Genomic DNA, 54,776 nt, shown 5'->3' on the forward strand with positions numbered 1-54,776 from the left:
GGCGCGGGCGCCGGCGCGGCGGCGTCGATCCGGCCTTTGACGTTTCGCGCGCGCGGCTCCCCGGGCCGCGCCGGACGCGACAATTGCTCCGCCTGTTCGGCGGTCACGACCTGATCCTTGGCGTTGCGCTCGGCGATGAGCCGCTCGGCCTCCGCGAGCGCCTCGGCCCAGCTCTGTCCGGGCGGCTTGCAGCCGCAGGCGGGATCGTAAGTCTTCTGGAATTTGAAGGCGTTGGGATGACTGGAATAAGCGTCGCCGTCGATCGACAGCGCGGAGTCGAGGCCCTTGCGCTGCGATTGCGTGTAAAGCTGCGCTTCAGCGTTGGGGCAAAGCGCTTTGCAGAGCGTTTGGAGATCGTCGAGATTGTCGCTTCGCGCCGAATAGCTCACCGGGAAAAAGCCGCCGTCGCAGCCTCGCACGCAGATCGCCATGGGTCCGCCGCGGGGCTTCCCGTCAAGCTCTTCCTCCAACAGCTCCGTGTCCGAACCCTCGAGGGGAGCGTCGCGAAGCCCCGTCGTCTCGTCCGGCGGCGCGAGGCCGAACAGCTCCTCGAAGAAATTGCGCGGACGCGGCGCCCGCGCCTCGACGAAACGCGGATTGCGGCATTGCGCGTCATAGCGCGCGGCGAGCGCCTGCCGCTGGCCGCCGTCGTCGGCCGCCGCTCGTTCATAGGAGTCGATGCCGCCGGCAAGCTGGTTCAGCCTTGCGTTGATCGGGCCGCATTGCGCCGGGAGCGGATCGCCCAAAAACAGGAATTGCCCGCGATTGCAGCCGAGCGCCCGGCCGCGCGCAGCCAGCTGCGCATATTCGGCGCGCTGTTTGCCGGCGGCGGCCCGAAACCGCGCGCCGCGGCCGTCCGTCCCGGCGCGGGCGATCTGCGCCCGCAAATCCGCGCAATAGGCGCTTTCCGCGCGGGCTGGCGCGCTCGCGCAAAGAAAAGCGATCGCCGCGGCGGCGAGCGCGCCAAGGGCGGAAGCCCAAATCCTGCGATCGGCCTTTATGGCTCTCGGCCCTCTTAAGACGCCGGCCGCGCGCGGCCGGATTTCGCTATCATCGTCGATTTGCGCCGCGGATCAACTTCGGGTTGATTGTCGCGCGCATCATGTCCGCAACAAGGCGGCGCGCGGGCGCGCGGTCTCTCAAAGCCTTTCAAGGGTCGCCGAGGCCGATTTTTTCGCTTCAATCGGGTCGCAGCCCTTCCCTTGGGGCGCTATGTCGCCCATATCGGCGGCGTCGCCATGGAGGGTGTCGATATGAAGCGGTTCCATTTGCTTGTTCTGTTGTCGATAGCGTTTGCAGTCAGTTTCGGCGTCGCGCCGTCCTTCGCGCAGAACGGGCCCGATCTCATCTTTCGGAAATCCGTCGACTTCAAGCTGCTCACTCCCAACGACAAGCTCGCCACCTACGGCATTGACGACCCGCTGATCGACGGCGTCGTCTGCTACTACACCGCGCATGAGAAGGGCGGCGTCGCCGGCATGTTCGGCGTCGCCGAGCAGAGTTCGGAGATTTCGCTCGCCTGCCGGCAATATGGGCCGATCAAATTCAAGGAAAAGTTCAATCAGGGCGACGAGGCCTTCAGCGAGCGCCGCTCGCTCCTCTTCAAGCGCATGCATATCGTCCGCGGCTGCGACGCTAAGCGCAACGTGCTGGTCTATATGGTTTACTCGGACAAGCTCGTCGACGGCTCGCCCGAGAGTTCGACCTCGACGCTCGCGATCCAGCCTTGGGGCGGGCAGAACGACATCCCGAAATGCGGTGAATTCCTGAAATAGCGCAAAGCGCCTATTCAGCGCACGCGACGAGGGCGGCGCCGGGCTTTTTTGGAAGCTCCGCCGCCTTCGCGTCGGTTGAAGCCGTCAAATCCTCGGCGCGTCCAAAAGCCGTCGCTGCGCCATGGCCATGCGCCTCGCACCAGGAATTGGCGACGATCCTGCCGCAGTCGGCTTTCTGCGTGAGGCACTCCAAAAGGCCGTAGCCGTCCTGATCGGAGATGACATAGGCCGTCCGCGCGTCGGCGTCCGCTCGCGCGCCGGTCTGACAGGCTACGCAAATCATGAGGCCCGCGACGAGCGTGAACCGCGCTGCATTTTTCGACATAACCACCAAAGCCCGCGCCGGTCCCCGCCCCATGCGGTCCGGAGGGAAAGCTGTAGCGCGGGGACGTAAATTGCGCGTTAAGCGGCGCTGTTTTCGTGGCGGAAGCGGATCGCCGCTTGACGCGGCGGCGCGCTTTGGCGCATGTTCCCGGCCATGACGCTTTGGCGCAACATTTGTCTGCGGATCATTATCAGCTAGCGATCCCGCTGGCCGGAGCGTCACGTCTATCCAAACGACATGAAGCGCAGCCCCGGCCGGCGGCCTTGCGGGGAGATTCATGTCGACGCCTGTGCTGAAAATTTACAACACGCTGACGCGGACGAAGGAAGAATTTCGTCCGATCGATCCCGCCAATGTGCGCATGTACGTCTGCGGGCCGACGGTCTATGACTACGCCCATATCGGCAACGCCCGCCCGCTCATCGTCTTCGACGTTTTGTTTCGATTGCTGCGCCATCTCTATGGCGCGGAGCATGTGACTTACGTTCGCAACATCACCGACGTCGACGACAAGATAAACGCGCGCGCCGCCGAGCGCGGCATTTCCATCCGCGAGCTGACCGAAGAAACGAACAAGGTCTTTCAGGATGACGTGCGCGCGCTCGGGTGCCTGGAGCCGACCGTGCAGCCGCGCGCGACCGAGCATATCGCGCAAATGATCGCGATCATCGAGAAGCTCATCGCCTCCGGCCACGCCTATGCGGCGGACGGCCATGTGCTCTTCGATGTGCCGTCGATGAAGGAATATGGGCGCCTGTCGCGGCGCTCGCTCGACGAGATGATCGCTGGCGCGCGCGTCGATGTCGCGCCCTATAAGCGGGGCGACATGGATTTCGTTTTGTGGAAGCCCTCGAAAGACACCGAACCCGGCTGGGACAGTCCCTGGGGCAGGGGGCGGCCAGGTTGGCATATCGAGTGCTCCGCCATGTCGTGGAAGCATCTCGGCGAGACCTTCGACATCCATGGCGGCGGCATCGATCTCGTCTTTCCGCATCACGAGAATGAGATCGCGCAAAGCTGCTGCGCTTTCGGGCGCGACGTGATGGCGAATTACTGGATGCATAACGGCTTCCTGCAGGTCGAGGGCGAGAAAATGTCCAAGAGCCTGGGGAATTTCGTGACCATCCACGAACTGCTGCATACGGAGAAGTTTGGCGGGCGAAGTTGGCGTGGGGACGTTTTGCGGCTAGCTATGTTACGTACGCATTATCGCCAACCGATCGACTTTTCATTGAGCTCTGTCATTGAAGCCAACAAAACGTTGGACACATGGGGTCGGGTTTGGGTTTCTAATTTGGAGATCGCAGAGCTCGACAAGGAAGCAGAAGCCATACTCGCTGATGATTTGAACACGCCAGCCCTGCTGACTTGGCTTCATGCTATGTACAACCAAGCTGAAAGAGACGGGACCGCGCAGCGCCGACTTACCTCCACTTTACGAGCGCTTGGGTTTGACGATCTCTTCTTTAAGAGCAAAGGCTCTTTCGGTCTCACAGACGACGATAAAAGCGTCGTTGACCAAAAGGTAACCGCTCGCCTCGCCGCCCGCGCGTCAAAAAACTGGGCCGAGTCCGATCGCATCCGCGATGAACTCGCCGCCATGGGCATTGCGCTCAAAGACAACAAAGACGGCACGACGACATGGGAGGTGAAGCGGTGAACGCGCGCCTCTGTTATATGCGGGAAGCATCGGCGACAGCCGTCATGGCCGGGCTTGTCCCGGCCATCCATGCCGGGACGTTAAGCAGTATCGGCCTCGTCTCGAGTCGTTTTGACGTGGATGCCCGCGTCAAGCGCGGGCATGACGCGGCGGAGCCATATCGCCAAATTGATGGAGCGTAGCCATGTCCAACGACGACTGGAAAAAAACTTTGCCCTTCAGGCGGCATTGGGCGGTCTATCTGCTATTCAAGGTGCTGATCCTCGCGCTGGCGGCTTTCATCGTCTGGCGCTTCCTGCGCGCCATGGACGTCGTCTGATCATGGCGCGCGGCGCGCCCGGCTTGCGGCCGTTTCTTCCGGCCGACGCGGCGACGCTGGCGGCGCTCTTTCGCGTCAGCATAGAGACGCTGGCCGCCGAGGATTACGACGAGGATCAGCGCGCCGCCTGGATTTCCGCCGCCGATGACGAAGACGCCTTCGCCGCGCAGCTCGGTGAGGCGCTGACCGTCGTCGCGCTTGTCGACGGCGAGATCGCCGGCTTCGCCTCGCTCAAGGACAATACGGATTTCGACATGCTTTATGTGCGACCGGATCTCGCCGGGCAGGGCGTCGGATCGGCGCTTGCCGACGCGATCGAAAAGCTCGCCGACGCGCGCGGAACGAAGACGCTGAGCGTCGACGCCTCGGACGCCGCCCGCGATTTCTTCGCCGCGCGCGGCTACGTGGCGAAGACCCGCAACACCAAAGAGATCGCCGGCCAATGGCTCGGCAATACGACCATGACCAAGGAACTGGCGGCCGAGGCCGCCGGGAGAGCGCATTGATGGCCCAGGAACGGGTTAGGGAACGCTTGACGCTTTACGACACGACGCTGCGCGACGGCGCGCAGACGACGGGCGTCGATTTTTCGCTCGACGACAAGCGTCAGATCGCGGCCATGCTCGACGAACTCGGCATCGACTATATCGAGGGCGGCTATCCCGGCGCCAATCCGCTCGATACGGAATTTTTCGCCGATCCGCCGAAGCTGCGCGCGCGCTTCGTCGCCTTCGGCATGACGCGCCGTCAGGGCCGCTCGGTCGAGAACGATCCCGGCGTCGCCGCGCTTCTCGATAGCGGCGCGCCGACCGTGACATTCGTCGCCAAAAGCTCCGACTTTCAGGTCCGCGTCGCCTTACGCTCCACGGAAGAGGACAATCTCGAAAGCGTTACGCAATCCGTAAAGGCTGCGGTGGCGCGGGGCAGAGAGGCGGCCGTCGATTGCGAGCATTTCTTTGACGGCTATAAGGCCAATCCCGCTTATGCGCTCGCCTGCGCCAAGGCGGCCTATGACGCCGGCGCGCGCTGGATCGTGCTGTGCGACACCAATGGCGGGACCCTGCCGCATGAGGTGGAGCGCATCGTCGCCGAGGTCGTGAAACATATTCCGGGCGCGCGCATCGGCGTGCATTGCCATGACGACACGGGACAGGCGGTGGCGAATTCGCTCGCCGCCGTCCGCGCCGGCGCGCGCCAGATTCAGGGCACGCTCAACGGCCTCGGCGAGCGTTGCGGCAACGCCAATCTCACCACCATCATTCCGACGCTGTTGCTGAAGAGCGAATATGCGGAGCGTTTCGAAATCGGCGTTTCGCCCGAGAAGCTGACGCATCTGACGCGCATCAGCCATGCGTTGGACGAACTCCTCAATCGCGCCCCCAATCGCCATGCGCCTTACGTCGGCGCCAGCGCCTTCGCGACGAAAGCCGGCATTCACGCCTCCGCCGTGCTCGCCGATCCGCGCACCTATGAGCATGTGACGCCGGAAAGCGTCGGCAATATGCGGCGAGTCCTTGTCTCCGATCAGGCGGGACGCTCCAATATCGTTTCCGAGCTGGCGCGGCTCGGCGTCATCCTCGAAAAGGACGATCCGCGCCTGACCCGCCTTCTCGACGAGGTGAAAGAGAAGGAGGCGCAGGGCTACGCCTATGAAGGCGCCGACGCGTCTTTCTTCCTGCTCGCCAAGCGCCTGCTCGGCGAGGTTCCGCATTATTTCGACGTGGAGCGATACAGCGTCGCGGTGGACCGGCGCTTCGCGCGTAACGGCGATTTCGAGGACCAGGGGGCGGAGGCGATCGTCAAGATCAATGTGCATGGCGAGAGCCGCATTTCCGCCGCCGAAGGCAATGGGCCGATCAATGCGCTCGACCTCGCGCTGCGCAAGGACCTTGGCGCCTATCAGCGCTATATCGAGGATGTGCGGCTCGTCGATTATCGCGTGCGCGTCTTCCAGGGCGGCACGGACGCCGTGACGCGCGTGCTGGTCGAATGCGCCGACGACGAAGGCCGGCGCTGGTCGACCGTGGGCGTCTCGGCCAATGTCATCGACGCCTCTTTCGAGGCGCTGGTCGACGCCATCAATTACAAGCTGCTGATTTCCGTCCCGCGCGACGGAGCCGCCGCTTAAAGCCGCTCGATGATGGCGGCGTCGCCGGCGGCGGGCGCGCGCCGCGCGGCGGCGAAAATCATCGGCAGAATATCCTCGACGCTTTCCGCGACGAGATAGCGCACCTCATAATCCGGCCGGATGAAGGCGGCGTTGCGCATATGCGCGAAAAGCGACAGCAGCGGCCGCCAGAAGCCGTCGATATCGGCGATGACCAGCGGCTTGGCGTGGCGGCCGAGCTGAATCCAGGAAAGCTGTTCGGCGAGCTCCTCCAGCGTGCCGATTCCGCCCGGCAGCGCCACGAAGGCGTCGGCGCGCTCGAACATGACGCGTTTGCGCGCATGCATGTCGTCGACGAGAATGAGTTCCGTGAGAGTCGTGCAGGTCACTTCCCTTTTGTCGAGAAAGCTTGGGATGACCCCGATCGCGCGGCCGCCGGCGGCGAGCGCGGCCTCCGCCAATATGCCCATCAGGCCGACGCTCGCGCCGCCATATACGAGGCCGACTCCCGCCGCCGCCAGCGCCGATCCAAGCGCGCGCGCCGCTTCCGCGTAGCGCGGGTCGTTTCCCGGCGACGAGCCGCAATAGACGCAGACGTTTTTGATCTCTCGCATCGTGTTTCTCATATATAGCGCTTCTGCGGCGAGGGGTGCGCAATCCGTCTAAACGACATATATGACGCCAAACGCCTCCTCGGGGGGCGCGCCCTTTCAACTGGACTCATAATGCGCAGAATCGATCAAAGCGAGACGGGCGATCCTCTCGCTACCGAACTTGTCGACGAATCCCTGGAAACGCCCGCCGATCCTTCGCTTTCGGAATCCACGCTCATCACGACGATTCGGCGCCTGTGGCCCTATATCTGGCCGCGCGGCCGGCGCGATCTCGAAATCCGCGTCGCGGTCGTTCTCGCGCTGCTCGTCGTCAGCAAGCTCTTCAACGCCGCGACGCCCTACGCCTTCAAATGGGCGACGGACGCGCTCGCCGAAGACGGCGCCGGCGTCGCCGCGGCGCTTGGCTTCGGCGCGATCGGCTTCACGCTGCTGATGGGCGCGATTCGCATCGCCGCCGTCATTCTGATGCAAACGCGCGACGCGATTTTCGCCGCCGTCGCCATGCATGCCGTGCGCCGGCTCGCGACCGACCTCTTCGTCCATATGCATGAATTGTCGCTGCGCTTTCACATCGGCCGCAAGACCGGCGGGCTGACGCGCGTCTTGGAGCGTGGGCGCAACGGCATAGAAACACTGTCGCGGCTCATCATGTCGACGGGCGCGCCGACTTTGCTCGAAATGACGCTGGTGCTCGGCGTCTTTCTCTATCAGTTCGACTGGCGCTACGGCGTCGTGCTGCTCGTCACGCTTGGCGGCTATTTTCTTTTCACCATGCTCGCGACCAACTGGCGCATCGCCATACGCCGCATGATGAACGACAGCGACACCGACGCCAATCAGAAGGCGATCGACAGCCTCTTAAATTACGAGACCGTGAAATATTTCGGCGCCGAGAAGCGCGAGGCGGCGCGCTACGACAAATCGATGATCCATTACGAACAGGCGAGCACGCAGTCCTATGTCTCGCTCGCGGCGCTGAACGCCGGCCAGACGGTGATTTTCATCATCGGCGTCACCGTCATGATGGTGATGTGCGTTTATGGGGTTCGCGAGGGACGCAACACCGTCGGCGATTTCGTGCTTATCAACGCCACCATGCTGCAACTGGCGCAGCCGCTGAACTTCATGGGCACCTTCTATCGCGAGGTGCGGCAGGCGATCATCGACATAGAGACCATGTTCTCGATCCTCTCGCAAAGCCCGGAGATTTCCGACAAGCCCGGCGCGCCGGCGCTCGTCGTGCGCGAGGGGCGCATCGTTTTCGACAATGTCTTCTTTCATTACGAGCCGCAGCGCCCGATTCTCAAGGGCGTGAGCTTCGAGGCGCCGCCCGGGAAGACGATCGCCATCGTCGGCCCTTCGGGCGCCGGCAAATCGACGATTTCGCGGCTGATGTTCCGCTTCTATGAGCCGCAGGGCGGGCGCATAACCATCGACGGGCAGAACATTCTCGACGTGACGCAGGAGAGCCTGCGCGCGGCGATCGGCATGGTGCCGCAGGACACGGTGCTGTTCAACGACTCAATCGGCTACAATATCCGCTATGGCCGCTGGGACGCCAGCGACGAAGAGGTGCGCGAGGCGGCGCGGCTCGCGCAGATCGACCGCTTCATCGAGAGCGTGCCGGGCGCCTATGGCGCGCAGGTCGGCGAGCGCGGCTTGAAGCTGTCGGGCGGCGAGAAGCAGCGCGTCGCCATCGCCCGCACGATTTTGAAAGCCCCGCCGATTCTTATTCTCGACGAGGCGACCTCCGCGCTCGACAGTTTGACCGAGCACGAGATTCAGGAGGCGCTGCGGCGCGTCGCCAAGGGCCGCACGACCCTCGTGATCGCGCATCGTCTGTCGACCATCGTCGAGGCAGACGAAATCCTATTCCTCGATCACGGCCAGATTGTCGAGCGTGGAACGCATAATGCGTTGCTCGCGCTCGGTGGTCACTACGCCGGCATGTGGAACCGCCAACGCGAGGCGGCGGAAGCGCGGGCGAAGCTGCTGGAGGTGGAACGGGAGGAGGAAGTGGCGGAGGCGGAATAGGAGGCCGTCAGCTCTTTGACAAACGCTTCAGGTTACGATTGACCCGCTTTGAATAAACGGAGAGGGCGCGATCGGCCGCAAGATGCGGTTGTCCCGTCGCGACGCTCATCGCGGCCTCTATGCTGGCGTCCGTCGCGGCCTTGATCTTTTCGTCGACCATCAGCTTGCTCTCGCGCCTGCCGCCAGCGCCGCCCATGGCGATTTTCATCAGCCGAAGGCCCATCACTTGATTGGCCGCGAAGCCCATTTTGATCGCGTCCGAGAAAAGCTTGTTCATTCCTGATCGATTTCTGGGCATGGTGGTCTCCTGTTCAAGGCAAGATAGCGCGGACGTCGCATTTGCCCAACCTGTCGATAGATTAAACGGACGTGGTGTAAGGTAGACGCTAAGGCAATTGAGCTTGGCGGCGAAGCGCGTCGCGCTTCCCTCCTGCGCTCGTCTCCCCCATATTGCGGCCATGGCCAAACCTCCCGGAAAGCCCAAAGACCCCGCGCGGCCGACGCGCGCCAAGGCGGCGAAGCCCGTATTGGCGCCGCTCGCGCCGCATCTCGCGCAATTGCTCAATCCCGCGCTCGCGCCCGGCTTCGGGGAGGCGCCGCAGGCCGCCTATGACGCGTCCTCGATCCAGGGCCTCGACGAGGAGGACATTGAGAAATACGGCCTCGGCGAAGGCTTCCAAGCCGGCGGCGGGGTGCAGGCCACCGCCGACAGTCTCGCGCAACTGCTGCGGCTCGGCGATCCGAATATTCGCGACCAGAAGCCCTGGACGCCACACCGGCCCGAGCGGCCGGAGAAATCCGAAGGCGGCGTTAAATTCGAGCTCGTCTCCGACTATACGCCCAAGGGCGACCAGCCGACGGCGATCGAGGAGCTGGTGAAGGGCGTCGCGGCGGAGGAGCGCGACCAGGTGCTGCTGGGCGTCACCGGCTCCGGCAAGACCTTCACCATGGCCAGCGTGATCGCGGCGACGCAGCGCCCGGCCTTAATTCTTGCGCCCAATAAGACGCTCGCCGCGCAGCTTTACGGCGAGTTCAGGAGCTTCTTCCCCAATAACGCCGTCGAATATTTCGTTTCCTATTACGATTATTACCAGCCGGAAGCCTATGTGCCGCGCTCGGACACCTACATCGAGAAAGAATCCTCGGTGAACGAGCAGATCGACCGCATGCGCCACGCGGCGACGCGCGCGCTTTTGGAGCGCGACGACGTCATCATCGTCGCCTCCGTCTCCTGCATTTACGGCATTGGCTCGGTCGAGACCTATACGGCGATGACTTTTTCGGTGACGCTTGGCGAGAAGCTGGAGCAGCGCCAGCTCGTCGCCGATCTCGTCGCGCTGCATTACCGCCGCACCGCCGCCGATTTCACCCGCGGAACCTTCCGCGTGCGCGGCGATACGGTCGATATTTTTCCGGCGCATTACGAGGATCGCGCCTGGCGCATCGGCTTCTTCGGCGATGAGGTGGAGTCGATTTCGGAATTCGATCCGCTCACCGGCAAGAAGACCGTCGATCTCGAATTCGTGAAGGTCTATGCAAACTCTCACTATGTCACGCCGCGCCCGACGCTGCTGCAGTCGATCAAGGCGATCAAGGACGAAATGCGCGTAAGGCTCGACGAGCTCAACCGCTCCGGGCGCCTCTTGGAGGCGCAGCGGCTGGAGCAGCGCACGCGCTTCGATCTCGAAATGATGGAGGCGACGGGCTCTTGCGCCGGCGTCGAGAATTATTCGCGCTATCTCACCGGCCGCAAGCCGGGCGAGCCGCCGCCGACGCTTTTCGAATATCTGCCGGACAATGCGCTCGTCTTCGCCGACGAAAGCCATGTGTCGATCCCACAGATCGGCGCCATGTATAAGGGCGACTTCCGCCGCAAGGCGACGCTGGCCGAATATGGCTTCCGCCTGCCGTCCTGTCTGGACAATCGTCCCTTACGCTTCGAGGAATGGGACGCGATGCGGCCGCAGACGGTGAGCGTCTCGGCGACGCCCGGCAATTGGGAGCTCAATCAGACGGGTGGCGTCTTCGTCGAGCAGGTCATCAGGCCGACAGGGCTCATCGACCCGCCGGTCGAGGTGCGCTCGGCGCGCACGCAGGTGGACGATCTCCTCGACGAAGCGCGCGCCGTCGCGCAGATGGGCTATCGTTCGCTGGTGACCGTGCTCACCAAGCGCATGGCCGAGGACCTCACCGAATATCTGCACGAGAATGGCGTGCGCGTGCGTTACATGCACAGCGATATCGACACGATCGAGCGCATCGAGATCATCCGCGATCTGCGGCTCGGCGCCTTCGACGTGCTGGTGGGCATCAATCTACTGCGCGAGGGTCTCGACATTCCCGAATGCGGGCTCGTCGCCATTCTCGACGCCGATAAGGAAGGCTTTCTGCGCTCCGAGACCTCGCTCGTGCAGACCATCGGCCGCGCCGCGCGCAATGTCGACGGCCGCGTGATCCTCTATGCCGATCACATCACCGGCTCGATGAAGCGCGCGATGGACGAGACCAATCGCCGCCGCGCCAAGCAGGAGGCCTATAATCGCGAGAATGACATCACGCCCGCTTCGATCAAGCGCGGCATCGCCGACATTCTCGGCTCGGTCGCCGAGCAGGATCATGTGACCGTCGATACGGGCTTCGACATCGCGCCGGGGCATAATCTCGCCGCGACCATCGCCGATCTCGAAAAGCGCATGAAGGCGGCGGCGGCCGATCTCGCCTTCGAGGAAGCGGCGCGGATGCGCGACGAAATCCAGCGGCTGCAGCGCGCCGAATTGCTCGCCGAGGCAAGTCCGCAGTTTCGCGCATCCTTTGGAAGGGGAGGGCGCGGCGCCATACGCCGCGACGAAAATGAGAAACTCGCCACACGCGCGCATAAGCCGACCGACGCCGACATGGGGCCGCATAATTTCGGCGGCGGCGAAGCGCGGCCTTTGGGTCGGATCGCGCCCCCGCGCCCGGCGGGCCGCTCTTCCGGCGGCAAGCCGGGTACGCGCACGGTAAAGGGCAAGCCGAAGTGACAATTTCAAACGTATGCAAACATGGATGTTCTCTCCGAGGGATTTTGATAGTTGGCGCAGAAGCTCGAAATCAATGTGAATATTGACGAACTAGCGGGTATTGCTGACCTAGGCGTTCGACGCGCGGCAGTCTTTATGGGCTTGGGGTTGAACGCTGCGAGACGGGATGATTTCAACGACTATGAACTACGTAAGCTACCAATAATGCCGGGCCAGACCGGCGTGCCGATTGATTTTGTTCCTTCGGGGTTGGCTGAAGAGGAAGTGCGAAAATTCAAGGAACACTTTGCTACGTGGGTCATTGGATGTGGATTGCGCGAGCTACTTGAACACTACGCGCTGTTCCTTGATCGGGTTCACGAAGCCTGCCTTCTTGTCGCGTGTAAAAATAAGCGTCTCGAATTGAGTAACCCTCAGAAAGCTCAAAAGGAATTTGAAAACAATCTTGGGATACCAAGAAAACTTGATAAGCTTCTAGAACGCTTCAGATTTGGGCCAAACGAAGCGGACAGCATCAAAAGCTTATACGCGGCGCGCAACGCGTTAACCCATGATTTGGGAGTGATTAAGCCTACACGATGTGCGTCAGGGCACTCGTTTCAGATTTCATGGAAGACTTTTGACATTTTTGCTCAAGGGGAAGAAACAGGCGCTATTCATACCATGCCTCAGCTCATCGGTCAGAAAACTGAGGAGCCGATGATTATTTGTGGCAAGGCGGTGATGCGTGAGCGCGCATTCCCTGTTGGTTCAAATATAGTATTTTCACAGCAGGACCTTTGGGAAATCTGTTCATTTTTTCGTTTGTTCGCGATCCCTTCCACCAGAAATGGGTTTCTAGAGTTCTTGAAGGCAGAGGGCGTACCTATCAGGATCATTGATCCTCATTCTGTGGAGGCATAATCCTACTTGGGGAAACGAGTTAGAAGCATCATCTCGCCAACAAATTGTATCTGAGACGAAGAATAGAACCGCGATGAGGAAGTCACAAAAATCTCGCACCCAAATCTTTCGCCGACGAAGGAAAAGAAAAGGGCTTGAGCATTTGGAAGCGCCGGTATCGCTTAAGGCGCTTCTCGCCGCCGCGCCGCTGGAAGGCGTAGATCTTGAACGCCCGCGCGATTTTGGCCGAGCCGTTGAATTGTGAGAGCTTAGGTCGTCCCCAACTCCCCGGTTCACAAATCGCGCGTTCTCGATTAGGGTCCGCGCCGAGTCCGCTCGCCCGGCCCGGGCGGCGGGTTTTTCGCTTTCGCGCGCTCGCCGCGTCGCAGCATTGATGGCTCGCGGCGGAAAGCGCCTTGCAAGGAACCACATGGCAAAGGAAGAACTGCTCGAATTTCCCGGCGTCGTCACAGAATTGCTGCCGAGCGCGATGTTTCGCGTCAAGCTTGAGAACGACCATGAAATCATCGCCCATACCGCTGGCAAGATGCGCAAGAACCGCATTCGCGTGCTGGAAGGCGACAAGGTGCTCGTCGAGATGACGCCTTATGATTTGACCAAGGGTCGTATAACATATCGTTTCCGGTAATTTTCCTATGGCGGAGCGACTCTCTTGACAGCCAATCCTCCGATCGCCCGTCCTAAGCTCATTCTGGCCTCCGCTTCGCCGCGACGCCTCGCGCTCTTGCAGCAGGCGGGTCTGGAAGCGGACGCGCTGCTTCCCGCCGACATCGACGAGACGCCGTTTCGGGGCGAGTCGCCCCGCTCCTACGCCATCCGCATCGCGAGCGAGAAGGCCTCGGCCGCCGCCAAGGTGCGGGCGACCCACCCGGAGCTGAAGGATTCCTTCCTCATCGCCGCCGATACGGTCGTTTCGGTCGGCCGGCGCATTCTCCCCAAGGCGGAGACCGCGGAAGAGGCGGAAGAGTGCCTGCGGCTCCTGTCGGGACGTCAACATCGCGTCTATTCCGCGGTGAGCCTCGTCACGCCGCGCGGCGCCGAGCGCAAGCGCCTCGTCGAGGCGCGGCTTCGCTTCAAGCGGCTGAGTTCGACCGAGATCGAGGCCTATCTCGCCACCGGCGAATGGCGCGGCAAGGCGGGCGGCTACGCCATTCAGGAGCGCGCCGGCGCGTTTCTGGTGAAGCTCGTCGGCTCTTACTCGGCGGTCGTCGGCCTGCCGCTTTACGAGACCGTGTCGATGCTGGCGGGGGAGGGATATCCCGTGCTCGCGCCGTGGTTCGCTATGGCGTGAGGCGGCGTATTACGCCCCGATATAGCGCCGGGCGTAACGTCCGCCGAGGCGGGTGAGGATCTCATAGCCGATGACGCCGGCGCGCGCCGCCAGCTCCTCGACGCTGATCGAATCGCCGAGCAGCTCCGCCCATTCTCCGCGCTGCGCCGCCTCGCGCGGGGCGTCGGTCACGTCGAGCATGGTGTAATCCATCGAGACCCGGCCGACGAAGGGGCAGCGCGCGCCGCCGACAAGGGCCTCGCCCCCCGGCTTGCCCTCGAGGGCGGTCGCCGCGATCGGCACGCCGTCGGCGTAGCCGACGCCGAGCGTGGCGATGCGCGAGGGGCGGGTGGCGGTCCACAGACCGTCATAGCCGACTCTCGCGCCAGCTTCGATCTCACGCGTCGAGAGGATGCGCGCATGGAGCCGCGCGACCCGCCGCATGGGACTTTCGGCGTAGGGCGTGGGATTGCCGCCGTAGAGGGCGTAGCCAGGACGGATGAGATCGAAATGCGGCCTCTGGGGCAGGAAGACGCCGGAGGAATTGGCCATGGACGCCGGAACCTCGGCGAAGCGCGCGCGGGCGTCGAGGAAGGCTTCGATCTGGCGGGCGTTGCGCGGCGCGTCCGGCAGTTGCGAACTGACGAAATGGCTCATCACCAGCGTCGGCGCGATGTCGCGGGCGCGGAGGGCCGCTTCCGCCGCCTCACTGATCGGGACGCCGAGGCGATTCATGCCGGTGTCGAAATGGAGGGCGGCTTCGAGCTTGCGGCCGAGCGCGCGGCCCATCGCCGCCCATTCGTCGATTTCGCTGAGAGAACCGAGGGCGGGGGTCAGATTGGCGTCGACGAGACGATGCGCGAGGCCGGGCGCGATCCCGTCGAGCACATAGATCGTCGCCTCGGGGGAGAGCGTCCGCGCCGCCTCGCCCTCGATAATATTGGCGACGAAAAAGGTCCGGCAACCGGCCGTGAGCAGGGCGCGCATGACGGGCGGGAGGCCGAGCCCATAGGCGTCCGCCTTCACCACCGCGCCGCATTCGGCCCGGCCCGCGAGCCCGGCGAGCGTTCGCCAATTATGGGCGATCGCCGAAAGATCGACGGTCAGCGCGCCGGCTTCGGCCGGCTCCGAGGGTTCGGCGCGCGGCCGCAGGCGGGCGGCGGGTTGGATGATTCCCATGACGACGCCATGGTAAGCCCTAAAACACGGCGGCCAAATGGCGAAACCGCGTCAGTCTTAACCCGGCGGGCTCACTAGGCTTTGGAATTTGGCGCGCACCTCGGCCGGGATGCGGCGGGCGCGGCCAGCCTCGACGCAAACGACCTTGACCGCGGCCCGCGCCAGCAACTCGTCCCCGCGCAGAACGCGCTGATCCAGCGTGAGCGAGGCGCCGCCCAGCGCCTCCGCCCTGGTCTCGACCGTCAGCAGATCGTCCATCGTCGCGGGCTTCTGGAAATCGATCTCCATCGCCCGGACGACGAAAAAGATTAGCGCGCCCGACGCCCCCTCCGCGAGCGCGCGTTGATGGAGGCCGAGCTCCCGCAGCATTTCCGTGCGGGCCCGCTCCATGAAGCGCAGATAGGAGGCGTGATAGACGAGGCCGGAAAAATCCGTGTCCTCGTAATAAATGCGAATGGGGAGGCGGTGCGGGATGGACACATTCGTCATCAAGGCTCGATAAACCTCCTTTGGCGACCGCATCCGGCAATCGCGAGATCTGTGGGATGGATTTTCTATGGAATATGACGGGCGGAGGCCACGGCGCGTCAGTTCTTGATCTAAGGCACGAAAGTCGCATCATAGGGCGACCACGCCCCTCCGATCCCGGAGGGAGACCCGCCCGCGAGGCGAGGAAACGAATAAATCATATCCGAGGAGGTCTGACATGTCTTTCCAGATTGGCGACATCGCGCCCGATTTCGAAGCCGAAACCACCCAGGGAAAGATCAAATTCCACGACTGGATCGGCGATTCCTGGTGCATTCTGTTCTCCCACCCCAAGGACTTCACGCCGGTTTGCACGACCGAACTCGGCTACATGGCCAAGCTCGAACCGGAATTCGAGAAGCGCAACGTCAAGGTCATCGGCTTGAGCGTCGATCCCGTCGACAATCACGCGAAATGGGCGGCCGATATCGCCGAGACGCAGGGCGCGACGCCGCATTATCCGATGATCGGCGACACCGATCTGAGCGTCTCCAAGCTTTACGGCATGCTGCCGGCGGCGGCCTCGGGCGACGCCAGCGTCCGCACGCCCGCGGATAATCAGACGGTCCGCAACGTCTTCGTCATCGGCCCCGACAAGAAGATCAAGCTCATCATCGTCTATCCGATGACGACGGGCCGCAATTTCGACGAGGTGCTGCGGGTGATCGACTCGCTGCAACTGACCGCGAAGCACAGAGTGGCGACGCCGGTGAATTGGAAGCAGGGCGAGGACGTGATCATCGCCGGCTCCGTTTCCGACGAGGAAGCGAAGACTATCTATCCGGATGGTTGGAAAGCGCCGCGGCCTTATCTCCGCATCGTTCCGCAGCCGCGGTAAGGCGGTCCGGCGCCTGAGAGGGGCGTCCGTTGATCTTTCGCCAATTGTTCGACAGCGTGTCCTGCACTTACAGCTATCTTCTGGCCGGGGAGCATGGCGGCGAGGCGCTGATCATCGATCCGGTGCTCGACAAGGTCGAGCGCTATCTTCAATTGTTGCGCGAACTCGACGTGCGGCTCGTCAAGGCCATCGATACGCATACGCATGCCGACCACCTCACGGGGCTGGGGGCGCTTCGCGACCGCACGCATTGCATAACGGTGATGGGGGAGCGAAGCGCCGCCGACGTCGTGTCGATGCGCGTCTCCGAGGGAGACCGCATCGATATTTCTGGCGTGCGGCTCGACGTTCTCTACACGCCGGGGCACACGGACGATTCCTATAGTTTCACGATGGCCGACAGGGTCTTCACCGGCGACACGCTGCTCATTCGCGGCACGGGCCGCACTGATTTCCAAAACGGCGACGCGCGCGCCGAATATGAGTCGATCTTCGGAAAGCTGTTGAAGCTCCCGGATTCGACGCTCGTCTATCCCGCCCATGACTATAAGGGCGATACGGTGAGCGCCATCGGCGAGGAGCGCGCCCATAATCCGCGCCTGCAGGTCAAATCCGTCGAGGAATATATCGCGCTGATGGACAGCCTGCATCTGCCCAATCCGAAAATGATGGATGTGGCGGTGCCGGCCAATAGACATATCGGCCTGCATCAGGAAGAAATCGCGCGGCGCGGCTGGTCGTTCGCGCCGCAAGAGGCCTTCGATATTGTCGGCACGCCGTCGACGGCGCTCGTCGATCTGCGCGAGGCGCATGAACGGGAGATCCAGGGCGTCATCCCCGGTTCGCTCCATATGCCTTATGGCGAATTGGAAGAGAATATTCGCGCAGGCGGCTTGCTGCATGAACTCGCCGTCGCCACGGGCAAGCAGATCCTATTCTATTGCGCCTATGGCGAGCGTTCGGCGATGGCGGTCGAGGCGGCGCAAGCCGCAGGCCTCGCCGCCGCCCGCCATATAGAGGGCGGTCTCGACGCCTGGAAAAAGGCCGGCGGCCCGATCGCGCATTAACTTAATGCGCGGCTAGTCTCCTTCTTCTTCAAACAGTCCGAATTGCGCGACGGGCCGCGCCGGCTCGGCGAGGCCGAGATGACGGAAGGCGTGCGGCGTCAACAGGCGTCCGCGCGGCGTGCGCTGCAGGAAGCCCTGTTGCAGCAGAAAGGGCTCGATAATGTCCTCGATCGCGTCGCGCGGCTCGGAGAGCGCGGCGGCGATGGTCTCGATCCCCACCGGTCCGCCCCCAAAATTGACCGCGACCATTTCGAGATAGCGCCTGTCCATCACATCGAGGCCGATGGTGTCGACTTCGAGGAGCGACAGCGCGCGGTCGGCGAGTTCGCGCGTGATCGACGCCGCGTCTTCCACCACTGCGAAATCGCGCACGCGGCGCAGCAGGCGCCCGGCGATGCGCGGCGTGCCGCGCGAACGCCGCGCGATCTCGCGCGCGCCCTCAATGCTCATGCCGACGCCGAGCACGCGCGCTCCGCGCTTCACGATCAGCTCCAGCTCCTCGGCCGTATAGAAATTGAGCCGCACCGGTATGCCGAAGCGGTCGCGCAGCGGCGTCGTCAACAGGCCGGCGCGCGTTGTGGCGCCGACGAGCGTGAAACGGGCGAGGTCGATCTTCACCGAGCGCGCCGCCGGGCCTTCGCCGATGATGAGATCGAGCTGGAAGTCCTCCATCGCCGGGTAGAGGATTTCCTCGACCGCCGGATTGAGCCGGTGAATTTCGTCGATGAACAAAACGTCACGCGGTTCGAGATTGGTGAGTTGGGCGGCGAGATCGCCGGCCTTGGCGATCACGGGGCCGGAGGTCGAGCGGAAATTGACGCCGAGTTCGCGCGCGACGATCTGCGCCAGAGTCGTCTTGCCGAGCCCTGGCGGGCCGACGAGCAGCACATGGTCCAGCGCATCCTTGCGGGTCTTCGCCGCCTCGATGAAGACCCGCAAATTGGCGCGCGCGGCCTCCTGGCCGGTGAAGTCGGCGAGCGCCAGCGGGCGGAGCGAGGCGTCCGAATCGTCTTCGCGCCGCTGCGGGCTGATGAGGCGGGCCTCCGCCATGGCCGGTCGCTCTTCTCCTGCGCGGGCGCGCGCGCCGTGCTATGATGCGTCAAACGGAGCCGCGCCGTGAATCGCCCGTCCTCGCAATATGAGTATATGTCCCTCGACGATTTCGAGGAACTTCTGGCCGACAAGCCCGCCGACGAGAAATGGGAGCTGATCGGCGGCCGCGTCGTGCGCATGATGGTCGGCGCGCGCTGGGAGCACAACCGCATCTGCCAGAATATCTCGACCGCGATGATGAACGTCTTCCGCCGCGGCGGGTCCGATTGCCGGCCGTTCCAGGAGACCTTTTGGCTCAAGGAGCGTCTGCTCGATCTTGCCTGTTTTCCAGATGTGATGGTGCGCTGTGGGGCGCTCCCGCCTGATACGATCTCGATCGACGATCCTGTCGTCCTGGTCGAGGTGGTCTCGAAAGGCTCCGCCCAGCGCGACCGCTGGGAGAAATGGGGCCTTTATCAACGCCTCCCGTCGCTTCAGCATTATGTGCTGGTCGAGCGGGATTATCTTGCGGTCGACGTTATCGACCGCGTCGAGGGCGGCTTCTTCGAACGTCCGAGACTGGGCGTAATCGGCGACGCGCTTCGCCTGCCGGCGATAGAGTTCGAAATGACGCTCGCCGAAATCTACCGCGACGTGATCGCGGCCTAACCTGCGTCCGAACTCACCCCGCAAGTTCGCGAAGGCCCTGCCGGATCAGCGCGCCGGTCTCGGCGTTCTCTCCCAGCGCCTTGAGGCTCGCGGCGACGGCGGCGGTGGCCTGCGGGCGGCCATAGCCGAGATTGACCAGCGCCGAAATCGCGTCCCGCGCCGCGGCGGGCGCGCCGCTGTCGGGCTCCTCGCCCGAAAGCCGCGCCACGGCCGGATCGACCGCGCCAAAGGCGGGCGCCTTGTCCTTCAGCTCGGCGACGATGCGCGCGGCGAGCTTCGGCCCGACGCCCGGCGCGCGCGCGACCGCCGTCTTGTCCTGCATGGCGATGGCCGTGGCGAGGTCGCTCGCCGGCAGAATGGAGAGAAGGGCGAGCGCGACCTTGGCGCCGACGCCCTGCACGCTCTGGAGCAGGCGGAACCAGTCGCGCTCGGCCTCGCTCGCAAAGCCGAAAAGCCTGATCGAATCCTCGCGCACCTGGGTCTCGATCGCGAGCGCGGCGGCTTCCCCCGCGCGCGGCAGTCTTTGCAAGGTTCGCGTCGAGCAATGCACGACATAGCCGACGCCGTTCACGTCGAGAATGACGTAATCCTCGCCATAGGAGTCGATGAGGCCCTTGAGCTTGCCGATCATGGCCGTTCGGGGCAGCGGGCGAAAACCGCGCTTTTCGATCCGTCGCTCCAGACGATTTGCAGCCCGGCGGCGTCGACGATCAGCGTGAAGCTTTCCTTGCGCGGCTGGACAGACTCTTCGCCGAAGCACTTCGACGACGTCGCCTGATAGACCGCGCGTCCACCCTTGTTTTCCGTCTGGTCGTAAGAGACGTCCTTGCAGGAAAACGTCGGCAGCACGGTCTCCTTCGCCGTGACGGTGACGAAATAATCCTTCGCCTTGCAGCTTGCCGCGTCGATGGCGTAGCGGCCGGCGGGCGTATCCTTGTCTACCGAGGCCGCGTGGATCGGGGCGGCGGCAAGCGCCGCAATGATGGCGAGGGCGCGCCGCATCAGCCGACAGCCTCGCGCAGGGCGCGATGCTGCGCATGGCAGATCGCCACCGCGAGCGCGTCGGCGGCGTCCGCGCTCGTCGCGGCGCTCAAAGGCAGCAACACGCGCACCATCATCTGGACCTGCGTCTTGTCGGCGTGGCCGGCGCCGACGACGGTCTTCTTCACCAGATTGGCGGCATATTCGGCGATCGCGAGGCCGGCGAGGGCAGGGGCCGTCAACGCCACGCCACGCGCCTGCCCGAGCTTGAGCGCGGACTGCGGATCGCGATTGACGAAAGTCTCCTCGATCGCCGCTTCCTGCGGCGTATGGTCGGCGATGACGCTCATGAGTCCCTCATGCAATTGCCGCAGCCGCTCGCCCATATCGAGCCGCACGTCGGGGCGCAAGCGCCCACAGGCGATGAAGGAGAGCCGCGAACCCTGCGCCTCGATGACGCCCCAGCCGGTGTTGCGAAGGCCGGGGTCGATGCCGAGAATGCGAATCGGGGCAGGCGTCATGGGGTGCGAGCGTAAGCGGAAAGAGGCGTGGGGGCGAGCCTCTGCCGCATCTATCTTCTCAGGGCGGTAACGTATTCGGCCGCTCGCGGGTTTTGCCATCTAGCAGACAGCTGACCGTTACGTCGCCCATGACGTTGATGGCTGTCCGACAGCGGTCCAAAAACCAGTCCACGGTAAAAAGCATGGCGATGTAGTCGGTGGGCAGCGCCACAGCCTTGAAGACCATGGTCATCGTCACCAAACCGGCCTCTGGAATGCCGGCGGCGCCGACCGATGCGACGACGGACGTCGCCACGACGATGAACTGCTGGCCCAGCGTCAACTGCATGCCCAGCAATTGCGCGACGAACAACGCCGACATGGCTTCATAGAGCGCGGTGCCGTCATTATTGAAATTCGCGCCCACGAGCGCCCCCATGCTGGCGGACTCTTCGCGCAGCCCCACATTTTCGCGCAGGCGCGCGTAGGTCACCGGCATCGTCGCGGTGGAGCTGCCGGTCGAAAAAGCCATCACCAGCGCATCGCGCACGCCCCGCAGCACATGGAGCGGCGGCGCCCAGGAGCCCAGTCGCACGCGAATGAGGTAGTAGCCGGCTTGCAGCGTCAGCGCCGTGAGCACAGCGACGACGAAGCCCCCCAAAGCGAAAAAATCTTGAAAGCCCTTCACGCCGACGATGCTGGCGACGATGCCGAACACGGCCAGCGGCACGAGGTCTATGATCCAGTGCAGAATCGTAATCAGGCTGGTCAGCGCCACGTGAACCAGGTCTTCCACGGTGCGCACCTCGTGATGGCGCACGCTTCTCAGGGCGACGCCCAGCGCCACCGCAATGAAAATGACGCCCATCACCGCGCCATTGTCGGAAAATGGCCCGCCGATGCTCTTGGGCACGCTGTCCAGGAATTGGGCGAGGGGATCTGCGCCAACGGTGGGTTTGGCGGGCGTATGCGCCGGCGCCGGGTTCGACCACGAACCGGCTTGAAGGACATTGGCGACAAGGAGGCCGATGCCGATCGCCACCAGCGTGTTCGTCAACAGCAGCGTCGCCAGCCGCAGCGCCTCCCGGCCGCCAAGATGCGCGCGCATCAGCGCCTGCACAATCGCGAGCAAAATCAAGGGCGGCGCAAGCGCCCCCAGGAGCCGCAATACGAGCCTGGCAGGCGTCTCAAGCGCCGCCGCCTGTTCGCCGAGCAGGACGCCGACGGCGAGCCCCAGCGCCACGGCTCCGAGGATGCGCAGGTAGAGGGGCGTCGCGCGCCACCAGCCCAGCGCTCCCAGGCGGTCGGCCGCCTGTTCCGCATGTTGTGAGGTCAACCGGGACGACCCTTGTCTTGACGCGGCGACTGTTATTGAGCGCGCGTCTGATGCGACAGGCAAAGCTTGTCCAGCCTTTTCAGCCTGCGATCAAGCCTGCGCTGCGATCGCGGCTCAGGCGCTCGCCCGACTTTCATCGGCGGTTTGGGCGAGGCGCGCCGCCAGGCTCAAGTGGCCTCCTGCGCCGCCTCCGCTTTCGCCGCCGCGTCCGCCACCGCATCAAAGGCCAGCATGATGGAGCCATGGCGCGCTTTATAGTCGCGCGCGGGCTCCAGAACCGCGAGATCCGCCCATTTGCCGGCGGGCGGCGGGCCGTTCTCCTTCAGCATCTTGCGCAGCGCGTCGCGCGCCTCGCGCAGCTCCTGCGGCGTCGAGCCCATGACATTGCGCGCCATGATGGAGGCGGAGGCCTGGCCGAGCGCGCAGGCCTTCAACTCATGCGCGTAATCCGCCACCTTGCCGCCCGCGAGCTTCAGATCGACGGTGATGGAGGAGCCGCAGAGCTTCGAATAGCCCGTCGCGGTCCCGTCCGGCGCCGCGAGCCTGCCGAGGCGCGGAATATTCCCGGCGAGTTCCAGAATGCGTTGATTATAAATGTTATCGAGCATTTCCGGGACGACTTTCAAGCGAAGGCCTTACCTTCGCCAAGGTAAGACTCTATATAGGATTTCGCGGCGCTTGGCGGAAGCGGCGGCGGCGCGCGGGGAGCCCTTGAAGCTCCCGTAAGTCTCGAATTCTCGCGTGATCTCGAAACCATCAGGAGAGGGCGACGATTTGAGGGATCGGCCTTGCACGCTTCGTGCAAGGCGGCCAGACGGCCGGCGCGCCTTCGCAGGCGGCCGGCGATTGTTAGTCGGAGGCGCCACATGGATGACGTGGTTAAGACCTTTCCCCTTTCTTCGTTCGAACCGCCCCGGAAGATCGAACGTCCCAGCCGCGAGGAGGCGGAGGCCGCCGTACGCACGCTGCTGCGCTGGGCGGGCGACGACCCGGATCGGGAAGGCCTGCGCGAGACGCCGCGCCGCGTGGCGAGGGCGTATGAAGAATTCTTCAAGGGCTATCTGGAGAGCGCCGAGGACGTGCTCTCCACGGTCTTCGAGGAGGTCGAGGGTTACGACGACCTTGTGCTCGTTCGCGACATTCCCTTCACGTCGCATTGCGAGCATCACGTCGTTCCCTTCGTCGGCAAGGCCCATATCGCCTATTACCCCCTCGCCGGCGTCGTCGGCCTCTCCAAGCTAGCCCGGCTCGTCGAGGTTTTCGCGCGCCGACTGCAGACGCAGGAGGCCATGACCGCGCAGATCGCCGCGGCGATCGACGAGGCGCTCGCGCCGCGCGGCGTCGCCGTCATGGTGGAGGCGGAGCATATGTGCATGTCCATGCGCGGCGTGCAGAAGCAGGGCTCGTCCACCGTCACCATGCAATTTTCGGGCGTTTTCCGCGATAACGCGGCGGAGCAGGCGCATTTCTACACGCTCCTGCGCGGCGCGCGATGAGCGCGCCGGCTGAAAAACGCGAATTGGAGGAGGGGGTTGTCTTCGCCCCGAAATTCGACGTGAACGGCCTCATCGTCTGCGTGACGGTCGAGGCCGCGACGCGCGAAGTGCTGATGGTCGCCTATATGAACCGGCTCGCGCTCGACAAGACGATCGAGACCGGCTTCGCGCATTACTGGTCGCGCTCCCGCCAGTCCTTATGGCGTAAGGGCGACACTTCCGGCCAGACGCAGAAGGTCTTGTCGCTTCAGATCGATTGCGATCAGGACGCGCTGCTCCTCGCGGTCGAAGTCGGCGGCGACGGCAAGGCTTGCCATACCGGACGCAAGTCCTGCTTCTACCGCGCGCTCGATCCCAATGGCGCGCTGGTTTTCACGCATGACGGGCGCTCGCCCGCGCACGATGGCTGAAAGTTAACTTATCGGCCACTTTCTGAGCGCAGCCTCTGCTCCAATATAGCCAGATGAACTTGGCGGGGAGACAGTGGGTCAGGCAGGGCGTTATGTTGCAGCTCCTTAAACGCGACCTTCAGGATTCCGATGCGCGCAACGCCATCGCGACGACGGAGATGACGACGACCGAGCCGGAGGCCCCGCCCACCACCGTCATTCGCAAAGCCGATTCGGACGCCAAACGCGAGCGACGCGGACAACCCACCATCGGGCTCGCGCTCGGCGCCGGCGCGGCGCGCGGCTGGTCGCATATCGGCGTGCTGCGCGAACTCGCCGCGCATGACATCAAGCCCGACGTGATCGCGGGAACGTCGATCGGCGCGGTGGTTGGCGGATGCTATGCCGCCGGCAAGCTCGACCAGATCGAAGCCTTCGCCCGTTCGCTCACCAAGCGCCGCGTCTTTACCTTGATGGATCTGTCCTTTTCAGGCGCGAGCCTCATCGCCGGCGAACGTCTGCGCGCGGCGCTCGAAAAGGAGCTCGACGGCGTGACGATCGAGGAGTTGCCGATTCCCTTCGCCGCGGTGGCGACCGAGGTCGGCACGGGGCATGAAGTCTGGCTGCAGCGGGGCTCGCTGCCTTTGGCGATTCGCGCGTCTTACGCGCTGCCGGGGCTCTTTGAGCCGGTGCGCATCGGCGACCGCTGGCTCTTTGACGGCGCGCTGGTCAACCCCGTGCCCGTCACCGTCTGCCGCGCGCTCGGGGCCGAATATGTGATCGGCGTCAATGTCACCGCCGACACCATGTATCGCGCGCGCGTCATTCGCGACGACCCGGCGCTGCCCGCCCGGCCGCCATCCGCGGCGCCCTTCGGCGAGAAAACGGACTTTTCCTTCGTCGACCGCTTTCTCCCGCGCTATTTCGACCGTCAGCCGGACGACGCTCCCAATGTCGCGACCGCGATGATCGACGCCTTCAACATCATTCAGGACCGCATTCTGCGTTCGCGCCTCGCGGGCGACCCGCCTGACGCGACCATCACGGCGCGGATGGAGGAGGTCGGCATGTTCGACTTCCACAGGGCGGAACAGCTCATCAAGGTCGGAAGCGAGGCGACGAAGCGCGCCTTGCCGAACATTTTCGCGCATATTCCCATGCCGGGCGTGGGCGCCTGACGTAAAAAGGCGAATATCGCTTCCAGTCGTCTTTTCTGTATCCTCGCAACCGCTTCTATATCCTTAGATATGTTGCGGGCGGCCGCTACGCGTCTTAAACCAATACAAAGCGCGGCGTTTTAATCAGAATGATTTCGCTGCGGCCCGGCGATTTTAGTGAAAACGATTTGGAGGAATGATCATGCGCGTGATTCTATTTCTATGCGCCGCGGCGTTGAACTGCTCATTGTTTGCGCCGGCGTGGGCGGAAGATAAAGCAAACGCCGCTCCCAAGGTCCGACAGCTTGCGGGGGTGGGCGTGGCAGGCGCCGAAGACCTGCCGCCGCGATTCTCCGTAACCTTCACACAGGCGGAATTTCCGCAATTTCTCGCCGATCCCGCCGCGGGCTTGGAAAAACTTGGATATAAGGCCGACCATGTGACGGTCAGCGTCAGGGACAGCGTCTGGATTCCCAAGGAACGGCGATGGGGCGGGGCGAAAATATTGAGGGATTTGCCGCCGGCGCAAAGCTGGGAATGGCTGTGCGGTTATGAAGACGAGATGTGCGTCTGTTATCCGGTGCTGAAGATGCAGTGAGCCCGCGCGCGGCGCGAATCCAAGCGCGCGCGGTCAATGTCTCGCTGACCCGCGGTCTATCGTCTTCACGCCGGCAGGCGTTAGGCCTGCGCGATATATTCGCGCATGGAGCGGTGCTCTTCCTCGATCACGCGAATGCGGTATTTCACCACGTCGCCGATTGAGACGAGACCCACGATCTGTCGCTCCCGAATCACCGGAATGTGGCGGCGCCGCTCCACCGTCATGAGGCGCATGGTGTGCTCGACGGCGTCGTCCTCGCGCGCCGAGGCGGGATCGGTCTGCATATAATGCGAGACGGATTGCGTCAGCGCGTCGGCGCCTTCCAGCGCGATCGCCGATACGATGTCGCGCTCGGCGATCAGTCCTCGCAGCGCGCCGCGGTCATCCAGGACGACAAGCGCGCCGATGCCGTGACGCATCATCAGCGCAGCCGCCTCGCGCAGCGAAATGTCGGCGCAGGCCGTCACGACGTCGCGCCCCTTCTCGGCGAGTATGTTTGAAATCGTCATATGCGCCCTCCTTTCATGTCACCCGACGGTTCAGCTCTCGCCGCTGGGCCGACGAGTTCAAAAGGCGCGTCGAGCCCCGCGGTCGAACAAGCTGAAGCAGAGCAGTCCGAACAGAAACCCTCCGATATGCGCCTCCCAGGCGATGGCGCTCGAGGCGCCGGCCGCCTGCGGAAAGGCGCCAAGCAGGAAATTCACCCCGAACCAGGCGAGAAGGAAAAGGACCGCTCGCCTGTTCGAGCGCAATTGCATCAGCGAAATAGAATCGGAACCCTCTTCGTCGGTCGAGAAAGGCTCCCGTCGGCGCTCCGCCAGCCTTCCGCCCGGCGTAAAGGCAAAACGCACGATCGCGCCCATCGTTCCGGAAATCGCCGCCGAGGCGCCGACGACAGGCGCGATGTCGTAGGGATGAAAGGCGAGAAACAGCAAAGCGCCGCAAAAGGCGCTCGCGGCGAGAAAGGCGAGATAGGGGAGGGCGCCAAATCGGCGCTCGACGGGAGAGCCGAAGGCGGCCAGGGAGAGGGCGTTGACGATGAGATGCGTCCAGTCGCCGTGGAGAAAGGCGTAGGCGACCATCGTCAGATAGGCGCCCGCTCCGCCCTCCAGCGTCACGCGCGCGGGAATAAAGGCGAAGGTCTCGAAAAGCCAGTTGGCGAGCGGCGCCGGCCCATAGGCGACGACAAGCTGCATCGCCGCGAGAAGGACGATGAGGTTCATCGTCACGGGCGGCAGATTGAATATTTTCTCTCGTTCCGCGCGCACATGTCCTCCGGGTCATTGACGCTCGCGGCGCGACGCGGCGCGCAGGCGTGGATTCGGGCGACAGTCTAGCCCAATGACGCGGCGCCCGCGGCTCTATTAAAGGGCGCTGCAGCGCTTGCGCTTTTCGCCGGGAGCCGATGCAGGGATCGGCGGATAGAACGCTCAAATTCGATAATCGGAACATGGCGAAGCCGCGCTTCTGTGGCGCCGGCGCCACACCCTCGGGAAATGTGCTTTCGCCTTCCGTGAATCTCCTGGTTTCGCGTTGACTGTGTGCGCCGCCCACTGCTTGATTGCGCCTACAGCGAGCGATCGCTTGGGGTTCACAAACAGCAGTTCCGGCGAAATGTTTTCGCCTCCATCCAGGCAATGAGGATTCAGATGAAAAAGATACTTGCCGCCATGGCATTGGCGCTGACGGCCGGGACGGCTGTGGCCGCCGATCTTCCGCACTACAAGGCGCCCTTGCCGCCGCCCCCGCCGCCTCCGCCGCTGTGGACGGGCTTCTACGTCGGTCTGAACGCGGGCGGCACCTGGGGCAACAGCAACAACATCACCACGTCCGCGTGGGGACTGACCAACAACGGCTCCCCCGGCGGCACCGAAGCGCTTCCCTTCTCGGCGGCGCTGGCCAATTCGACGCTCGGCACCAACAACAGCGGCTTCATCGGCGGCGGTCAGATCGGCTACAACTGGCAGTTCTACAATAGCTTCGTCGCGGGCGTCGAAGCCGACATCCAGGGCATCGCCGGCAACAGCAACCGCGTTTCGTCGGTCGCCTTCGGCAATACGACGATCAACGGTCCGTTGCTGAGCTCGGCGACCGGCTCCAAAGCCCTCGACTATCTCGGCACCGTCCGCGGCCGTCTGGGTTGGCTGTTCACGCCCACGCTGCTCATCTACGGCACCGGCGGCCTCGCCTATGGCGGCGTCAACGTCAACAGCAGCATCTGGCAGCAGTTCACCGTCAACCCGCTCGGCAACGTCGGCAACCCGTATTTCTCGGCGGGCACCTTCTCCGACACGCGCGTCGGCTGGACGGCTGGCGGCGGCGTCGAGTGGATGTTCTGGCCGAACTGGTCGGCGAAGGTCGAATATCTCTATTACGACCTTGGCAATGTGACCTTCAGCCAGGGCGTTCTGGCGAACGCCAACACCGGCCCGGGCGTCGGCTTGTTCACGGCGGTGGCTCCGGTCACGCGGACGCGCTTCAGCGGCAATATCGTCCGCGCCGGCCTGAACTATCACTTCAACTGGGGCGCGCCCCCGGTCGTCGCCAAATACTGATCGACCGACTAAGTCGCATCCTGGAAGCCCGGCCCAAAAGGCCGGGCTTTTTCTTTTGGCTCTCGGCGCGCAAAAAGCTCTGCAAAAAAGGAACGGCGCGCCTCCAAGGGCGCGCCGGCTCGTCGGATCGACGGCCATCCAGGATCGGCCGCCTTCTTAAATATTTTCTAGCTCAGGCGTTTACGAGCGCCGTGATGGCGATCGTCACAGCGGCGGCGGCGGCGAAAATCGAAAGAATCGCTTGCACGGCGTTCATGGCGTTTCCCTTTCTCAACGCTTCCTTGCCGCTCGCCCTCGAGGCGCAGCGGAAGCGATGCGACAAATTAACGCATCGACGCGTTGGAAAGCCAAGCGGGAAAGCTATTGCGTCGCACGCTCCAATGGCTCTTGAACGAGGCAAAATAGAAGGTCTAACGGGCCCATGGGCCGCGCCGTCTTGCGTTCAAACGGCAAGGCTTGAGCAGGGTTGCGCCGCAGCGACGATTGTTAAATTCATGACATGAGCTTTGCCGTCGCCACATCTGTTTTCTGTCGGATAGCCGACGACTTACCTCGCAAAGCAGGGATCGCAGGGATTCGCGATTGAGGAGGCGGCTGGGTCGACCAGGGATAACCGGGTCTGGGCTTCCCCCGTGCCCCGCCCCTCTAAGGGCGCCCGCGCGGTCTTCCGCGCGGGAGCAGCAGCCTTTTGGCGGATAACGGACATAATTTGGCTATTTCGCCATCCTGACCTACATTGTTTCTAATCTCATCTTGCGTCTGTCGAGGCGCGTCGCCCACAGCCAGGAAGACATGCATGATGACGACGACGTTCGCGCTCGCCGCGGCTCGCGTCATAGGAGGTGAAAATGAAGGCGAATTGGAAGAAATATTTGCCTTGGGTCGTCTTCGTCGCCGTCGGCGCTCTGCTGTTCGGCCTGTTCCAGCATCAGCAGTCGCGCACCCCTGCGCGCGAAATCACCTTTAGCGAACTGCTCGTGCAGATTGACGAAGGCCGTATCCATGACGTGACCATCGCCGGCAATGAGATCACCGGCCACTTCAACGACAATCGCACTTTCACGACCTATGCGCCGAATGATCCGTCGCTCGTGCAGAAGCTTGAGAGCAAGAAGGTGCAGATCAGCGCGCGTCCGGCGAGCGACAGCCCCGGCTGGCTCTCGACGCTGCTCGTGAACGGATTGCCGCTGCTGCTCTTCATCGGCGTGTGGATTTACATGGCGCGCCAGATGCAGGGCGGGGCGGGCGGCCGCGCGATGGGCTTTGGCAAGTCGAAGGCGAAGCTGCTCACCGAGACGCAGGGGCGCGTGACCTTCGAGGATGTCGCCGGCGTCGACGAAGCCAAGGAAGATCTCCAGGAGATCGTCGAATTCCTGCGCGACCCGCAAAAGTTCCAGCGCCTCGGCGGACGCATTCCGCGCGGCGTCTTGCTCGTCGGCCCGCCCGGCACCGGCAAGACGCTGCTCGCCCGCGCCATCGCCGGCGAGGCTGGCGTGCCCTTCTTCTCGATCTCGGGCTCCGACTTCGTCGAAATGTTCGTCGGCGTCGGCGCCTCGCGCGTGCGCGACATGTTCGAGCAGGCCAAGAAGAACGCGCCCTGCATCATCTTCGTCGACGAGATCGACGCGGTGGGCCGTCACCGCGGCGCGGGTCTTGGCGGCGGCAATGACGAGCGCGAGCAGACCCTGAACCAGTTGCTCGTGGAGATGGACGGGTTTGAAGCCAATGAAGGCATCATCCTGATCGCGGCGACGAACCGACCGGACGTGCTCGATCCGGCGTTGATGCGGCCGGGCCGCTTCGACCGCCAGATCCAGGTGCCGAACCCGGATTTCATCGGGCGCGAGAAGATCCTCAAGGTTCACGCCCGCAAGGTGCCTTTGGCGCCGGACGTCGATCTGAAGGTGGTGGCGCGGGGCACGCCGGGGTTCTCGGGCGCCGATTTGATGAATCTCGTCAACGAGGCGGCGCTGCTTGCGGCGCGGCGGTCGAAGCGGATCGTGACGAACCAGGAGTTCGAGGACGCGCGCGACAAGATCATGATGGGCGCTGAGCGGCGCACGCTGGTGATGACGGATGAGGAGAAGAAACTCACCGCCTATCACGAGGGCGGACATGCGCTGGTACAGCTTTCTGTTCCGGGCGCCATGCCGATCCACAAGGCGACGATCATCCCGCGCGGCCGTGCGCTCGGCATGGTGCAGGGCCTGCCGGAACGCGACCAGATTTCGCAGACCTTTGAGCAGCTCACGGCGATGCTCACCATCGCCATGGGCGGCCGCGTCGCCGAGGAGCTGATCTTTGGCCATGACAAGGTGACGTCGGGCGCGGCTTCCGACATCCAGCAATGCACGCGGGTGGCGCGCGCGATGGTGACGCAGCTCGGCTTCTCGGACAAGCTCGGCACGGTCGCCTACGCCAATCCCGAACAGGAGCAGTTCCTCGGCTACTCGATTGGACGCCAGCAGACGCTTTCCGAAGCCACGCAGCAGACGATCGATGGGGAAGTGCGCCGGCTCGTGCAGGAGGCCTATGACGAGGCCAAGCGCATCTTGACCGAAAAGCGCAGCCAGCTCGATACGCTCGCCAATGGCTTGCTGGAATTCGAGACGCTGACGGGAGAGGAGATGAAGGGCCTGCTCGTCGGCAAACGCCCGGTGCGCGACGAGACGCCTTCGGCGCCCCAGCCGCCGCGCGGCTCGGCGGTGCCGACGACGGGACCCAAGCCCGAGCCCGATGTCGGCGGGTTGGAGCCGCAGCCGGTTTGATCGGCGCGGCAAGCCAAAGAGGAAAAGGCCCGGCGGCGCGCCGGGCCTTTTTCGTTTCACGCGCGGAAAAGCTGATTCTTCCCCGCGCATGGCTTATTTCCCTGCGCGCGCATTGCCCTCTTGGGTCGACTGAACTAGATCGTCGTCTGCGAAGCCAGGGAGCGACGCGAAAAAGGAGAGGCGCCTATGAATGACCTTCTCGTGATTGCATTTCCGTCGGAACAAAAGGCGGAAGAGGTTCGGCAGAAACTTTTCGCCATGCAGAAGGAATATCTTATCGAACTCGGCGATGCGGTGGTCGCGGTCAAGAGCGAGGATGGCTCCATCAAGCTCAATCAATTGTTCAGCACCACCGCGATCGGCGGCGTGTCCGGCGCCTTCTGGGGCCTGTTGATCGGCCTCATCTTCATGATGCCGCTCGCCGGCGCGGCGCTCGGCGCGGGCGCTGGCGCCCTCTCAGGCGCTCTGACCGATTTCGGCATCGACGATAAATTCATGAAGGATGTGACGGCGGCTGTTCCGGCGGGCGGCGCGGCGCTGTTCGTGCTCGTGCGCAAAATGACGACGGACAAAGTGCTTGAGGGCCTGAAGGGCGCGGGCGGCGTCGTATTGCGCACCTCTTTCGAAAAATCGAAGGAAGATGCGATTCGCGCGGCGCTCGCCGCCCAGGCGCCTTCCGCCTGAGATCAAACGCGCGCCGGCGAAGCGCCGGCGCGCGGCTTATTCAGACGATATCGTCGCCGGCCGCGTCGATCTTTCGCCGATGCGAATGCATTGTGATGTAAATGGTCGCGGCGACAAAGACGATCCCGATAATCGACACGAGAATGAAAAGCGACGAGCGCTGAATGATCGCGACCGCCGGCACGAAGAGCGCGAGAATAAGGCCGACGGCGCATATCTGCCAGGCGACGGCGTGCACGCCCGCGACGAAGGTCGCGACGGCAAGCAGCACCATCAGGTTGAGGCCCGCCGCATTGACGTCGATCAGGCTGCGCAGCGGCGCCGAATAGATCAGCCACATGCCGAAGAGAAACGCCGCCCAATGCAGGATTTGCGTCCAGACGAGACGCGTGCGGTCATGCGTGGATTCCGCATGGCGCCAGCCCACGAAGATGCAGATCGCGCAATAAACGGGCGTCAGCAGCTCCCAGTAGAATGCGACGGGCTGACCCGTGAATGTGACCATGCCGATGCCCAGCAGCGCCATCGACAGCATGACGATATAGGGCAGGTCGATTTTGAGGACGTCGAGAAACAGAATCTCGGGCGGCTGCGTCTTGATTTCATCGATGCCGTGTTCGATCGCCGTGACCCAGCTCTCCTCTTCCGTTTTTTCGGCTTTGGCCGGAACGTCGGCGGCTTTCGGGTCGGCGGGGTCGGAGCTATGAGACATGAGAACCATCCTCGCTGTTTCGGGCTCGAAAAACATTTCCGTCGACGCGACGGCGTCGGGCGGGCCGGCGCCGCCGCTTCGTTTGAAGCGAAGCGAACATAGAGCGCGCGCCGGAAGCGGGCAACCTGCGCGGCGGCGCTATTCCTTCCAGGCGCAGACAAAAGGAAACCCGGCCGCGAGGGCCGGGTTTCCCGTTTGAAGTCGAAATTTTGAAGATTCCGACGATCAATATTTCGCGACGATCGGCGCGGAGCCCCAGTTGAAGTGATAGTTGACGCCGGCGCGGGCGATGACTCCGTCATATTTGATGCGCGACGTGGGAACATTGGCAGCGAGAGGTCCGCCAATTCCCAGGAAGGGAATCGAGATCGGCGACATATAGATGACAGGGCTTGACGCCATGGTGGCGCTGCCGAGGTCGTAATAGAGGGCTTCCGCCTTCACGCTCCAGCCTGGCATCAGCATCCATTCGAAGCCGCCGCCGGCCGTCCAGCCGACGCGCGTGTCCGAATAGCGCGCCGTTCCGGGAACGACAGGCGCGCCGAGCGACGCGATCGGGAAGCCGAGGACCGAGAGAGACGCCGTGCCCGCCGCCGAATGGGTCGCATTGGCATAGACGCCGCCATAGGCGAGACCACCCGTGCCGTAAACCATCAGAGTCGGCAGGGCCAGCCAGCCGAGACGGCCGCGAACCGTGCCCATCCAGTCGATGCCCGCCTGGATGTCGCCTGAACCGATCGCGGTGCGGTTAACAGTCACAAGATTCGCGAAGTTGAGGCTGTCGGCGCCCACGCCGGAATAACCGCCGCGACCGCGGATGCCCGCGCCCTGGATGTCGGCTTCAACGCCGGCGACAAAGCTATTGTAGAACTGCCAGTTGTAGCCGATCTGGCCGCCGCCGATGAAACCGTTCTGGTTGACGTTGGCGGTCCCGGTGTTCGCCAGCGACGACGAGCCAAAACGGAAGTTCGACACGAGGAAAGGCGACAGCGGCGCGGTCAGGGCGGCGAGCGTATCCTGTACGGGGAAGGAAGCGGTATTGACCTGGTTGGTCGTGCCGAAGCCATAGCCGGCGTTCAAACCCGCGTAAAAGCCGGTCCACAGCGGCGGCGGCGGGGGCGGCGGCGGCAGCGGCGCCTTATAGCTCGGAAGGTCGGCCGCGAGCGCCGAACCGCCGCTCACTGCGAGCGCAACGATTGTTGCGAAAGTCAATCTCTTCGTCATGGTTTACCCCATTCCGGCTGTCAGCCAAGCATGTAAAAACGCTCCGCTTATTGAGCAGGTAAGTATATCCAAGTCTTACTGCTCTTCGGCTCGAAGCGATGTATGTTGATGCGCCGGTCATCCGCATTATGTCAATCGGGAGGCGCTATTAAACGCGGGTTGTCGCAATGATGACTTCAAGATGTTGTATTTCTACAACATCTTGACCGAAGATACTTTAAACCGGTGTGATTTTTAAGTGCGCAATTTTTTTATGGAATTGGCGATTGTTACTAAATCGTTGCCGGTCGCGCCGTCCGGCGCCGCGCCAGCTCCCTCGAAGCGGCGTCGCGACCGTCGCCCTGTCATCGCGCTCCATAAAGGGGCGCCGCCGCGCGAAAGCGAATGAGTCGCCGCGAGGCAGCAGGGCGCGACTTCCGGCCGCCATGAGAGCGTTTTTGACCGTTATTAGGATCGCTTAAATGGTCGGAGTGGCGGGATTCGAACCCACGACCCCTTGTCCCCCAGACAAGTGCGCTAACCGGGCTGCGCTACACTCCGACGTGGCGCCGTTATAGTGAGCCGCGACGACGCTGGCAACGGCGGCGTTCTCAACGCTTGGTCAGTTTCAAAAGCCGTTTGCACTCTTCGATTTCCGCCAGAACCCCGCGCAGTATTCGCGCTTCGGCTTCGGCGAGCGGCCTCGGCTCGACAATCACGGCGGGGAGATTGACGCGCGCCGGCACGTCGAGCGCGGGCGTGTCGTCGCCGTCCACTTCCTCGAAGACCCCGTCGAGCGGCTCGTCGTCGGCGGGGAAGTCCTCGCCCGCCGTTACGCGCCCCGCGGCGCTTCGATTCGTCGCCTCGGCTTCCGCGTCGATCGGTTCGCCCGATTCGCGTCGGCGCGCTTCCTCAAGAATCGTTTCGACGCCGCGCTCCTTGAGGATGCGCTGCACGCCCTTGATCGTATAGCCCTCATGATAGAGCAGATGACGAATCGCGGCGACAAGCTCTATGTCGCGCTGCCGATAGAAGCGCCGCCCGCCGGCCCGCTTCAGCGGATCGATCTGTTTGAAGCGCGTTTCCCAAAAGCGCAGCACATGCTGGGGGAGGTCTAGGCTCTCCGCCACCTCGCCGATCGTGCGCATGGCTTCGTCGCTCTTGCCGACCACGTGATTCCCCGACTCAAGAGACCGTCGCAATTCTTACATCCGCAGACGCGCTCTTTTCAGTCCAAAATCCGGTGGCGGAAGGGCGCGGCGCGGCGCGGAGAGCGGATATTGCCGAAGCCGGCATCGGTCTGGCATAAAAAGCACTTTACTTCAATATTTTAGATCGCAATCTGAAATCGGCGATTCATGAACTGGCTCGAGGTGTGGACAAGTACGGCCGCGATCCCTTAACTGCCGCCGTCGCTCGCTTCTCGAACCGTGGCGCGTCATGGAAGACTGGCTTCACTTTCCGCATCCCGTCCCAGCGATCAAGCCCTATGCGACGGAGGAGAACGCCATTGCGGTGCGCAACTGGCTGTGGCTCGTCGCGGCGCTGGTTTTCCTCATGGTCATCGTCGGCGGCGCGACGCGGCTGACAGAATCCGGCCTGTCCATCGTCCAATGGAAGCCTGTCACCGGCGTGCTGCCGCCGCTCTCCCACAAGGAATGGCTGGAAGCTTTCGACGAATATAAGCAAATACCGCAATATAAAGAGCTGTTCCCGAACATGGATTTGGTCGGGTTCAAATATATCTACGCTTGGGAATGGGCGCATCGCCTGCTCGGGCGCCTGATCGGCGCTGTCTTCGCCATTCCGCTGATCTGGTTTTGGGCGAGCGGGCGGCTGCCGCGCTCGATTAAGCCAAAGCTCCTCGGCATTTTCGCGCTCGGCGCGCTGCAGGGCGGCGTCGGCTGGTGGATGGTGGCCTCGGGCCTCGTGAAGCGGGTGGAGGTGGCGCAGGAGCGTCTCGCGATCCATCTCATCCTCGCCGCGCTGATCTTTTCCGCTTGCCTCTGGGTCGCTGGCGGTCTCGGTCCGCGCGCGCGCTCCGTCGTGCATGAGGGGGCGGGGCGCTTGAAAGCGACCGCGCTCGTCCTTCTGACGCTGGCCTTCGTGCAGATTTTCGTCGGCGGCCTCGTCGCGGGTCTGCGCGCCGGCCTCGTCAACAACACCTGGCCGCTGATGGACGGCGTCTTCATTCCCTCCGGGGATGTGCTGTGGAGCCTCGAGCCCATCTGGGTCAATCTCGTCGACAATCCCGTCACCGTGCAGTTTTTCCACCGCATGATCGCCTATGCGATCTTCGTTCTCGCCTTCGGCCATCTCGTCGACGCGCTGTTAAATGCGGAAGGGCGCGCCCGACGCGGCGCGATCATCGTCTTCGGCCATGTCGTCATGCAGATCGCGCTGGGCGTCGGGACGCTCGTGCTGGTCGAGCCGCCTTTTGACGGAACGCCGCACCTATTGCTTGCGCTCGCGCATCAGGCGGTCGGCATGGCCGTGCTCGCGGTCGCGACGCTGCAGGCGCGCCGCCTGACGCAAGACATACTGTCAAATTGAGAGCCACGCCGTGCATCTTCTTTCGATTCTCGATCTCCCCGGTCCCGCATTCCTGAACGTCTTCGGACTGGTCGTCATTCTCGTGCTGGCGGCGGCCTGGCTCGTCATTCGGCTCGCGGATCGCACAGACCGCCAACCGCCGCCGCCCGTGCCGCAGAATCCGGATGCGATGGAGGTCGCCTATCTGCAAGGCGGCGTGAATCAGGTCATTCGCACGCTCGTCTATGATCTCGCGCAGCGCGGCTTCGTCGCTCTCGCCAAAGGGGACCGGGTCGTTCCGACCGACAAGGAGCCGCAGTCCGGCGAACTCAACGCGCTGGAGCAAATCGTGCTGCAATCCGCGCAGGCGAAACCGAAGGCGCGCGAATTGTTTGAAAATCGCGTCCTGCGCAAGCAGTTGCTCGACGAGCTTGCGCCTTTGCGCGCGAAGCTCGCGACGGAAAAACTGATAAAACCCGAAGCGGTGAAAATCTGGCGCACGCGCGCGCAGATCGTCGGAACCCTTATCATCGCCGGCCTCGCGCTCGCCAAACTTTACGTCTCCTGGAATGGGGGACCGGCCAATGTCTCCTATCTGATCTTTCTCGCGATCGCCTCCATCGCAGCGCTCTTCGCGCTCGCCTATGTGCTGACCCGCTCCCATGCGAGCCGTCGCGGCCACGCCTATCTCGACGCGCTGCGGCTCGCTTATGCGGATCGTCTGAAGGAGGCGGTAAGGCATATTGGCTCGCCCGGGCCGGAAGCGCGCGCCTTCCACGGCGCTTCGCTCTTTCTCATTGGCCTCTATGGCTTCTCCGTACTGAAAGATACGACCGAGGCGATGTTCGCCGAGTCCTTTAAGCGCGGCTCGGCGTCCGGCGGCGGCGATTGCGGCACAAGCTGCGGCGGCAGTTGCGGCGATGGCGGATAATGCGTTGGTCGCGGCGATGGACGCGCCCGCGCTCGGCTCGGGGCTCGGCTATCGCCCGCAGTTTCGCGCCGATCTCTTCGCCCATCGCGCGGGCGTAGATTTTCTCGAAATCATCGCCGATCATTATCTCGACGCCGCGCCGGAAAAGCTCGACGAGCTCGACTTGCTCGCGGCGCATTTTCCGCTCGTCGTTCACGGGCTCGATCTTTCCATTGGCGGCGCCGATGGGATCGATCTGCGCTATCTCGATAAGCTCGCGGCGCTGATCGAGCGCGTCGATCCGCCCTGGTGGAGCGAGCATCTTTGCTTTACCCGCGCGGGCGGCGTCAGCATCGGCCATCTCGCAGCGCTTCCCTATACGCAGGAAGCGATCGACGCCGTCGCGCGCAATATCGAGATTGTCCGCAGCCGCATCAGGGCGCCGCTCATTCTCGAAAACGTCACCACCGTCGTGCGCGTTCCCGGCGGCGAAATGGAGGAGCCTGAATTTCTGTCGCGCGCGCTTGAAGCGAGCGGCTGCGGCTGGCTATGCGACATCGCCAATATGCATGTGAACGCGACGAATTTCGGCATCGATCTCGACGCCGCTTTCGAGCGCTGGCCCTGGGACAGGCTCGTGCAAATTCACTATGCGGGCGGGCGCCGGCGGGGCGACCTCCTGATCGACAGCCATGACGCCGCGACGAGCGAGGCCGTCTGGGCGCTTCTCGCGCGCGTCGTCCGGCGCGCGCCTATTAGAGGCGCCATTCTCGAACGCGACGAGCGCCTGCCGCCGTTTCGCGAACTCATCGACGAGGCGGCGCGGGCGCGCGCCCTGTTGCGGGAGCGCGCGCCATGAGTCTCGCGCGGACCCAAGCGCTGCTTGCGCGCATTTATACCGACGCAAGCCTGCGGCGCGCCTTCTTCGATGCGCCGCTTGCTATCGCGGCGCGTTTCGGCCTGGACGGCAAGGCGGCTGAAACGCTCGCGCTCATCGACCGGCGCGAGGTGGAGACCTTCGCGCAAAGTCTCCTTGGCAAGCGCAGTCTCGACGCCCGCAAGGCGCTGCCGCTCACGGCGCGCCTTTTGGAGGAAAGATTCGACGCGCTGCTTAAGGAGGCGATCGAGGGTCCTGCGGCGCCTCTGCGCCGTCGCGCCGACGCCGCCGCGCTGTCGCAGCGGCTCCACACGCTCTGCGCACAAGGCGCGATCAAGCCCGCGTGGATCGCCGACCTTGCGCGGTTCGAGCTCGTCTTTGTTCAGGCGGCGCATCCGGGCGCGACGCTCATGTTCCGGCGCTTTCGCTATGATATCGCGCCTCTTGCGGCGTCCGTCGCGCGCGGCGGGCCAGCCGAGGCGCGCCCGCGCACGACCTATGGGATTTGGGCGCGCGCGCCGAAGGGGCGGCTGCGCTGGCGGCTGTTTTGACGAGGGGTCAGACGCGGCGCAGCGCTTCCGACAATTCGCTCTGACGGCGGTCGGCGACGACGTCGATCAGGCGTTCGGCGCCGCGGTCGCGCGCCTCCTGGCTCTGCGCCTTGGCGAACTCCTCGGCCGCTTCCTTGAACTGCGCTTCCGCATCGTCGAGCTGGCCGCGCAATTCGGCGACCGACGCCATGATATTATCGCGGCGCACGCGCGCGGCGCGGGCATAGGTGGGATAGGCGAAGTGCGAGGGGTCGTCGATATTGGCGCGCCGCTCTTCCTGTGCGATTTCGCGGTCGAGCTCATTCGCCATGCGCGTGAATTCGGCGATCATCGCATTAAGCTGAACGACGCGCCGGCGTTTTTCCTCGGCCTGAAAGCGTTTCAGGCGGACAAGCGTATCCCGCGACTTCATGCGACAAGCTCCGTTACGCGACTTATGCGAAATAAATCCTTAACTCCGCGAGACGGGGCTTAATATGCAGCGTGGAAGTTGCTCCTTTCTTACCGCTTCGGATTTTTTTGCGGCATAGCGGCGCCGGCCGCCGCCCAGGAAGATGATTAGGCTCTGGGGACCGCTCTGGGGACCGCTAGACGGGCTCTTTCGCGCGTGCGCCCTGCGCGGCGGGGCCGTAGCGCCGATAGACGAAGTCCGGCGCGGGCGCATGCGACTCGACTTCCGCGAAGGCGGCGAAGCGCGCATGTTCCGGCGAGAGATGGCAGGCGGGATCGACCGCCCTCGCGTCGCCGGTGACGGCGAAAGCCTGGCAGCGGCAGCCGCCATGGTCGATGTCGCGCCGCTCGCAGCTGCGGCACGGCTCCTTCATCCAGTCGACGCCGCGAAAGGCGTTGAAAGCCTGGCCGTTGCGCCAGATGTCGCCGAGCTGGCGATCGCGCACATTGTCGAAGACGAGACCTGGCAGCGTTTGCGCGGCGTGGCAGGGAAGCGCCTTTCCGGAAGGCGTCACCGCCATGATCGAGCGGCCCCAACCGCCGGTGCAGGCCTTGGGCCGCGTCGCGTAATGATCATGGATGACGAAATCGAAATTAAGCACGCCGGCGAGGCGCTTCTTCGCCGCTTCGACGATCTCCACCGTCGCCATGAAGGTTTCGCGGGTCGGAATGAGCGCGGCGCGGTTCACCTGCGCCCAGGCGTAATATTGGATATGGGCGATCTCGATGCGTTGCGCGTCGACCTCCACGGCGAAATCGATGATCTGCGGCAGATGCGCGATGTTCTGCCGATGCATCGGCGCGTTGATCGTCAGCCCCATCCCGAATTCGCGCGTCCAGCGCGCCACGTCGCGCTTCTTGGCGACGCCGCCTTCAAAGGCCGAGATGCGGTCGGCGCTGTCGGGAATAACGTCCTGCACCGAGACCTGCACATGGTCGAGGCCGATCTCAGCGAGACGCTGCAGGCGCTCTCGCGTGAGCAGCACGGCGGAGGTGACGAGATTGGTGTAGAGGCCGGCGTCCACGGCATGGGCGAGTATTTCTTCGAGATCGCGCCGAATCGTCGGTTCGCCGCCCGAAAGATGTAATTGCAACGCGCCGATCGCCGCCGCCTGATGGAACGTCTCGCCCCATTCGTCGGCGCTCAACTCGGTATTCGCGCGCTCGAGTTCGAGCGGATTGGAGCAATAGGGGCATTGCAGCGGGCAGCGATGCGTAAGCTCGGCAAGAAGCCCGGCGGGCCCTCCGGCGAAAGGCGCGATCGACGAGGCGAAAGCCGAGACCGGCGGCGGCGAGAAAGCGTCCGCTCCGTCGCGGAGCAGCCGCTTGTCGGCGAGGCCTTGCAGCAGTTTCGTCACGTCGCGGGCAATGACCTCGAGCGGCGCCGAATATTGTTGCGCGAGCTTGGCGCAAAGATCGCCGACCCGGGTTACGCCGTCGATGGCGCGCAGGACGATGAGGCCGATCTGGTCGAGCTCATAGGCGCGTTCGGGGGCAAGAATGACGGTGCGCGCGCGGGCGCGATCCTCATGCAGCCGCGCATAGCGCGTGAAGGCCGGACGCGAGTCCGGTCCGATCACGAAACGCGCGGCGTGCGGATCAGACATTCGTTTCCCCTGGGCGCCATGCGCCGGGCGGAATCAGCCCGGGCGTGACATAGGCATGATGTAAGGCGTCAAGCTGCGCCCACAAGACGTCGCATTTGAACCTCACGGCCCCGACGCAGGCTTCCTGCTCGGCGCGAGTCCTGGCGTTGTCGAGCACAAAGGCGAGCGCAAATTCGGAATCGCGCGGCGCCTGGGTGAGGCGACGCTTGAAATAGGCCATTACCTGATCGTCGACGAAATTATAATTCTCCAGCATGCCGGCGATGCGTTCGCGATGGATCGAGGGCGCGAAGAGTTCGGTGAGCGAAGACGCGACGGCGACGACGAGCGGCTGCTCGACGACGAAACGCACATAGGCCTCCACGGCGAATTTCGTGGCGGGGAGGGCGCCGCGACGCGAGGTTACATAGTCGCGCGAAAAGCCCAAAGCGTCTGTGAGCACGAGCCAACGTTCGATGCCGCCGCCTTCCTCGCCAAGGCCGTCGTGATCGTGAATGCGGTGGATCCATTCGCGACGCAGCGCGCGGTCATGCACGCGGCTCATGAAGGCGGCGTCCTTGCGCGGCACGGCTTCCTGGTAGCAGTAGCGGTTGAGCGCCCAGGCGGCGACCTGTTCCTTTTGGAGCTTGCCGCCGTGCAGCAGCTTATGGAATTCGTGCTTGTCGTGATAACGCTCGGCGCCGACGGCGCGGATCGCCGCCTCGAACTCTTCCCGCGAAAGCGGCGCGGCGTCGCGCCAATCCACCTGCACGATGCCGTTCATAGCGTCACCTCCATGCCGTCCGCCCCGATCTCCCAGCCGGCGCTTTGGATCGCGGCGCGTTCTTGCGAAAATTCGTTGAGCGTCGGATTTGAATTATTGATGTGAACGTAGATTTTGCGCGTCACGTCGAGCGGCGCGAAGGCGGCGATGGAGCCGTCGTCGCCGCTCATATTGATGTGGCCCATGCGCGAGCCGGTCTTGCCCAGGAGACCCTGTTCGATCATCTCGTTTTCATGGAAGAGCGTGCCGTCGAAGAAGACGAGCGAAGCGCCCTTGAGCCGCGCCGCGAGCGGCGCGTCCACCTTGGCGCAGCCCGGAATGTAGAAAAAGGACTGGCCGGTCCGCGTCTCGACGATTTCAAGCCCGAGCGTGTCGCCGGCGCTCGTGCCGAAATCGGGCGCATTGGCGTTTTCGAGATAAAGCGCGATCTTTCCCGGCACGGGAAAGGCGCGGATCGAAAGCCCGAGATCGAGCCCGGCGCCGGTCACCGCGATTGTGCGGTCCATCCGCAATTCGATGCGCGGCACGAGCTGGGTCTGCAAAATGGTGAAGATCGGATTGGCGCCGAGCGCCTCCAGCACGCGGCCCGCGGCGTAAAGGCTGAAGGGCTGCGCCTCGCGCAGATTGAGCAGGCCGGCGACATGGTCAACGTCGCCATTGGTGAGCGCCACCGCCTTGATCGGGCTGGCGCGCACGCCGTCGTCGGGGCAGGGCGAGAGTTCCGGCGCGGCGGCGATTTGCGCGCGCAAATCCGGCGAGGCGTTGAGCAGCAGCCAATCTGCGCCATTGGCGCTGACGGCGAGCGACGATTGCGTGCGCGGCGAATAGCCGGCCGCGCCGGCGCGGACCGCCCGGCAATTTGCGCAGTTGCAATTCCATTGCGGGAAGCCGCCGCCGGCGCCCGAGCCTAATATTCTGATCCGCATTGTTTCTCCGGCGTGCGGCCGCCGCCGCGCCAGCCGCATCTCCCTCATCGTCATTATTTTGGCCGGCACTATGCACAGGCGGCGCATATCCGCGCAAGTGCGGCGAATTTGCGCGGGCAGTCATGAAATATCGAGACTTTTTCCCATAAGGGACGGGCGTTTCGCCCCGCTTTTGTCGCTTTCGACAGGCACAAGGAGGGCGTCGGGCCGAGACGCCTTTACGTCAACCCCGCGCCGTCGCTGAATGTCTTATCGCGAGGGCGCCGGATAGGGCCAATCATCTTGAGCAAGCTTGGGAAAATATTGCTCGCGCGTTTCAGCGCGCTTCTGGCGGCGGCGTCGCTTGCCGGTTGCGTGTCCGAGGGCGTGCGCATGGTCGACGGCCATGTCGGCAATGCGGCCTCGTTCATCGCCGGTCCGCGCGGCGAGCCGTCGAATGTCCAGCTTTTCGTCGCCTCGACGCGCCGTTCGGAAGGCGCGTCCGATGATGGCCGCGCGCATTTCTCGCTGACCTCGGTCGGCGTCCCGCTCAATCATCGCGCCGGCAATATCGAACGGCCAAGTTTTGGCGGCGCCGACAGTCAGCGGCACTTCACCGTGCTCGGCAAGCGCAATATGGACGAGCAGGAATTTTACGGCGCGGTGGCGTCGCATGTTTCCGGGCGCGTCGGCAATTCGCGGGACGTGCTGCTATATGTGCATGGCTTCAACACCGGGCTCGACGATGCGCGCTTTCGCCTCGCCCAGATCGTCGCCGACGGCGGCTTTTCGGGCGTTCCGGCGCTCTTCGCCTGGAATTCGCGCGGCGGACTGTTCAATTATGAGTCGGATAAAGAGGCGGCGACGGTTTCGCGCGACGCGCTCGAAAAGTTCCTTCTTGAGCTTTCGCGCACGCCGGGCGTGGGACGCATACATGTGCTCGCGCATTCGATGGGCGCATGGCTAACGATGGAGACGCTGCGCGGCGTCGCGCAATCCGGCCATCCAGATCTCGACGGAAGGCTCGGCGAGGTGATGCTCGCCGCGCCCGACATCGACCTCAACGTCTTCCGCCAGCAATTGGTGCGGGTTGATCCGCGGCGCGTCACGATCTTCGTCGCCAACAATGATCGCGCCTTGTCGCTCTCCTCGCGCATCGCCGGCGCGCGCCTGCGCCTTGGCGCAATGGACCCCGCGAAGCCCGAAGAGAAGGCCGAACTGGACCGGCTCGGCGTCGCCGTTCACGATATTTCGTCTTTCTCGACGGATTTCATCGGCCATGGCGCTTTCGCGGAGGCGCCGGACGTGGTCCGCCAGATCGGCGCGCGGCTCGCCGCGCCGCGCGAGGGGGAAGCCGACAAGATGGCGATTCCGGATTTCAGAGGTGACAATACGGAAACGACCTCGGGCGCGAAAACGCCTGAGCCGCCGCTGGTTAGTCAGAAGATCGAGAGCCAGCCTTTGGCGCCGCTCGCGGCGCGATAGCGCTTTCGATATTGCGCCGCCGAGCGGCGTGTTATAATTTCTTACTGATTTGCCATCGATCTAAAAAGCGTATGATCATGTCGGACACGGCGACTCTCTCCACGAAATTTCAAATCTCGATCCCAAAATCGGTTCGCGAAGAGCGAAAATGGAAAGCGGGTCAGAAGTTCGCGTTCCTCCCCAAAGGGACGGGAGTTTTGCTTGTTCCGATTCCTGAACGTGATCAACTCATCGGCCTTGCGAAGGGAGCGAAGCCAGAAAATTATCGCGACCGTAAAGATCGTTTTTGATGCGGCTGGTCGACACATCCGCGTGGATCGAATGGCTCATGGCGTCGCCGACGGGAAAAGCCCTGGGCTCGGCCATTCCTCTTAACGACGAATGGCTTGTTCCAACGATCGTGCAACTCGAACTTTCCAAATGGCTGACTCGCGAGGTAGGCGATGAGAAGGCGGACCAAGTGATCGCATTTACCGATCTTTGTCGTGTGGCTCCGCTTGATACAAGGATCGCGCTCATGGCGGCGGATCTCTGCGCCAAGCACAAACTCGCGACCGCCGACGCAATCGTCTATGCGACAGCGCTTGAATATGACGCTGACCTTCTCACATGTGACGCGCATTTTAACGGTTTGCAGCGCGTCACATATGTCGCAAAGGCTCGATCGTAAGTTCGCTAAGGCGTTTTTTCGCTCGCCGTCAGGCCCGCTTTCTCCGCCTCGGCTTTCGCCAGCGCGCTATAGCGGCGCACGCTGAGCGGAATGGCCGCTAGAAACGCTACGCTCACCACGGCGAGCAGCTCCATCGGATAGATGGCGAGCAACAGCGCCGTCACGCCCACGCCAAAGAGCACGGGAATGACGAGATCGCGCGGGATACGCCCGATGCGCTTGCCGGAGAAATGCGGAATGCGGCTCGCCATCAGAAAGGCGATGGCGAGCACATAGACGATGTAGAAGGGCGTCATCGCTTTACTCGCCGGCAGCTCCAGTACGGAGAAATGCAGATAGAGCGGCAGCAGCACAGTGACGGCGCCCGCGGGCGCCGGCATGCCGACGAAGAATTCCGCCTGCCACGCCGGTTTCGTCGGATCGTCGATCATCACATTGAAGCGGGCGAGACGCAGCGCGCAGGCGATGGCGAAGACGAGCACGGCGAACCAGCCGAGTCCCTTGATCTCATGCAGCGTCCAAAGATAGAGCAGCAGCCCCGGCGCGACGCCGAAATCGACGAAATCGGAAAGCGAATCGAGTTCGGCGCCGAAGCGCGACGTTCCCTTGAGCGCGCGCGCGAGGCGCCCGTCGAGGCCATCGAGCACGGCCGCCGCCATCACCGCCGTGACGGCCGTTTCGAAACGCCCCTCGATCGCATAGCGGATCGCCGTCAGCCCCATCGACAAAGCGAGCAGCGTGACGAGATTGGGCAGGACGATGCGCAGCGGAATGTTGCGGAAGCGCAAACGCCGACGCTCGGAGGGCGTCAGCGCGCCCTCCTGTTCTTCGTGTTGGGTGAAATAGGGATCGGCCATGGCGCTTAACCCATTTTGAAGGTAAGCGCCGCGACGCCGGCGTTGAGGTCGGCGAGTATGGTTTCGCCGGCGATGGCGCGCGAACCGACGGCGACCATCGGCCGCGCCTGAGCCGGCATATAGACGTCGACGCGCGAGCCGAAGCGAATGAGGCCAAAGCGATCGCCGACGCTGATCGGCTCGCCTTCCTTCACGAAGCCGACGATCCGCCGCGCGACGAGGCCGGCGATCTGCACGACGGCGAAACGGCCCGCAGGCGTCTCGATCACCATGCCGCTCCTTTCATTGTCCTCGCTCGCCTTGTCGAGGTCGGCGTTCAGAAAAAGGCCGGGCTTATAGGCGATTTTCAAGATGCGGCCGGTGATCGGGGCGCGGTTCACGTGAACGTCGAAAACGCTCATGAACACGGAGACGCGCTGCATCGGCTCGGACCCCAGGCCGAGTTCGGGAGGCGGCAGAAAAAATCCCACCGCGCTCACGACGCCATCCGCCGGCGAAACGACCAGCCCGTCGCGCAGCGGCGTCACCCGCGGCGGATCGCGAAAGAAATAGGCGCACCAGGCGGTGGCGATAAAGCCGATCCAGCCGAGCGTCGGCGACAGCCAGTTGAGGATGAAAGCGGCGAATGCGAAGCCGGCGACGAAGACATAGCCTTCGGGATGGATCGGAACGAGCGACTTGCGGACGGAATCGATGATCGACATGCGGGTCTCCCGTTGCGCGGCTGGCGCGGGTTTCTTGGCATGTTGCGGCGCCAAAGTCACGGACGCGCGACGCGCCGTCAGCGCAGACGCAGGATGCGACAGGGCGCGCCCGCTGGCGCCGGCGGCGCGCCGGCCTCGCGGATGAGCAGCGCCTGCGATTGCGCGAGTTCGGTCAGGAGCGACGAATCCTGCAAAGGCTGCGGCGTCGCGACGAGCCTGCCGTCGGCGTCGGTCGCAAGGCGCGCGCGCATATAGTCGCGCCGCCCCTTATTGGCGGGAAGCGCCGCGCCCGCCAGCGCGCCTTCCGTCTCGTCCGCGGCCGCGCGGGGATCGCCCTGCAAGGCGCGCAGCAGCGGCTTGAGAAAAAGCAGCGCGCAGACGATGGAAGCGACCGGATTGCCCGGCAGGCCAAGAATATGCGCGGCGCCCAGCCGCCCCGAGATGAGCGGCTTCCCCGGGCGCATGGCGATCTTCCAGAAATCGAGCGTCATGCCCTGACGCTCGAGCGCCGGCCGCAGCAGGTCTCGATCGCCGACCGAGGCGCCGCCGAGCGTGACCAGCACATCCGCGCGCGCCTCGCGGGCGAGGCCGATGCCGCGTTCGAGGTCGGCGAGGTCGTCGCGGAAAATGCCGAGATCGACGATCTCGGCGCCGGCCTCTTCCGCGATCGCCGCGACGCCGTAGGAATTACAGGCGATGATCTGCGCCGGGCCTGGCTCCGCGCCGGGCGGAACCAGTTCGTCGCCCGAAGCGATGATCGCGACGCGCGGCCGACGCGCGACGGGCAGGACCGCATGGTTCATCGCGGCGGCGAGGGCGAGCTCCGCGACGCCAAGCCGCGTCCCGGCCGCGAGGGCGACGGCGCCTTCACTGAAATCGAGGCCCGCCGCGCGAATATGGCGCCCCGCCGTCGCGCCTTCTTTCACGCCCACCGCGCCGTCGGCGACGAGAGCGTCTTCCTGCAGCAAAATAGCGTCTGCGCCTTCAGGAACCGGCGCGCCGGTGAAAATGCGGATGGCTTCGCCGGGCTGAAGCGGCGCGTCATAGCCATGTCCCGCCGCGCTCTCGCCGACGAGCTTGAGACGCGCGCCGGGCGAAAGGTCCGCGCCGCGCAGCGCATAGCCGTCCATGGCCGAGACGGCGACCGGCGGTTGCGTGCGCCGCGCGACGAGATCGTTCGCCAGCGTGCGGCCCCGTGCCTGCGCGAGGGGCGCCGTTTCGGCGCCAAGCCGCGCCGCGCCAGAAAGCACGCGCGCCAGCGCATCGTCGACGGAGAGAAGTTGATCAGCCATTGTTTCGCATTCCGCTATCGCGCGCGCAGCGCGGCATTCCAGAAGGAGCGCCCCTTGCCGGCTTGCATCGTCGCATCTGTGTTCGTAACGATTGCGGCGGCCTCAGTCATCGCGCCGCCAGTCGCCGGATTTGCCGCCGCGCTTCTCGACGAGTTCGATCCCCTCGATGCGCATGCCGCGGTCGGCGGCCTTCAGCATATCGTAGATCGTCAGACAGGCGACGGAGACGGCGGTCAGCGCCTCCATCTCGACGCCTGTCTTGCCGGAGACGGACGCCTCCGCGACGACGACGAGGCCGGGCAGCGCCGCGTCCGGCGCGATGTCGACCGTCACGCTCGACAGGGGCAGGGGATGGCAGAGCGGAATGAGGTCGCTCGTCTTTTTCGCCGCCATGATTCCGGCGATGCGCGCGGCGCCGAAGACGTCGCCCTTTTTCGCCTGGCCTTCGACCGCCAGCCGAAACGTCTCTTGCGCCATGACGACGCGTCCCCGCGCGCGCGCGACGCGCATCGTCGCCGCCTTCGCCGACACGTCGACCATATGAGCTTCGCCTGCGGGGCTGAGATGAGTGAGTTTGGCCATTTGCGACGGTTCGCTCTTTTTTGCGCTCCTAATACAACCTAAGGTTGCATTCTTCTCGGGGGTCGAGTATCTTCCGCATGCTGTCCAGTCGTCCAAGACTGCCGTCAGTGGTGTCCGACAGCCAAATATACTTATGTCATTTGATTATATCCCACGGTTGTCGCGCATCAAATCGTAGGGGGGATCGATGTCCCAATGTAATTGTAAAGGATCAACCACAATGTCCAACGAACATGTCCCTGACTTTACTGTTGCCGGGGCGGAAGGCTTCGCGCCCGAGGCTGCGGCTGAAGTGACCCGGTTCGGCGCTCAGGCGGATTTGGCGGGCGTGCAGGCGCTGAAGCTTTCCGTATGCGTCGGCGCCAGCTACAACCCCCAAACGCAGCAGATTTGCTTTCAGATCCCCATTTACGGCAACTTCTGCGTGAAATTGCCGATCGCCATTCCGGTCGGCGCCTCGTTGAAGGTTTGCGCGCAGACCTGCGGAAGCATTATTCCGACGGGGCTCAAAGCGACGATCTATGTCAACGGCAGCGTCGTTAAGACGATTGTTCTTTTCGGCCTGTGCTGACCGTTTCAGACCAACTGGAACAAGCGGCGCGCAAATAAGCGCGCCGCATTGGAACGCCCGTCTCACCCCTGCAGCAGCGCGCGCGTCGCCATCGCGACATCCTCGTGACGCATCAGACTCTCGCCCACGAGAAATGTGAAAATGTGCGATTTCTCGAGGCGCAGGCAATCCTCGTGCGTCGCGATGCCGCTTTCGGCGATGATGATCTTGTCGCGCGGAATTTTCTCGGCGAGGCGTTCGCTGGTTTCGAGCGCAACTTTGAAGTCGTGCAGATCGCGGTTGTTGACGCCGATAAGGCGCGTCTCGAGCGCCAAGGCGCGGTCGAGCTCCCTCTCGTCATGCACTTCGACGAGAACGTCCATGCGCAAATCATGCGCCGCGGCGTTCAGGGCCTTGGCCTCGTCGTCGTCGACGGCGGCCATGATGATGAGAATGCAGTCGGCGCCAAAAGCGCGCGCCTCATAGACCTGATAGGGATCGAACAGAAAATCTTTGCGCAGCGCCGGCAGATGCGTCGCCTTGCGCGCGGCTTCGAGATCTTCGAGCCTGCCCTGGAAAGAAGGGCCGTCGGTCAGCACCGACAGACAGGCGGCGCCGCCGGCTTCATAGGCGCGCGCGAGCTTGGGGGGATTGAAATCCGGACGGATCAGCCCCTTCGATGGGCTCGCCTTCTTGATCTCCGCGATGAGGGCGATGCGCCGCTCGTTCAGCTTTTGCTCGATGGCGTGCACGAAGCCGCGCGGCGGATCGTGCTCCTGCGCGCTGCGCTCCAGCGTCGCGAGCGGCATGCGCACCTTGGCCTCCGAAATCTCGGTGCGCTTATAGGTTTCGATCCTGTGTAAAATGTCGGTCATTTCGCTTTTGCCTGGAACGAAAGGCGCGCGTGCGCGGCCTCGCATCTCATCGATAGTTCCGCCTCATGAATAGCCGATTAAGCGGCGCAATCCTATCCCGCCCGATTTAAGGGCTTCCGGTTGGAGCAGCGGATCAGCGCTTCGAGCTTTTCCCGCGCCGCGCCGGAATCGAGCGCGCGGGCGGCAAGCTCCGCCCCCTCGCGAATGTCGGCGGCGCGTTCCGCCACGACCAGCGCGATGGCGGCGTTCAGCACAGCAATGTCGCGATAGGCGTTTTTCGCGCCATCCAGCACGGCGCGCAAAGCCTTGGCGTTATGCGCCGGATCGCCGCCGACGAGCGCCTGCGCCGTGGCGCGGGGGAGCCCCGCGTCTTCAGGCGCGATGTCAAAGGCGCGGATCGCGCCGTCTTCGAGCGCGACGACATGGGTTTCGCCGGTCGTCGTCGCTTCGTCGAGTCCGTCGCTCCCGTGCAGCAGCCAGACGCGTTTGGCGCCGAGTTCGGCGAGGGCTTGCGCCAGCGGCGCTAGCCGGTCGCGCGAAAAGACGCCGATGGTCTGCCGTTCGACGCGCGCCGGATTGCACAGCGGTCCCAGAATATTGAAGATCGTGCGCACGCCGAGTTCGCTGCGGATGGGCGCGGCGTGCCGCATGGCGGGATGATGCGCGCTCGCCGCCATGAAACATAGGCCGGCTTCGCGCAGGCAGGCCGCCGCATCCTGCGGCGCGATTCCGACGCCGACGCCCAGCTCGCCGAGCACGTCCGACGCGCCAGAGAGGGAGGAGGCGGCCTTGCCGCCATGCTTGGCGACGAGCGCGCCGGCGGCCGCGGCGATGATCGCCGCGAGCGTCGAAATATTATAAGTGCCCGCGCCGTCGCCCCCCGTGCCGACGATATCGATCGCGCCCAGCGGCGCGTCGACCGGCGTCATCGCCGCGCGCATGGCCTGCGCCGCGCCGATAATCTCGTCCACCGTCTCGCCGCGCATCCGCAGGCCCATCAGAAAGGCGCCGAGCTGCGCGGGCGTCGCGGCGCCCTCGAAGATCAGCGCGAAGGCCGCGCGCGTTTCCTCGCGCGCGAGCGGCGCGCCGGAGGCGAGCGCGGCGATATAGGGTTTGAAGTCGGTCATCGGCGATCGGCGGTCGGCAAGAGGCGGTCGGCGTTTCTTAATTGCGACCGTCGGTTCATCCCTTACGCCGCCTGATCGCGGCGGCGCGGCCCTTCGTTCCATTCCCGCGCAAGGTCGAGAAAGTTCTGCAAAATCTTATGACCATGCTGCGAGGTGATGCTTTCGGGATGAAACTGCACGCCATGCGTCGGCAGGGTCTTATGGGACAGCGCCATGATGAGGCCGTCCGGCGTCTCGGCGGTGATGCGCAATACGTCGGGCAGAGTCTCCCGCTGCACCACGAGCGAATGGTAGCGCGTCGCCTGGAACGGCCCCTCGATGCCGCGAAACACCGTCTCGCCGTGGTGCAGGATCGTCGCCATCTTGCCGTGGATGGGCAATGGCGCGCGCACGACGGAGCCCCCAAAAACCTCGCCGATGGACTGATGCCCGAGGCAGACGCCGAAAATCGGCACGGTCTGCGCCGCGGCGGCGATCAGCTCCATGCAGATGCCGGCCTCATGCGGCGTGCAGGGGCCGGGCGACAGCACAATGGCGTCGGGTCCGCCCGCCAGCACCTCCGCCACCGAGACCGCGTCATTGCGATGCACGGTCACATTCGCCCCGAGCTGGCCGAAATAATGGACCAGATTGAAGGTGAAGCTGTCGTAATTGTCGATCAGCGTGACATTGGGCATGTGGGTCGGGTCCGGCGCTTGGTGATAGTCCCATAGGCCGCGCAGCGGCCTCAGGCAACCGTCGGCGGGTTGTCGCTTGGCCGGGCGAAGCGCCAGTCGGGGCGCACGTCGCGGATCATCATGATCTCGGCGAGCGACTGGCGGGTGAGCAGGCCGACGAGCCGGCCCTCGGAGTCGGTGACGCCGACCGCCGAGCCTTCCGTCAGTTTAGGCAGCGCCGCGTCGATATTCTCGCCCATGCCGATCGCGGCCGCGTCCTGGCGCATGAAGGGCGCGATCGGGCCGCCGGGGTCCGAGGCGCGCAGGGCCGAGACGATGTCGGGCCGCGACAGGAAGCCCGCGAGCCGGCCAGAGGCGTCGACGACCGGGAATTCGTCCTGCGAGGTCGCGAGCAGAGTATCGACCGCTTCGCGAACGGTCGCCGCGCGCGGGATGGCGGCAATGCTCGTCTCCATGGCGTCGCCGGCCCTTAGGCCCCGCGCCGCCTCGAACATATCCGTCATCTGCGCCTCTCCGGCCGCGGCGATATAGACGAAAATCGCGATGAAGAGCAGCAGCGGATTGCCGAAAAGTCCGGCGAATCCCAGGAGAAAGGCGAATCCCTGGCCGATCTGAGCGGCGATGCGGGTCGCGCGCGCCTTGCCGAGCCACATCGAGAGCGCGGCGCGCAGCACCCGGCCCCCATCCATCGGAAAGGCCGGTATCAGGTTGAAGAGGGCGAGGAAAATATTCACGGCGGCCAGCCGCTGCAGCAACCCGACCGAAGGATTGCTGATTTCTATCGCCTCCGACACATTCGCCGCGCCGAGGAAAAGGATGAGAAGGACGGCTATGACGATATTGACCGCGGGTCCCGCCAGCGCGATCAGCAATTCCTGGCCGGGCTTGTCGGGCATTTTGTTCATGTCGGCGACGCCGCCGATCGGCAGCAGGGTGATGACCGGCGAAACGATGCCGAAGCGGCGCGCCATCAATATGTGCCCGAATTCATGCAGCACGACGCAGGTGAAAATCGCCACGATGAACAGGAGGCTGTCGCGCGCCGCGTCGATCCCGCCCCGGTGATAGGCGGCAAAGCCGATCCACGCCAGAAGCAGCAGGAAGGTGACGTGGATGCGCACGGCGGTTCCCATGAACGTGCCGAGCGTGAGGGACCAGCGCATATTGGCGTCCTGCGGTTGTGATTAACGTCCAGTAAAATAGGTCTTATGAGGCCCTTTCGCCAGACCGGCGACTCTTTAGAGCAGGTTCCGAAAAAGTTGACAGACTTTTTCGATGAGAACCTGCTCCAATATTTTGATTTTGAGCGATTCCTTCCCGATCACATGATTCCATGTGATCGGGAAGCGCTCTAGACGAGAAACGCCGGCGAAGCGGCCCCTGGGGCGCTTGCCGGCGAAGGTTGGATAGAGAAGAAGTTGAAAAAATTCAGAGGCGGTAGCGGATCTGGTCGGTCCAGAAGCGCTCCAGCCGCGACAGCGACGTATTGAGCGTGCGGAACTCGTCGCAGGACACGCCGCCGATCTGCTCCACCGTCGCCGCATGCTTCTCGTAAATCTGCGCGACGATGTCGTGAATCTCCTTGCCTTTCGGCGTCAGGCTGATGCGCACCGAGCGGCGGTCGAGACGCGAACGGGCGTAGTGAAGATAGCCGATCTCGACAAGTTTCTTGACGTTGTAGGAAACATTGGAGCCAAGATAATAGCCGCGCGTGCGCAATTCGCTCGCGCTCAGATCCTTGTCGCCGATGTTGTAGAGCAGCAGCGCCTGCGTGGAGTTCACGTCGCCGCGGTCGCGACGGTCGAATTCGTCCTTGACGACGTCGAGGAGACGACGATGAAGCCGTTCGACCAGCGTCAGCGCCTCGAGATAGACGGGGCGGATTTCATTGGCGCGGGCCTGCTGCGGCGCGGGCTTGCTCATGTTGGTCACGGCGCTCATCGTCTTCTCCATCGGGTGGATGCGTTACGCATCTCTTGATCACTTTCGATGGGAGGAAATTAGGACGCGGCGAATGAAAAGCGGCTTAAACAACAGCCTGAATCCGCCGTTTACCTCGATAAGGCGGTTTGCGGTGAATGATAAATGAATGGAAACGTTCGATTTACGAAGTTGAATCGCTTTTAACCGCGGCGCTGCCTTCAACTCTCCGACGCCGGCTTCGCGGGCTTTTTGTCGAATCTGCGTCGACGGCGCAGCTCTCGCATCCGCTGCGCCTCGACATCCCGGCCGGCTTCGAAGGTCAAGCCAAAATACATGGCGATGAGCACGGCGTTGACCCCGATCAGCCAATAGCCGCCGAGAAAAAAGCTCGGCATGCTCAGGGTGAGAAAGATTTGCGCGCTGGCGATGAGCAGCCACAACACGCCGCCCCAGGGCGTCGCGAGCCAGAGGCCGACGGCGGCGATGAGGTCGAGAACGGCGAAGAAGACGACGGCGAAGGCCGCGCTTTGCGGCATGGTCTCGAAGATCGTGCGATCGGCGACCAGAATCAGCCGCCATTGCATCATGCCCTGCACCAGCCAGAACAGCGCGACGATGCGCATGAAGCGCGACAGCAGCGCGCCCCATTTGGCCGTGTCGCCGGCGGCGCTCGAGTCGCCGACGCGGATCGCGCGATAAGGATCGTCGCCATCGTCGTAGATCGTCGGGCCGGGCATCGGAAATCTCATCGCTCCTCCGGCAGTTTACGCAAATTCGCCTGCGTGACTACTGGCCGCGCTTGGCCCGCGTCGCGAAGCGCACCGCCTCTTCGGCGGCGCGAAACAGCGCCTTGGCCTTATTGACGCATTCGCGATGCTCATATTCCGGCTCGCTGTCGTAGACGACGCCCGCGCCCGATTGCACATGCATCTTGCCTTTCTTCACGATCGCCGTGCGCAAAACGATGCAGGTGTCCATCTGGCCGCCGGAGCCGAAATAGCCGATGCAGCCGCCATAGATGCCGCGCCTGTCAGTCTCGAGCTCGTCGATGATCTCCATGGCGCGCACCTTGGGCGCGCCCGAGACCGTGCCGGCGGGAAAGCCGGCTGCGAGCGCGTCGATGCAATCGTGACGCGCGTCGTCGAGTTCGCCTTCGACGTTGGAGACGATATGCATCACGTGGCTGTATCGTTCGATCGCGAAGCTCTCGGTCACGCGCACGGTGCCGGTCTTGGCGACGCGGCCGACGTCATTGCGGCCAAGATCGAGCAGCATCAGATGTTCGGCGCGCTCCTTCTCGTCGGCGAGAAGATCCGCGGCGAGACGCTCGTCCTCGGCCGGCGCCTCGCTGCGCCAGCGCGTGCCGGCGATGGGACGGATCGTCACCTTGCCGTCGGCGACGCGCACGAGAATTTCCGGGCTTGAGCAGACGATCTGGAAATCGCCGAAATCGAGAAAGCAGAGGAAGGGCGCCGGATTGACGCGCCGCAAAGCGCGATAGAGCGCGAAAGCGGGCAGGGCGAAGGGCGCCGTGAAACGCTGCGACAGGACGACCTGAAAGATATCGCCGGCGCGGATATATTCCTTGGCGCGCTCGACCATTTCGAGAAAGCGCGGCTGGGGCGTGTTCGATACGGGCTCTTCGGCGAAAACTCTCGGATCGACGCCCGCGTCGCGATGGTCGAGGGGGGCCTCCAACGTCGCGACGATCCTGTCG

Annotated in this window: 60 protein-coding genes and 1 tRNA gene (1 of these 61 running past the window's edge); 28 read left to right on the forward strand and 33 right to left on the reverse strand. The window is 63.8% G+C overall.

Going from position 1 to position 54,776, the window contains the following annotated elements:
• The coding region (locus V3H18_RS05420) for a DUF2865 domain-containing protein (RefSeq protein WP_332080929.1) at positions 1-887 on the reverse strand (887 nt) is incomplete at its 3' end.
• A gap of 366 nt (positions 888-1,253) precedes the next feature.
• On the opposite strand from V3H18_RS05420, the gene V3H18_RS05425 reads away from it, so the two are divergent.
• Positions 1,254-1,775, forward strand: coding sequence for a CreA family protein (locus V3H18_RS05425; protein WP_332080930.1), 522 nt, complete (start codon positions 1,254-1,256; stop codon positions 1,773-1,775).
• A gap of 10 nt (positions 1,776-1,785) precedes the next feature.
• On the opposite strand, the gene V3H18_RS05430 is transcribed toward V3H18_RS05425, so the two are convergent.
• The gene (locus V3H18_RS05430; protein ID WP_332080933.1) at positions 1,786-2,100 is read right to left on the reverse strand and encodes a hypothetical protein; all 315 of its coding nucleotides are present in this window, start codon (positions 2,098-2,100) and stop codon (positions 1,786-1,788) included.
• 277 nt (positions 2,101-2,377) lie between these two features.
• On the opposite strand from V3H18_RS05430, the gene cysS reads away from it, so the two are divergent.
• The 4 genes from cysS (at position 2,378) to cimA (ending at position 6,207) form a co-directional block, all read left to right on the forward strand.
• Entirely contained in the window at positions 2,378-3,760 is a 1,383-nt protein-coding gene (gene cysS / locus V3H18_RS05435; RefSeq protein WP_332080935.1) for a cysteine--tRNA ligase, read from the forward strand.
• Positions 3,761-3,944: 184 nt separating this feature from the next.
• Positions 3,945-4,079, forward strand: coding sequence for a hypothetical protein (locus V3H18_RS05440; protein WP_332080936.1), 135 nt, complete (start codon positions 3,945-3,947; stop codon positions 4,077-4,079).
• A gap of 2 nt (positions 4,080-4,081) precedes the next feature.
• Positions 4,082-4,585, forward strand: a complete 504-nt coding sequence (locus V3H18_RS05445) for a GNAT family N-acetyltransferase (RefSeq protein ID WP_332080937.1) — start codon at positions 4,082-4,084, stop codon at positions 4,583-4,585.
• The gene (cimA, locus tag V3H18_RS05450) at positions 4,585-6,207 is read left to right on the forward strand and encodes a citramalate synthase (RefSeq protein ID WP_332080938.1); all 1,623 of its coding nucleotides are present in this window, start codon (positions 4,585-4,587) and stop codon (positions 6,205-6,207) included. Before V3H18_RS05445 ends, cimA begins: the two co-directional genes overlap by 1 nt.
• On the opposite strand, the gene V3H18_RS05455 is transcribed toward cimA, so the two are convergent.
• Entirely contained in the window at positions 6,204-6,800 is a 597-nt protein-coding gene (locus tag V3H18_RS05455) for an LOG family protein (protein ID WP_332080940.1), read from the reverse strand. The two genes, cimA and V3H18_RS05455, sit on opposite strands and share 4 nt — an antisense overlap.
• Before the next feature lie 111 nt (positions 6,801-6,911).
• Here V3H18_RS05455 and V3H18_RS05460 point away from each other — a divergent pair, with 111 nt between their 5' ends.
• Positions 6,912-8,834, forward strand: a complete 1,923-nt coding sequence (locus tag V3H18_RS05460) for an ABCB family ABC transporter ATP-binding protein/permease (protein WP_332080941.1) — start codon at positions 6,912-6,914, stop codon at positions 8,832-8,834.
• A gap of 7 nt (positions 8,835-8,841) precedes the next feature.
• Here the strand turns inward: V3H18_RS05460 and V3H18_RS05465 are convergent, their stop codons facing one another.
• Entirely contained in the window at positions 8,842-9,111 is a 270-nt protein-coding gene (locus tag V3H18_RS05465; RefSeq protein ID WP_332080942.1) for a hypothetical protein, read from the reverse strand.
• A gap of 181 nt (positions 9,112-9,292) precedes the next feature.
• On the opposite strand from V3H18_RS05465, the gene uvrB reads away from it, so the two are divergent.
• From uvrB to V3H18_RS05485, 4 genes are all read left to right on the forward strand, one after another.
• The gene (uvrB, locus tag V3H18_RS05470) at positions 9,293-11,854 is read left to right on the forward strand and encodes an excinuclease ABC subunit UvrB (protein WP_332080943.1); all 2,562 of its coding nucleotides are present in this window, start codon (positions 9,293-9,295) and stop codon (positions 11,852-11,854) included.
• A gap of 51 nt (positions 11,855-11,905) precedes the next feature.
• Positions 11,906-12,757 carry a hypothetical protein gene (locus tag V3H18_RS05475; protein WP_332080945.1) on the forward strand — a complete coding sequence of 284 codons (852 nt, stop codon included), beginning with the start codon at positions 11,906-11,908 and terminating at the stop codon, positions 12,755-12,757.
• Positions 12,758-13,166: 409 nt separating this feature from the next.
• Positions 13,167-13,385: a translation initiation factor IF-1 gene (gene infA / locus V3H18_RS05480; protein WP_138167892.1), complete on the forward strand. Its 219-nt coding sequence runs from the start codon at positions 13,167-13,169 to the stop codon at positions 13,383-13,385.
• A 24-nt stretch (positions 13,386-13,409) separates the two neighbouring features.
• On the forward strand, positions 13,410-14,048 hold the full coding sequence (locus V3H18_RS05485) for a Maf-like protein (protein WP_332080946.1): 639 nt from the start codon (positions 13,410-13,412) through the stop codon (positions 14,046-14,048).
• A gap of 9 nt (positions 14,049-14,057) precedes the next feature.
• Here V3H18_RS05485 and alr read toward each other — a convergent pair whose 3' ends face one another.
• Both alr and ybgC read right to left on the reverse strand, forming a co-directional pair.
• The gene (alr, locus tag V3H18_RS05490) at positions 14,058-15,206 is read right to left on the reverse strand and encodes an alanine racemase (protein WP_332080947.1); all 1,149 of its coding nucleotides are present in this window, start codon (positions 15,204-15,206) and stop codon (positions 14,058-14,060) included.
• A gap of 57 nt (positions 15,207-15,263) precedes the next feature.
• A complete protein-coding gene (gene ybgC, locus V3H18_RS05495) occupies positions 15,264-15,695 on the reverse strand; it encodes a tol-pal system-associated acyl-CoA thioesterase (RefSeq protein WP_332080948.1) in 432 nt (143 codons plus the stop codon).
• A 217-nt stretch (positions 15,696-15,912) separates the two neighbouring features.
• Here ybgC and V3H18_RS05500 point away from each other — a divergent pair, with 217 nt between their 5' ends.
• Entirely contained in the window at positions 15,913-16,572 is a 660-nt protein-coding gene (locus V3H18_RS05500; RefSeq protein ID WP_332080949.1) for a peroxiredoxin, read from the forward strand.
• A gap of 29 nt (positions 16,573-16,601) precedes the next feature.
• Positions 16,602-17,639: an MBL fold metallo-hydrolase gene (locus tag V3H18_RS05505; RefSeq protein WP_332080950.1), complete on the forward strand. Its 1,038-nt coding sequence runs from the start codon at positions 16,602-16,604 to the stop codon at positions 17,637-17,639.
• Positions 17,640-17,651: 12 nt separating this feature from the next.
• Here V3H18_RS05505 and ruvB read toward each other — a convergent pair whose 3' ends face one another.
• Positions 17,652-18,689 (reverse strand): Holliday junction branch migration DNA helicase RuvB, encoded by a 1,038-nt coding sequence (gene ruvB, locus V3H18_RS05510; RefSeq protein WP_332080951.1) that lies wholly within the window; start codon positions 18,687-18,689, stop codon positions 17,652-17,654.
• 66 nt (positions 18,690-18,755) lie between these two features.
• Between ruvB and V3H18_RS05515 the strand changes: the two genes are divergently transcribed.
• Positions 18,756-19,340, forward strand: coding sequence for a Uma2 family endonuclease (locus V3H18_RS05515; protein WP_332080952.1), 585 nt, complete (start codon positions 18,756-18,758; stop codon positions 19,338-19,340).
• 13 nt (positions 19,341-19,353) lie between these two features.
• Here V3H18_RS05515 and ruvA read toward each other — a convergent pair whose 3' ends face one another.
• From ruvA to V3H18_RS05540, 5 genes are all read right to left on the reverse strand, one after another.
• Positions 19,354-19,971 carry a Holliday junction branch migration protein RuvA gene (gene ruvA / locus V3H18_RS05520; protein ID WP_332080954.1) on the reverse strand — a complete coding sequence of 206 codons (618 nt, stop codon included), beginning with the start codon at positions 19,969-19,971 and terminating at the stop codon, positions 19,354-19,356.
• Positions 19,968-20,342, reverse strand: coding sequence for a M26 family metallopeptidase (locus tag V3H18_RS05525; RefSeq protein ID WP_332080956.1), 375 nt, complete (start codon positions 20,340-20,342; stop codon positions 19,968-19,970). The genes ruvA and V3H18_RS05525 overlap by 4 nt, the downstream gene beginning before the upstream one ends.
• Entirely contained in the window at positions 20,342-20,842 is a 501-nt protein-coding gene (gene ruvC / locus V3H18_RS05530) for a crossover junction endodeoxyribonuclease RuvC (RefSeq protein ID WP_332080957.1), read from the reverse strand. Before ruvC ends, V3H18_RS05525 begins: the two co-directional genes overlap by 1 nt.
• A gap of 58 nt (positions 20,843-20,900) precedes the next feature.
• The gene (locus V3H18_RS05535; protein ID WP_332080959.1) at positions 20,901-22,157 is read right to left on the reverse strand and encodes a dicarboxylate/amino acid:cation symporter; all 1,257 of its coding nucleotides are present in this window, start codon (positions 22,155-22,157) and stop codon (positions 20,901-20,903) included.
• Between the two features lie 167 nt (positions 22,158-22,324).
• A complete protein-coding gene (locus tag V3H18_RS05540) occupies positions 22,325-22,765 on the reverse strand; it encodes an iron-sulfur cluster assembly scaffold protein (protein WP_332080961.1) in 441 nt (146 codons plus the stop codon).
• A gap of 258 nt (positions 22,766-23,023) precedes the next feature.
• On the opposite strand from V3H18_RS05540, the gene folE reads away from it, so the two are divergent.
• The 4 genes from folE to V3H18_RS05560 all read left to right on the forward strand — a co-directional run bounded on the left by folE (position 23,024) and on the right by V3H18_RS05560 (position 25,797).
• On the forward strand, positions 23,024-23,653 hold the full coding sequence (gene folE / locus V3H18_RS05545) for a GTP cyclohydrolase I FolE (protein ID WP_332080963.1): 630 nt from the start codon (positions 23,024-23,026) through the stop codon (positions 23,651-23,653).
• Positions 23,650-24,063: a phosphoribosyl-AMP cyclohydrolase gene (gene hisI / locus V3H18_RS05550; protein ID WP_332080964.1), complete on the forward strand. Its 414-nt coding sequence runs from the start codon at positions 23,650-23,652 to the stop codon at positions 24,061-24,063. Before folE ends, hisI begins: the two co-directional genes overlap by 4 nt.
• A 158-nt stretch (positions 24,064-24,221) precedes the next feature.
• Positions 24,222-25,220 carry a patatin-like phospholipase family protein gene (locus tag V3H18_RS05555; RefSeq protein WP_408631763.1) on the forward strand — a complete coding sequence of 333 codons (999 nt, stop codon included), beginning with the start codon at positions 24,222-24,224 and terminating at the stop codon, positions 25,218-25,220.
• Between the two features lie 181 nt (positions 25,221-25,401).
• Positions 25,402-25,797, forward strand: a complete 396-nt coding sequence (locus tag V3H18_RS05560) for a hypothetical protein (RefSeq protein WP_332080966.1) — start codon at positions 25,402-25,404, stop codon at positions 25,795-25,797.
• 80 nt (positions 25,798-25,877) lie between these two features.
• Here the strand turns inward: V3H18_RS05560 and V3H18_RS05565 are convergent, their stop codons facing one another.
• Both V3H18_RS05565 and V3H18_RS05570 read right to left on the reverse strand, forming a co-directional pair.
• Complete coding sequence (locus V3H18_RS05565) at positions 25,878-26,309, reverse strand: CBS domain-containing protein (RefSeq protein WP_332080967.1); 432 nt, start codon at positions 26,307-26,309, stop codon at positions 25,878-25,880.
• A gap of 57 nt (positions 26,310-26,366) precedes the next feature.
• The gene (locus tag V3H18_RS05570; protein ID WP_332080968.1) at positions 26,367-27,068 is read right to left on the reverse strand and encodes a rhomboid family intramembrane serine protease; all 702 of its coding nucleotides are present in this window, start codon (positions 27,066-27,068) and stop codon (positions 26,367-26,369) included.
• Positions 27,069-27,449: 381 nt separating this feature from the next.
• On the opposite strand from V3H18_RS05570, the gene V3H18_RS05575 reads away from it, so the two are divergent.
• The 3 genes from V3H18_RS05575 to V3H18_RS05585 all read left to right on the forward strand — a co-directional run bounded on the left by V3H18_RS05575 (position 27,450) and on the right by V3H18_RS05585 (position 31,807).
• Positions 27,450-28,355 (forward strand): outer membrane protein, encoded by a 906-nt coding sequence (locus tag V3H18_RS05575; RefSeq protein ID WP_332080969.1) that lies wholly within the window; start codon positions 27,450-27,452, stop codon positions 28,353-28,355.
• An 848-nt stretch (positions 28,356-29,203) separates the two neighbouring features.
• Positions 29,204-31,123: an ATP-dependent zinc metalloprotease FtsH gene (gene ftsH / locus V3H18_RS05580; RefSeq protein WP_332080970.1), complete on the forward strand. Its 1,920-nt coding sequence runs from the start codon at positions 29,204-29,206 to the stop codon at positions 31,121-31,123.
• 186 nt (positions 31,124-31,309) lie between these two features.
• Positions 31,310-31,807, forward strand: coding sequence for a DUF1269 domain-containing protein (locus V3H18_RS05585; RefSeq protein ID WP_332080971.1), 498 nt, complete (start codon positions 31,310-31,312; stop codon positions 31,805-31,807).
• 40 nt (positions 31,808-31,847) lie between these two features.
• Here the strand turns inward: V3H18_RS05585 and V3H18_RS05590 are convergent, their stop codons facing one another.
• The 4 genes from V3H18_RS05590 to V3H18_RS05605 all read right to left on the reverse strand — a co-directional run bounded on the left by V3H18_RS05590 (position 31,848) and on the right by V3H18_RS05605 (position 34,870).
• Positions 31,848-32,519, reverse strand: coding sequence for a hypothetical protein (locus V3H18_RS05590; RefSeq protein WP_332080972.1), 672 nt, complete (start codon positions 32,517-32,519; stop codon positions 31,848-31,850).
• Between the two features lie 225 nt (positions 32,520-32,744).
• Positions 32,745-33,743 (reverse strand): outer membrane protein, encoded by a 999-nt coding sequence (locus V3H18_RS05595; protein ID WP_332080973.1) that lies wholly within the window; start codon positions 33,741-33,743, stop codon positions 32,745-32,747.
• A gap of 462 nt (positions 33,744-34,205) precedes the next feature.
• Positions 34,206-34,283: transfer RNA gene (locus V3H18_RS05600), tRNA-Pro, on the reverse strand.
• 50 nt (positions 34,284-34,333) lie between these two features.
• Positions 34,334-34,870: a MerR family transcriptional regulator gene (locus V3H18_RS05605; protein ID WP_408631764.1), complete on the reverse strand. Its 537-nt coding sequence runs from the start codon at positions 34,868-34,870 to the stop codon at positions 34,334-34,336.
• A 292-nt stretch (positions 34,871-35,162) separates the two neighbouring features.
• Between V3H18_RS05605 and V3H18_RS05610 the strand changes: the two genes are divergently transcribed.
• From V3H18_RS05610 to V3H18_RS05625, 4 genes are read left to right on the forward strand one after another with little or no spacing between them, the layout of a single operon-like run.
• Positions 35,163-36,275 (forward strand): COX15/CtaA family protein, encoded by a 1,113-nt coding sequence (locus tag V3H18_RS05610; protein ID WP_332080975.1) that lies wholly within the window; start codon positions 35,163-35,165, stop codon positions 36,273-36,275.
• Between the two features lie 10 nt (positions 36,276-36,285).
• Positions 36,286-37,185: a TIGR04222 domain-containing membrane protein gene (locus V3H18_RS05615; RefSeq protein WP_332080976.1), complete on the forward strand. Its 900-nt coding sequence runs from the start codon at positions 36,286-36,288 to the stop codon at positions 37,183-37,185.
• On the forward strand, positions 37,175-38,023 hold the full coding sequence (locus tag V3H18_RS05620) for a DUF692 domain-containing protein (protein WP_332080977.1): 849 nt from the start codon (positions 37,175-37,177) through the stop codon (positions 38,021-38,023). Before V3H18_RS05615 ends, V3H18_RS05620 begins: the two co-directional genes overlap by 11 nt.
• Positions 38,020-38,592 (forward strand): hypothetical protein, encoded by a 573-nt coding sequence (locus V3H18_RS05625; protein ID WP_332080978.1) that lies wholly within the window; start codon positions 38,020-38,022, stop codon positions 38,590-38,592. The genes V3H18_RS05620 and V3H18_RS05625 overlap by 4 nt, the downstream gene beginning before the upstream one ends.
• A 7-nt stretch (positions 38,593-38,599) precedes the next feature.
• On the opposite strand, the gene V3H18_RS05630 is transcribed toward V3H18_RS05625, so the two are convergent.
• The 4 genes from V3H18_RS05630 to pqqB form a co-directional block, all read right to left on the reverse strand.
• Positions 38,600-39,004 (reverse strand): flagellar export protein FliJ, encoded by a 405-nt coding sequence (locus V3H18_RS05630; protein WP_332080979.1) that lies wholly within the window; start codon positions 39,002-39,004, stop codon positions 38,600-38,602.
• A 175-nt stretch (positions 39,005-39,179) separates the two neighbouring features.
• Positions 39,180-40,649, reverse strand: a complete 1,470-nt coding sequence (pqqE, locus tag V3H18_RS05635; protein WP_332080980.1) for a pyrroloquinoline quinone biosynthesis protein PqqE — start codon at positions 40,647-40,649, stop codon at positions 39,180-39,182.
• Complete coding sequence (pqqC, locus tag V3H18_RS05640; RefSeq protein ID WP_332080981.1) at positions 40,642-41,412, reverse strand: pyrroloquinoline-quinone synthase PqqC; 771 nt, start codon at positions 41,410-41,412, stop codon at positions 40,642-40,644. Before pqqC ends, pqqE begins: the two co-directional genes overlap by 8 nt.
• Positions 41,409-42,338, reverse strand: a complete 930-nt coding sequence (gene pqqB, locus V3H18_RS05645) for a pyrroloquinoline quinone biosynthesis protein PqqB (protein WP_332080982.1) — start codon at positions 42,336-42,338, stop codon at positions 41,409-41,411. Before pqqB ends, pqqC begins: the two co-directional genes overlap by 4 nt.
• 282 nt (positions 42,339-42,620) lie before the next feature.
• Here pqqB and V3H18_RS05650 point away from each other — a divergent pair, with 282 nt between their 5' ends.
• The 3 genes from V3H18_RS05650 (at position 42,621) to V3H18_RS05660 (ending at position 44,472) form a co-directional block, all read left to right on the forward strand.
• Entirely contained in the window at positions 42,621-43,802 is a 1,182-nt protein-coding gene (locus V3H18_RS05650; RefSeq protein WP_332080983.1) for an alpha/beta hydrolase, read from the forward strand.
• A gap of 77 nt (positions 43,803-43,879) precedes the next feature.
• On the forward strand, positions 43,880-44,092 hold the full coding sequence (locus tag V3H18_RS05655; protein WP_408631762.1) for an AbrB/MazE/SpoVT family DNA-binding domain-containing protein: 213 nt from the start codon (positions 43,880-43,882) through the stop codon (positions 44,090-44,092).
• Complete coding sequence (locus V3H18_RS05660) at positions 44,092-44,472, forward strand: type II toxin-antitoxin system VapC family toxin (protein WP_332080985.1); 381 nt, start codon at positions 44,092-44,094, stop codon at positions 44,470-44,472. Before V3H18_RS05655 ends, V3H18_RS05660 begins: the two co-directional genes overlap by 1 nt.
• 5 nt (positions 44,473-44,477) lie before the next feature.
• Here the strand turns inward: V3H18_RS05660 and V3H18_RS05665 are convergent, their stop codons facing one another.
• The 4 genes from V3H18_RS05665 to moaC all read right to left on the reverse strand — a co-directional run bounded on the left by V3H18_RS05665 (position 44,478) and on the right by moaC (position 47,907).
• Positions 44,478-45,329 carry a CDP-alcohol phosphatidyltransferase family protein gene (locus tag V3H18_RS05665; RefSeq protein ID WP_332080986.1) on the reverse strand — a complete coding sequence of 284 codons (852 nt, stop codon included), beginning with the start codon at positions 45,327-45,329 and terminating at the stop codon, positions 44,478-44,480.
• Positions 45,330-45,334: 5 nt separating this feature from the next.
• Positions 45,335-46,087 (reverse strand): phosphatidylserine decarboxylase, encoded by a 753-nt coding sequence (locus V3H18_RS05670; RefSeq protein ID WP_332080987.1) that lies wholly within the window; start codon positions 46,085-46,087, stop codon positions 45,335-45,337.
• Positions 46,088-46,110: 23 nt separating this feature from the next.
• Positions 46,111-47,325, reverse strand: coding sequence for a molybdopterin molybdotransferase MoeA (locus tag V3H18_RS05675; protein ID WP_332080988.1), 1,215 nt, complete (start codon positions 47,323-47,325; stop codon positions 46,111-46,113).
• Between the two features lie 102 nt (positions 47,326-47,427).
• A complete protein-coding gene (moaC, locus tag V3H18_RS05680; protein WP_332080989.1) occupies positions 47,428-47,907 on the reverse strand; it encodes a cyclic pyranopterin monophosphate synthase MoaC in 480 nt (159 codons plus the stop codon).
• A 220-nt stretch (positions 47,908-48,127) separates the two neighbouring features.
• Here moaC and V3H18_RS05685 point away from each other — a divergent pair, with 220 nt between their 5' ends.
• A complete protein-coding gene (locus tag V3H18_RS05685) occupies positions 48,128-48,478 on the forward strand; it encodes a hypothetical protein (protein WP_332080990.1) in 351 nt (116 codons plus the stop codon).
• 62 nt (positions 48,479-48,540) lie between these two features.
• On the opposite strand, the gene trpC is transcribed toward V3H18_RS05685, so the two are convergent.
• The 7 genes from trpC to trpE form a co-directional block, all read right to left on the reverse strand.
• Entirely contained in the window at positions 48,541-49,332 is a 792-nt protein-coding gene (gene trpC / locus V3H18_RS05690) for an indole-3-glycerol phosphate synthase TrpC (protein ID WP_332080991.1), read from the reverse strand.
• Between the two features lie 92 nt (positions 49,333-49,424).
• Complete coding sequence (gene trpD, locus V3H18_RS05695) at positions 49,425-50,459, reverse strand: anthranilate phosphoribosyltransferase (protein ID WP_332080992.1); 1,035 nt, start codon at positions 50,457-50,459, stop codon at positions 49,425-49,427.
• Between the two features lie 62 nt (positions 50,460-50,521).
• Positions 50,522-51,136: an anthranilate synthase component II gene (locus V3H18_RS05700; protein WP_332080993.1), complete on the reverse strand. Its 615-nt coding sequence runs from the start codon at positions 51,134-51,136 to the stop codon at positions 50,522-50,524.
• A gap of 50 nt (positions 51,137-51,186) precedes the next feature.
• Positions 51,187-52,299 carry a site-2 protease family protein gene (locus tag V3H18_RS05705; RefSeq protein WP_332080994.1) on the reverse strand — a complete coding sequence of 371 codons (1,113 nt, stop codon included), beginning with the start codon at positions 52,297-52,299 and terminating at the stop codon, positions 51,187-51,189.
• A 265-nt stretch (positions 52,300-52,564) separates the two neighbouring features.
• Positions 52,565-53,077, reverse strand: coding sequence for a transcriptional regulator LdtR (gene ldtR / locus V3H18_RS05710; protein ID WP_332080995.1), 513 nt, complete (start codon positions 53,075-53,077; stop codon positions 52,565-52,567).
• A gap of 200 nt (positions 53,078-53,277) precedes the next feature.
• On the reverse strand, positions 53,278-53,808 hold the full coding sequence (locus V3H18_RS05715; RefSeq protein ID WP_332080996.1) for a DUF6163 family protein: 531 nt from the start codon (positions 53,806-53,808) through the stop codon (positions 53,278-53,280).
• A gap of 37 nt (positions 53,809-53,845) precedes the next feature.
• Positions 53,846-54,776, reverse strand: the 3' portion of a protein-coding gene (trpE, locus tag V3H18_RS05720) for an anthranilate synthase component I (protein ID WP_332080997.1). Its footprint extends 602 nt past the window's final position; the window shows 931 of its 1,533 coding nt (coding positions 603-1,533); its start codon lies off the right edge, out of view; the stop codon is at positions 53,846-53,848.

The sequence above is a fragment of the Methylocystis borbori genome (assembly GCF_036576025.1).
Classification (GTDB): Bacteria; Pseudomonadota; Alphaproteobacteria; order Rhizobiales; family Beijerinckiaceae; genus Methylocystis; species Methylocystis borbori.

Coding starts and splice junctions, on each gene's coding strand:
- V3H18_RS05630 (WP_332080979.1), bottom strand. CDS start 39,004: ATGAAGTCGCGGGATACGCTTGTCCGCCTGAAACGCTTTCAGGCCGAG.
- ybgC (WP_332080948.1), bottom strand. CDS start 15,695: ATGACGAATGTGTCCATCCCGCACCGCCTCCCCATTCGCATTTATTAC.
- V3H18_RS05655 (WP_408631762.1), top strand. CDS start 43,880: ATGTCGGACACGGCGACTCTCTCCACGAAATTTCAAATCTCGATCCCA.
- hisI (WP_332080964.1), top strand. CDS start 23,650: ATGAGCGCGCCGGCTGAAAAACGCGAATTGGAGGAGGGGGTTGTCTTC.
- pqqE (WP_332080980.1), bottom strand. CDS start 40,649: ATGTCTGATCCGCACGCCGCGCGTTTCGTGATCGGACCGGACTCGCGT.
- ldtR (WP_332080995.1), bottom strand. CDS start 53,077: ATGAGCGCCGTGACCAACATGAGCAAGCCCGCGCCGCAGCAGGCCCGC.
- folE (WP_332080963.1), top strand. CDS start 23,024: ATGGATGACGTGGTTAAGACCTTTCCCCTTTCTTCGTTCGAACCGCCC.
- infA (WP_138167892.1), top strand. CDS start 13,167: ATGGCAAAGGAAGAACTGCTCGAATTTCCCGGCGTCGTCACAGAATTG.
- alr (WP_332080947.1), bottom strand. CDS start 15,206: ATGGGAATCATCCAACCCGCCGCCCGCCTGCGGCCGCGCGCCGAACCC.
- V3H18_RS05665 (WP_332080986.1), bottom strand. CDS start 45,329: ATGGCCGATCCCTATTTCACCCAACACGAAGAACAGGAGGGCGCGCTG.
- cimA (WP_332080938.1), top strand. CDS start 4,585: ATGGCCCAGGAACGGGTTAGGGAACGCTTGACGCTTTACGACACGACG.
- pqqC (WP_332080981.1), bottom strand. CDS start 41,412: ATGAACGGCATCGTGCAGGTGGATTGGCGCGACGCCGCGCCGCTTTCG.
- ruvB (WP_332080951.1), bottom strand. CDS start 18,689: ATGGCGGAGGCCCGCCTCATCAGCCCGCAGCGGCGCGAAGACGATTCG.
- V3H18_RS05585 (WP_332080971.1), top strand. CDS start 31,310: ATGAATGACCTTCTCGTGATTGCATTTCCGTCGGAACAAAAGGCGGAA.
- V3H18_RS05465 (WP_332080942.1), bottom strand. CDS start 9,111: ATGAACAAGCTTTTCTCGGACGCGATCAAAATGGGCTTCGCGGCCAAT.
- trpD (WP_332080992.1), bottom strand. CDS start 50,459: ATGACCGACTTCAAACCCTATATCGCCGCGCTCGCCTCCGGCGCGCCG.
- V3H18_RS05525 (WP_332080956.1), bottom strand. CDS start 20,342: ATGCGGCGCGCCCTCGCCATCATTGCGGCGCTTGCCGCCGCCCCGATC.
- V3H18_RS05685 (WP_332080990.1), top strand. CDS start 48,128: ATGTCCAACGAACATGTCCCTGACTTTACTGTTGCCGGGGCGGAAGGC.
- ruvC (WP_332080957.1), bottom strand. CDS start 20,842: ATGACGCCTGCCCCGATTCGCATTCTCGGCATCGACCCCGGCCTTCGC.
- V3H18_RS05700 (WP_332080993.1), bottom strand. CDS start 51,136: ATGCCCAATGTCACGCTGATCGACAATTACGACAGCTTCACCTTCAAT.
- V3H18_RS05715 (WP_332080996.1), bottom strand. CDS start 53,808: ATGAGATTTCCGATGCCCGGCCCGACGATCTACGACGATGGCGACGAT.
- V3H18_RS05705 (WP_332080994.1), bottom strand. CDS start 52,299: ATGCGCTGGTCCCTCACGCTCGGCACGTTCATGGGAACCGCCGTGCGC.
- pqqB (WP_332080982.1), bottom strand. CDS start 42,338: ATGCGGATCAGAATATTAGGCTCGGGCGCCGGCGGCGGCTTCCCGCAA.
- V3H18_RS05500 (WP_332080949.1), top strand. CDS start 15,913: ATGTCTTTCCAGATTGGCGACATCGCGCCCGATTTCGAAGCCGAAACC.
- V3H18_RS05625 (WP_332080978.1), top strand. CDS start 38,020: ATGAGTCTCGCGCGGACCCAAGCGCTGCTTGCGCGCATTTATACCGAC.
- V3H18_RS05555 (WP_408631763.1), top strand. CDS start 24,222: ATGACGACGACCGAGCCGGAGGCCCCGCCCACCACCGTCATTCGCAAA.
- V3H18_RS05610 (WP_332080975.1), top strand. CDS start 35,163: ATGGAAGACTGGCTTCACTTTCCGCATCCCGTCCCAGCGATCAAGCCC.
- V3H18_RS05460 (WP_332080941.1), top strand. CDS start 6,912: ATGCGCAGAATCGATCAAAGCGAGACGGGCGATCCTCTCGCTACCGAA.
- ruvA (WP_332080954.1), bottom strand. CDS start 19,971: ATGATCGGCAAGCTCAAGGGCCTCATCGACTCCTATGGCGAGGATTAC.
- V3H18_RS05595 (WP_332080973.1), bottom strand. CDS start 33,743: ATGACGAAGAGATTGACTTTCGCAACAATCGTTGCGCTCGCAGTGAGC.
- V3H18_RS05560 (WP_332080966.1), top strand. CDS start 25,402: ATGCGCGTGATTCTATTTCTATGCGCCGCGGCGTTGAACTGCTCATTG.
- moaC (WP_332080989.1), bottom strand. CDS start 47,907: ATGGCCAAACTCACTCATCTCAGCCCCGCAGGCGAAGCTCATATGGTC.
- V3H18_RS05675 (WP_332080988.1), bottom strand. CDS start 47,325: ATGGCTGATCAACTTCTCTCCGTCGACGATGCGCTGGCGCGCGTGCTT.
- V3H18_RS05440 (WP_332080936.1), top strand. CDS start 3,945: ATGTCCAACGACGACTGGAAAAAAACTTTGCCCTTCAGGCGGCATTGG.
- V3H18_RS05605 (WP_408631764.1), bottom strand. CDS start 34,870: ATGCGCACGATCGGCGAGGTGGCGGAGAGCCTAGACCTCCCCCAGCAT.
- V3H18_RS05575 (WP_332080969.1), top strand. CDS start 27,450: ATGAAAAAGATACTTGCCGCCATGGCATTGGCGCTGACGGCCGGGACG.
- V3H18_RS05430 (WP_332080933.1), bottom strand. CDS start 2,100: ATGTCGAAAAATGCAGCGCGGTTCACGCTCGTCGCGGGCCTCATGATT.
- ftsH (WP_332080970.1), top strand. CDS start 29,204: ATGAAGGCGAATTGGAAGAAATATTTGCCTTGGGTCGTCTTCGTCGCC.
- uvrB (WP_332080943.1), top strand. CDS start 9,293: ATGGCCAAACCTCCCGGAAAGCCCAAAGACCCCGCGCGGCCGACGCGC.
- V3H18_RS05590 (WP_332080972.1), bottom strand. CDS start 32,519: ATGTCTCATAGCTCCGACCCCGCCGACCCGAAAGCCGCCGACGTTCCG.
- V3H18_RS05660 (WP_332080985.1), top strand. CDS start 44,092: ATGCGGCTGGTCGACACATCCGCGTGGATCGAATGGCTCATGGCGTCG.
- V3H18_RS05445 (WP_332080937.1), top strand. CDS start 4,082: ATGGCGCGCGGCGCGCCCGGCTTGCGGCCGTTTCTTCCGGCCGACGCG.
- V3H18_RS05540 (WP_332080961.1), bottom strand. CDS start 22,765: ATGCTCGATAACATTTATAATCAACGCATTCTGGAACTCGCCGGGAAT.
- cysS (WP_332080935.1), top strand. CDS start 2,378: ATGTCGACGCCTGTGCTGAAAATTTACAACACGCTGACGCGGACGAAG.
- V3H18_RS05620 (WP_332080977.1), top strand. CDS start 37,175: ATGGCGGATAATGCGTTGGTCGCGGCGATGGACGCGCCCGCGCTCGGC.
- V3H18_RS05455 (WP_332080940.1), bottom strand. CDS start 6,800: ATGCGAGAGATCAAAAACGTCTGCGTCTATTGCGGCTCGTCGCCGGGA.
- V3H18_RS05565 (WP_332080967.1), bottom strand. CDS start 26,309: ATGACGATTTCAAACATACTCGCCGAGAAGGGGCGCGACGTCGTGACG.
- V3H18_RS05425 (WP_332080930.1), top strand. CDS start 1,254: ATGAAGCGGTTCCATTTGCTTGTTCTGTTGTCGATAGCGTTTGCAGTC.
- trpC (WP_332080991.1), bottom strand. CDS start 49,332: ATGACCGACATTTTACACAGGATCGAAACCTATAAGCGCACCGAGATT.